The following is a 57,671-nucleotide window of genomic DNA, read 5'->3' as shown; positions in this document are numbered from 1 at the left end:
TGAACGCCGCGCTGAACGGCGCCCCGGCCATTGCGGTCGGCAACGTCCTGGGCTCGAACATCGCGAACGTCCTGCTGATCCTGGGGGTGACGGCGCTGGTCTATCCGGTGATGATCGACGCCCGCCGCATCTGGCGGGATCTGACCTTCATGATCCTGGGGGTGGCGCTCCTGTGGCTCATGCTGCTCGGAGACGGGCTCTCGCGGATCGAATCCGTCGTGCTTGTGGCGGCGCTGGCGGGCTTCCTCCTCTCATCCTTCCTGAACGGCAAGGAAGAGGAAGAGGTCGATCCCGAGGGGCTGATGCCGGTCTGGAAAGCCGCGCTGATCACGCTCGGGGGCCTCGTGGTGCTGATGGTGGGGGCGCGGCTGCTGGTGGACAGCTCGACCCAGATCGCGCGCTCGTTCGGGATCTCCGAGGCGGTGATCGGCCTCACCGTCGTCGCGGTCGGCACCTCGCTGCCCGAGCTGGCCACTTCGGTCATCGCGGCCTGGCGGCGGCATTCCGAAATCGCGGTCGGCAACGTCATCGGCTCGAACATCTTCAACGTGCTGGGCATCCTGGGCATCACCGGCCTCGTGCTGCCGATCACCGACATCGACCCGCGCTTCCTGCGCGAGGACATGCCGTGGGTGATGGGGACGGGCCTGCTTCTGGTGCTGTTCGCGGCCGTGCTGAAGGGCGTGCCGCGCTGGGCCGGCGGGGTGCTTCTGGCCGCCTACGCCCTATATGTGGCGCTGATGATCTGACAGCGCCACCGGATTTGCGGTTGTTTCCGAGCTTCCGCGATCCGCGAAACAAATGTGCGGCCCACAAGCCCGCTGCGACACTTTCTTCGCGGATTTGCCATTGACGGTGGTCCGGGCACCGCCTAGTGTCCGCCCCGATCGCAACGGAGGCCCGGGATGCCTGGTGTCGTACTTCTTGTAGGAAAGCTGCGCATGGGCCGGTGACGGTTGACCATAATCGGTTCCCATGCGCCCCCGAGTGAAACCGGGGGCTTTTTGTTGCGCGGATCGCGCGGCCCCAGCGGCCGAAGGATGGAGAGAGAGATGACCGAGGTGATGAGCGGCGCGCGGATGGTGGTCCAGGCCCTGAAGGATCAGGGCGTGGACACGGTGTTCGGCTACCCGGGCGGCGCGGTGCTGCCGATCTACGACGAGATCTTCCAGCAGAACGACATCCGCCACATCCTCGTGCGGCACGAACAGGGCGCGGTCCACATGGCCGAGGGCTACGCCCGCTCGACCGGCAAGCCCGGCGTCGTCCTCGTCACCTCGGGGCCCGGCGCGACCAATGCGGTGACGGGTCTGGTCGATGCGCTGATGGATTCGATCCCGCTCGTCGTGCTCTCGGGCCAGGTTCCGACCTTCATGATCGGCACCGACGGCTTCCAGGAGGCCGATACGGTCGGCATCACCCGCCCCTGCACCAAGCACAACTGGCTGGTGAAGGACACGGCCAAGCTGGCCGAGACGATCCACCAGGCCTTCCATGTCGCCACCCACGGCCGTCCGGGGCCGGTGCTGGTCGACATTCCGAAGGACGTCCAGTTCGCCACGGCCGAGTACTCCCCGCCGCAGAAGGCGCGGGTCGATCACTACCAGCCGAAGGTGAAGGGCGACATCGAGGCGATCACCCGCCTGGTCGAGATGATCGAGACCGCGGAACGCCCGGTCTTCTACACCGGCGGCGGCGTGATCAACTCGGGCTCCGCGGCCAGCCAGCTGCTGCGCGAGCTGGTGGATGCGACGGGCTTCCCGATCACCTCGACGCTGATGGGGCTGGGCGCCTACCCCGCTTCCGGCAAGGGCTGGCTGGGGATGCTGGGCATGCATGGCCTTTATGAGGCCAACCTCGCCATGCACGGCTGCGACCTGATGATCAACGTCGGCGCGCGCTTCGACGACCGGATCACCGGCCGGGTCAAGGATTTCTCGCCCTTCTCGAAGAAGGTCCATATCGACATCGACCCCTCCTCGATCAACAAGGTGATCCGGGTGGACGTGCCGATCGTGGGCGACGTGGGCCATGTGCTCGAGGACGCGCTGCGGCTGTGGAAATCGCGCGGGCGGAAGGTGAACAAGGAGGCGCTGGCCGCCTGGTGGAAGCAGATCGCCGAATGGAAGGCGGTGAACTGCCTCGACTTCCAGAACTCGTCGAAGCTCATCAAGCCGCAGCACGCGCTGCAGCGGCTCGAGGCGCTGACCAAGGGAATGGACCGCTACATCGCCACCGAGGTCGGCCAGCACCAGATGTGGGCGGCGCAGTTCCTCGGCTTCGAGGGGCCGAACCGCTGGATGACGAGCGGTGGCCTCGGGACCATGGGCTACGGCCTGCCGGCCTCGATCGGGGTGCAGGTGGCGCATCCCGAGGCGCTGGTGATCAACATCGCGGGCGACGCCTCGTTCCTGATGAACATGCAGGAGATCGGCACCGCGATGCAGTTCCGCCTGCCGGTCAAGCAGTTCATCCTGAACAACGAGCGCCTCGGCATGGTGCGCCAGTGGCAGCAGCTCCTGCATGGCGAGCGGTATTCGCAGAGCTGGTCGGAAAGCCTGCCCGATTTCGTGAAGCTGGCCGAGGCCTTCGGCGCCAAGGGCATCCGCTGCGACGACCCGGCGGATCTGGACGATGCGATCCGCGAGATGATCGCCTACGACGGGCCGGTGGTGTTCGACTGCCTCGTCGAGAAGCATGAGAACTGCTTCCCGATGATCCCCTCGGGACGGCCGCACAACGAGATGCTGCTGGGCGATGCCGAGACCGAGGGCGCCATCGGCGCCAAGGGCGCGGTGCTTGTCTGAACCGGCGGAAGCGGGGGCTGCCTGCCCCCGCACCCCCGGGGATATTTCTGCCAGAATGAAACAGGATCAGGGAGACGGACGCATGGCGCCGCTCAACATCAAGCAGGGTTCGACCCGGCACTCGGCCTACGATCTTCGCGACCCGCATGGAGAGGTGATCGAGCAGCACACGCTGGCGCTCGTGGTGGACAACGAGAGCGGTGTTCTCGCGCGGGTGATCGGGCTCTTCTCGGGCCGGGGCTACAATATCGAGAGCCTGACGGTGGCCGAGGTGGACCACACCGGGCATCGCAGCCGAATCACGATCGTGACGCGCGGGACGCCCGGCGTGATCGACCAGATCAAGGCGCAGCTTGCGCGGCTGGTGCCGGTGCATGAGGTGCATGACCTGACGGTCGAGGGGCCCTCGGTGCAGCGGGAGCTGGCGCTGTTCAAGGTTTCGGGCAAGGGCGAGGCGCGGATCGAGGCGCTGCGGCTGGCCGAGATCTTCCGCGCCAAGGTGGTGGATTCGACGCTGGAGAGCTTTGTCTTCGAGATCACTGGCACGCCCGAGAAGATCGATGCCCTGGCCGATCTGATGCGCCCGCTGGGGCTGCGCGAGATGGCGCGGACCGGCGTCGCGGCCCTCTCGCGCGGGGTCTGACGTGCGAGGATGGGGGCTTTCGGGCCCCCATCGCGTCAGCGGCCGGTGAAGCGGGCGGGGCGCTTTTCCAGAAAGGCCGTCACCCCTTCGAGGAAGTCCGCCGAGGCGCCGCAGCCGCCCTGAAGCCGCGCCTCGAGCGCGAGCTGCTCTTCGAACCCGTTGCCGAAGCTCGCGCGCAGCGCCTGTTTCAACGCCCCATAGGCCCTGGTCGGACCCTCGGCCAGGTGGGTGGCGCGTGCCTGCCAATGGGCCTCGAAGGTTTCATCGGGCACGGCTTCGTAGATCATGCCCCAGCGGGCGGCCTCGGTGGCGGGAATCGCATCGGCGAAGAGCGCGGCCCCCATCGCGCGGGCGAGGCCGATCTGGCGCGGCAATGTCCAGGTTCCGCCCGCGTCCGGGATCAGGCCGATCCGCGTGAAGGCCTGGATGAAGCGCGCGCTCTCGGCGGCGATCACCACGTCGCAGGCGAGCGCGAGATTGGCCCCGGCTCCGGCCGCCACTCCGTTGACCGCGGCGAGGGTCGGCACCGGGCAGTCGGCGATGGCCCGCAGCAGCGGCTCGTACTCCTCGCGCAGGATGCGCTCGAAGTCGGGGATCTCGAGCCCGCGTGCGTCGCCCAGATCCTGCCCCGAGCAGAAGCCCCGCCCCTCGCCCGTCAGCACGAGGACCCGCGCGCGGGGCGCGGCTTCGGTAACGGCATGGAGCAGTTCCTCGCGCATCCGGCTCGAGAGCGCGTTCATCACCTCGGGCCGCGCGAGCGTGATCTGCGCGATGCCCACACGCTCCTCGACCCTGATTGTCCGGTAGTCCATCCTGTGCCTCCCCTTTGGCGGCCAGCATAGCCGGCCGCCCGGGGCGCGGAAGCGCGACGGCGCGTCAGTCCTTCAGGATTTCCGCAAGCCGGGCCCTCTCCTCTTCCGAGAGGGCGGCGGCCGCCGGTTCGGGCGCGGCGCGGCGGCGGCGAAGGTAGAGCGCGGCGAGGCCGAGCCCGCCCATGAGCATCACCGGGCCCGCAATCCAGAGGATCAGGTTCGCGCCACCCGTCGTCGGATTGAGCAGCACATATTCGCCGTAGCGATCCACCACGAAATCGACCACCTCGGCGTCCGTGTCGCCCGCCTCGAGCCGCTCGCGCACCAGAAGCCGCAGGTCGCGGGCCAGCTCGGCGTTCGAATCGTCGATGTTCTCGTTCCGGCAGACAAGGCAGCGCAGCCCCTGCGAGATGTCGCGCGCCCGCGACTCGAGCGCCGGATCGGCGAGGATCTCGTCGGGCTGCACCGCAAGGGCGGGCGTGGCGAGCAGCCCCGCCAGAAGGAGCGCCGCGAGCCTCATTCCGCGGCCACCGCGACAGGCGGCCGGCGCGCGCCGGCGGCGATGCGGTAGCGGCGGTCCGTCAGGCTCAGAAGTCCGCCGAGTGCCATGAGCATCGAGCCCCCCCAGATCCAGTTGGCGAAGGGCTTGATGTAGCTGCGCACCGCGTAGCCACCGCCCTCCTGCGCGTCGCCGATCACGAGATAGAGGTCGCGGGTGAAGCCATAGTCGATCGCGGCCTCGGTCGTGGGCATGGCGGCCACCGGATAGCTGCGCTTCTCGGGGTGGAGCGTCGCGACCTCGCGCCCGTCGCGGGTCACGCGGAAGTCGGCCATGACCGAGGCGTAGTTCGGGCCCTCGACCTCGCGCACGCCCTCGAGTGTGATGCTGTAGGCGTTGAGGGTGAAGCTCTCGCCCGGGCGCATCACGCGGATATCCTCGACCTGCCAGGCGGTGATGCCCGCGACCGCGAAGATCGTGACGCCGAGACCGGCGTGGGCGGTGGCCTTGCCCCAGTCGGCGCGCGGCAGCCGCGACAGACGCCGCAGACGGCCGGCCAGTTCGCCGCGGCCGGTCCGGCCCCAGAGATCCACGATCGCCCCCAGCACGAGCCAGGAACCCAGCGCCAGCCCCACCGGCCCGAGGGCGGAACGGCCGGTCTGCATCGCGAAGACCAGCCCGCCGAGCGCCACCGAAAGCGCAAGCGCCCCCCAGAGCGGCCGCATCGCCCGGCCGGGCTGCGCGCGTTTCCACGGCAGCACGGCGGCGAGCGGCAGCACGAGCGCGATCACCACCATGAAGGGCGTGAAGGCCGCGTTGAAGAAGGGCGCCCCGACCGACAGCTTGCGGTCCCACAGAAGCTCGGCCACCAGCGGCCAGATCGTGCCGATGAACACCACGAAACAGGCCACCGTCAGCAGGACATTGTTCAGCACCAGACCGGATTCGCGGCTGACGATGCCGAACACGCCCTTGGCCTCCATGGCGCTTGCGCGGGCGGCAAAGAGCGTCAGCGCGCCGCCCATGAAGACGGCCAGGATCAGCAGGATGAAGACCCCGCGCTCGGGATCGTTGGCGAAGGCATGGACCGAGGTGATCACGCCCGAGCGCACGATGAAGGTGCCGATCAGCGAGAAGCCGAAGGCCAGGATCGCCAGAAGGATCGTCCAGCTCTTCAGCGCCTCGCGCTTTTCCACCACGATCGCCGAATGCAGGAGCGCCGCCGCGATCAGCCAGGGCATGAACGAGGCGTTCTCGACCGGGTCCCAGAACCAGAAGCCGCCCCAGCCCAGTTCGTAATAGGCCCACCAGGAGCCGAGGGCGATGCCGATGGTCAGGAACACCCACGCCGCCAGCGTCCAGGGCCGGACCCAGCGCCCCCAGGCGGCGTCCACCCGCCCCTCGATCAGCGCGGCGACCGCGAAGGAGAAGGCCATCGAAAGCCCGACATAGCCCAGGTAGAGGAAGGGCGGATGGAAGGCGAGACCCGGATCCTGCAGGAGCGGGTTCAGGTCCTGTCCGTCGAAGGGCGGCTCGCCGAGGCGGAGGAACGGGTTCGAGGTGAAGAGCAGGAAGGCGAGGAAGGCCGCGCCGATCATCCCCTGCACCGCCAGCACCCGCGCCTTCAGCGTCGGCGGCAGGTTCTGCCCGAAGGCCGCGGCACAGGCGCCGAACAGCGCGAGGATCAGCACCCACAGGAGCAGCGAGCCCTCGTGGTTCCCCCAGACGCCGCTGATCTTGTAGAGCATCGGCTTCAGCGTGTGCGAGTTAAGCACGACCAGCCTCACCGAGAAGTCGGAGGTGACGAAGGCCCAGGTCAGCGCGGCGAAGGAAAAGCCGATCAGCAGGAGCTGGGTCATGGCGGCGGGCTCGGCCACGGCCATCCAGCCGGACCAGCGTTTGTGCGCCCCCACGAGCGGCACGAAGGACTGCACGAGGGCTACGCCCAGTGACAGCACCAGCGCGAAATGGCCGAGTTCAACGATCATGCGGTCCGCCCTCCCGAAGTCGGGGGGAACCTTAGCGGTATCCGGGGCGGGCTTCCATGCCTGACGGACCGCTCCCGCCTTTTTGATGGGCGGCGTGAGGAGCCGCACCGGGCGCCCTCCCTCGCCTCGCAGGAACCGGGCGCGATTGCGGCGGCGAAGGCTTGCGGATCCCGGCGGCCGGGGCTGGCCCCGGCGCGCGCGCATGGCCATGATGGTCCGCGGACAGCCACGGAGAACGACATGCCCAAGACCTGCATCCTGATCGGGGCACCGATCGACAGCGGCCAGCGTCGGCCGGGCTGCCTGATGGGGCCGGCGGCCTATCGCGTGGCGGGTCTGGGCCGGGCCCTGACGGATCTAGGCCATGCGGTCGAGGACCGGGGCGACGTGGCGCCCGGGCCGCTGCCCGCGGTCGCCGCACCCGATCCGCGCCTCCATGCGCTGCCCGAGACGATCGGCTGGACAATCGCCCTGAAGGAAGCGGTCGAGGACGCCCTCGGCCGCGGCTTTCCCATCGTGATGGGCGGCGACCATTCGCTCGCCCTCGGGACCGTGGCGGGGGCCGCGGCCCATGCGGCGGCCGTGGGACGGCCGCTGTTCCTGCTGTGGCTCGATGCGCATTCCGATTTCCACACGCTCCAGACCACCACCTCGGGCAATCTGCATGGGGTGCCGGTGGCCTATGCCGCGGGCCGCGATGGGTTCGACGGCTTCCCGCCCTTCCCTGCACCGCTGCCGCCCGAAAGGATCTGCCTCTTCGGCATCCGCTCGGTAGATCCCGAGGAACATGCGGCCCTTCTGCTGCATGACATCTCGATCATCGACATGCGGGTGATCGACGAGTTCGGCATCTGCGCCCCCATGCGCGAGTTCCTCGAGAAGGTGCGCGCGGCCAACGGGATGCTGCATGTCTCGCTCGACGTGGATTTCGTCGATCCCGCGCACGCGCCCGCCGTCGGCACGACCGTGCCCGGCGGCGCCACGGTGCGCGAGGCGCATCTGGTGATGGAGCTTCTGCACGAGAGCGGCCTCGTGACCTCGCTCGATCTGGTGGAACTGAATCCCTTCCTCGACGAGCGCGGGCGCACCGCGCGGCTGATGGTCGAACTGGCCGCCTCGATCATGGGGCGCAAAGTGTTCGACCGGCCGACGCGCGGCTTCGGCTGAGCCGGGGCCCGCTCAGTTCAGGCGGAACTCCTTGACCACATGGCGCCACTCGCCCGGCTTGATCAGCTTGCGATGCGTGAACCGCACGGAATGGAGCGGGCCCTCGATCTTCTCCTGCCAGAACTCGATGAAGCCGAACAGGGCGGGATAATCCGGCGCAAGGTCGTAGTCCTGCCAGACGAAGGTGTTGAGGACATTCCGGTGGTCGGGCATCCGGTAGAAGATCTCGGCGGTGGTGAGCCCGTAGCCGGCCAGCATCAGTTCCGTTTCGCGCATTGCGGCCCTCCGAAGGTTGCACTTAGGAAAAGGATGTAGCGGATTCCTGATTTTTCAATGAATCCGTGATGTTGGCACTCACTCCTGCCGGATGCTGGCAGAGCGGGCGAGACCCGTCGTCCCGCGGCATTGCACCCCATATGCGGGATGGTCTATAGTCCGCCCCAACGAGATATGGTTTCCCGCGAAAGAGAGCGTCCCCGTGACCGACCGTCCCGAAGAGCCCGGCGATGATGAAGAAATGGGCAGACCGCATGGCGGACTGCCTCAGGTCTCCATCGCCGAGGAAATGAAGACCGCCTATCTCGACTATGCGATGAGCGTCATCGTCAGCCGCGCGATTCCCGACCTGCGCGACGGGCTGAAGCCGGTGCACCGCCGCATCCTTTACGCGATGCACGAGACGGGGAACACGCACGACAAGCCCTACCGAAAGTCGGCCCGGCCTGTGGGCGACACGATGGGGAAATATCACCCCCACGGCGACGGCGCGATCTATGACGCGCTGGTGCGGATGGCGCAGCCCTTCTCGATGGGGCTGAAGCTGCTCGACGGTCAGGGCAACTTCGGCTCGATGGACGGCGACAATGCGGCCGCCATGCGCTACACCGAAGTGCGCATGGACAAGCCCGCGGCCTTTCTGCTGGCCGATATCGACAAGGACACCGTCGATTTCCAGGACAACTACGACGGCAAGGACCGCGAACCCACGGTCCTGCCCGCACGCTTCCCGAACATGCTGGTCAATGGCGCGGGCGGCATCGCCGTCGGCATGGCCACGAACATCCCGCCGCACAACCTGGGCGAGGTCGTGGACGCGACGCTCGCCATGATCGAGAACCCCGACATCTCGACCGAGCGGCTGATGGAGATCATCCCCGGCCCCGACTTCCCGACGGGCGGCGTGATCCTCGGCCGCTCGGGCGCGCGCAAGGCCTATCTGGAAGGCCGCGGCTCGGTCATCATGCGGGCCAAGGTCCGCGTGGAAGAGATCCGCAAGGACCGCTACGCGATCGTGCTCGACGAAATCCCCTATCAGGTCAACAAGGCCACCATGATCGAGAAGATCGCCGACATGGTGCGCGAGAAGAAGATCGAGGGCATCGCCCATGTGCAGGACGAATCCGACCGGGTCGGCGTCCGGGTGGTGATCGAACTCAAGCGCGACGCCACGCCCGAGGTGGTGCTGAACCAGCTCTGGCGCTTCACGCCGATGCAGACCACCTTCGGCTGCAACATGCTGGCGCTGAACGGCGGCCGGCCCGAGCAGCTCACGCTTCGCGATTTCCTGAGCCACTTCCTGACCTTCCGAGAAGACGTTGTGGCGCGCCGCACCGCCTACGAACTGCGCAAGGCGCGCGAGCGCAGCCACATCCTCTGCGGTCTCGCGGTCGCGGTGTCGAACGTGGACGAGGTGGTGGCGACGATCCGCAGTTCCGCCGATCCGGCCGAGGCACGCGAGCGGCTGATGACCCGGCGCTGGCCCGCGGCCGAGATCGCCGACTACATCCGGCTGATTGACGATCCCTCGCACACGATCAACGAGGACGGCACCTACAACCTCTCCGAGATCCAGGCCCGCGCGATCCTCGACCTGCGCCTCCAGCGCCTGACGGCCATGGGGGTCAAGGAAGTCACCGACGAGCTGGCGGAACTCGCCGCGAAGATCCGCGACTATCTCGACATCCTCGGCTCGCGCGAACGGATCATGGCGATCATCTCGGACGAGTTGCGCGAGGTGAAGGCGCTCTTCGCCGTGCCGCGCCGGACCGAGATCTCGGAATGGGCGGGCGACCTCGAGGACGAGGATCTGATCGAGCGCGAGGACATGGTCGTGACCATCACCTCGGGCGGCTACATCAAGCGCACCCCGCTGGCCGAGTTCCGCAGCCAGCGCCGCGGCGGCAAGGGCCTTGCGTCCATGGCGACCAAGGAAGACGACGTGGTGACGACCCTCTTCGTCGCCAACACCCACACGCAGCTTCTGTTCTTCACCACCGACGGCATGGTCTATGACCTCAAGTGCTGGCGCCTGCCGCTCGGCGGGCGGACGGCGAAGGGCAAGGCGATCGTCAACATCCTGCCCATCGCGACCGGCATCAGCATCGCGGCCCTGATGAAGATCGACGAGCCCGAGGCGGAATGGGACCGCCTGCAGGTGGTCTTTGCCACCTCGGAAGGCGACGTGCGCCGCAACCGCCTGTCGGACTTCACCAACGTCAAGCGCAACGGCAAGATCGCCATGAAGCTGCCCGAGGGGGTGAGCCTCGTGAATGTCTCGATCTGCGACGAGGACGACGACGTGATGATGGTGACGGCCATGGGGCGCGCCATCCGCTTCCAGACCACGGACGTCCGGGTGTTCTCGGGCCGCGATTCGACCGGCGTGCGGGGCATCCGTCTCGCCGAGGGCGACCGCGTGGTCTCGATGTCGGTCATCCGCCATTTCGAGGCCGACCCGGCCGAGCGCGCCGCCTACCTCAAGCAGCGCCGCCTGATGGCCGGCGTCACCGAAGAGGCCGAGAGCGACGAGGACGAGGACGCGATCGAGGCGGGGCAGCTTTCGCCCACCCGCTATGCCGAGATGTCGGCCGCCGAGGATCTGATCCTGACGATCACCGCGCGCGGCCTGGGCAAGATCTCGTCCAGCCACGACTATCCGGTGCGCGGGCGTGGCGGCCAGGGCGTCACCTCCTTCGAGAAGTCGATGCGCGGCGGGCCGCTCGTGGCCTGCTTCCCCATCGAGATGAGCGATCAGGTCATGCTCGCGACCTCGGGCGGGCAGTCGATCCGCGTCCCTGTCGAGCAGATCAGCTTCCGCTCGCGCTCGGCCGGCGGGGTCCGTGTGTTCGACACCGGCGGCAGCGAAGAGGTGGTGTCGGTGGCCCGGATCGCCGATGCCGGCGATACCGCCGAGGTGATCGAAACCGGCGACACCGGCGGGGAAGAGGCCTGAGCCATGACGCGCAGCCTGCACATCGTGGGGGCCGGCATGGCCGGCTCCGAGGCCGCATGGCAGGCCGCAGAGATGGGCGTGCCTGTCGTCCTGCACGAGATGCGGCCACGGGTCGGCACCTTCGCCCACCGCACCGGCCAGTTCGCCGAGATGGTCTGCTCGAACTCGTTCCGCTCGGACGATGACGAGAGAAACGCCGTGGGGCTCCTTCACTGGGAGATGCGCGCGGCCCGCGGGCTCATCATGGAGATGGCCTCGGCCCACCGGCTTCCGGCCGGCGGCGCGCTGGCGGTGGACCGCGATCCGTTCGCGGAAAGCGTGACGGCGCGGCTGCGAGCGCATCCGCTGATTTCCGTTGTAGAGGAAGAGCTTGCCGAACTTCCCTCAGATGGTGACTGGATCATCGCGACCGGGCCGCTGACCTCCTCGAGCCTTGCCGAGAGCATCCGCGCCGTCACAGGCGCGCAGTCGCTGGCCTTCTTCGACGCCATCGCGCCCATCGTCTATGCCGAGAGCATCGACATGTCGGTTGCCTGGCGGCAGTCCCGCTACGACAAGGGCGAGACCGAGGACGAGCGCACCGCCTACATCAACTGCCCCATGACCCGCGATCAGTATGAAGCCTTCATCGATGCCCTTCTGGCCGCGGAGAAGACCGAGTTCCACGAGGGTGAAACGGCCGGCTATTTCGACGGCTGCCTGCCCATCGAGGTCATGGCCGAGCGTGGACGCGAGACGCTGCGCCACGGGCCGATGAAACCGGTCGGGCTGACCAACGCCCACAAGCCGCAGGACAAGGCCCACGCCGTCGTCCAGCTCCGGCGCGACAACAAGCTCGGCACGCTCTACAACATCGTGGGCTTCCAGACCAAGATGAAGTATGGCGCGCAAACTTCTGTTTTCCGTATGATTCCTGGCCTGGAGAATGCCAGCTTCGCGCGTCTTGGCGGCATTCACCGCAACACCTTCCTGAACTCGCCCACGCTGCTCGATGACCGGATGCGGCTGAAGTTGAGACGGAACATTCGCTTCGCCGGGCAAGTAACGGGCGTGGAAGGATATGTGGAGAGTGCAGCGATGGGCCTTCTGGCCGGACGCATGGCTGCGGCCGAGATCCTCGGGCGCGACCTGCCGCCTCCGCCGCCCGAGACGGCGATGGGCGCGCTGATCACCCACATCACCGGCGGCGCCGAAGCGAAGACCTTCCAGCCGATGAACGTGAACTTCGGGCTATTCCCGCCCATTGATGCCAAGGGCGGCCGCCGCGGCCGCAAGGACCGCTACAAGGCCTATACCGACCGCGCCAAGGCGGCTTTCACCGAATGGCTGGCCGCGTAACCCGCTTTGCGCCCTCGCCGACCGGGCCGCTGCATCTGGGCCATGCCTTCTCGGCGCTGACCGTCTGGCAGCGCGCGGGGTCCGGCACGGCCCTGCTGCGCATCGAGGACATCGACCGCGGCCGGTGCCGACCGGAGTGGGAGGCGCAGATCTTCGATGACCTGCACTGGCTGGGCCTCGACTGGCCGCGGCCCGTGATGCGGCAGTCCACGCGCGGCGCGGCCTACCGGGACGCGCTGGAGCGGCTGGGAGAGCTGGGCCTGACCTACCCCTGCCGATGCAGCCGAGCGGACATCCGGGCGGCCCTCTCGGCCCCGCAGGAGGGGGTCTCGCTCGGCCCCGACGGCATCATCTATCCCGGCACCTGCCGCGGGCGGCGGGTGGAGGAGGCCGGGCCCGACGAGGCCATCCGGCTGGACATGGCGCGGGCGCAGGCCATGGTCGGGCGGTGCGGCTTTCACGAGACGGGCCCTCTCGAGGGCTGGCACGAGGCGGACGATCTCGCCGCGACCGTCGGTGATCTGGTGCTGGCGCGCCGAGGCTTTGGCACCTCCTACCACCTCGCCGTTGTGGTGGACGATGCCGCGCAGGGCGTGACCGAGGTGGTGCGGGGCGAGGATCTCTTCGAGGCGACGGCGGCCCATGTCCTGCTGCAACGGCTGTTGGGACTGCCGACGCCGGACTACCACCATCACCGGCTGATCCGCGACGAAGCGGGCAAGCGGCTGGCCAAGCGGGAGGATTCCAGGGCCATCGCCAAATACCGGGCCGAGGGGATAACGCCGCGCGAGATCCGCGCCATGGTGGGCTTTTGACGCTCAGCCCACCATCGGGTCGAGAATGACCTGCTCGGCCCCCTCGCGGACGGCGGTGTAGAAGCAGGAGCGGCGGTGGGTGTGGCAGGCCGGGCCCACCTGCTCGATGAGCAGCAGAAGACAGTCGCGGTCGCAGTCGATCCGCAGCTCGACCAGCCGCTGGATGTGGCCCGAGGTCTCGCCCTTGACCCAGAAGGACTGGCGCGAGCGCGACCAGTAGGTGACGCGGCCGGTCTCGAGCGTCCGGGCGACCGCCTCGGCGTTCATCCAGGCCATCATCAGCACCTCGCCCGTCGCATGATCCTGCGCGATTGCGGGAACCAGGCCGCGGGCGTCATAGGTCAGCGAGGCGGGATCGAAGGCCATGGGTCTTCCTTTTCATCAGGCAGGCGAGAGCCTATCTAGAAGGTCGAGCGCGAAGAGGAAAGCCATGAGCGACAGCGACCTGATCAGCCTCTATTCGGGGCGCATCCTCGAACTGGCGGCGGATATTCCGCACATCGGCCGCCTGCCAGAGCCCCAGGGCAGCGCCCGGCGCCGGTCCCCGGTCTGCGGATCGATGGTGACGGTGGACCTGAGCCTCAGCGGCGGGCGGGTGGCGGATTTCGCGCAGGATGTGAAGGCCTGCGCGCTGGGGCAGGCTTCGGCCTCGATCATGGGCCGCGCGCTGCTGGGGCGCAGCCGGGCCGAGATCGAGGGCGCGCGCGATGCGCTGAAGGCCATGCTGACGGCTGAGGGGCCGGTGCCCGCGCCCCCCTTCGAGGGCTACGAGGTGTTGATCCCCGCACGCGACTACCGCAACCGCCATGCCTCGATCCTGCTTGCGCTCGAAGCGGCGGCCGATGCCTTCGCCGAGGCGGAAGCGCGCTGACGAGGCGCCGCAAGGCGCAGGGCTGGCCTGCATCCGAATGAAAAGGCCGCCGCCCGGGGCAAGGGCGACGGCAGTTGCGTCCGGTCCAGGGATATGGGGACGGGCAGCAGGCGGCTGCCAGGGACCGGCCGCGGGCAGGAACTCAGAGGAAATGCGGCAGGTAGAGCGCCGCGATCAGCACCGTAAAGACGGTGGCAACACCCAGCGCGTCCTCGATCAGAGTGTCGGAGCAGCGGGAGAGGATATCCTTCATCTCGGTCAGCATCGGCGATCTCCGTCTTGATGTTCTATTAATGTTCTCACGGTCGTTAAGGTTTGTAAAGAACTTTTTAGGAACATCGTGGCAGATGGCGGGCCGAGGGCCGACGGCAGGCCGGGAGAGGGGCTGTCTGCCCCTCTCCCGGACCCTCACCCCGAGGATATTTGGGCAGAGTGAAAGACCGGGGGGTCAGCCGACGGAGAGGAGGCGGATCGCCCGGTCCTGGTCGAGAAGCCAGAGCAGGAGGCGCGCGGCCTGGCCCCGCGGCGAGGCGAGCGCCGGATCGTCGTTCAGAAGCTTGCGCGCGTCGGACTGGGCCAGTTCCATCAGGGCGGCCTGCCGCTCGAGGTCGGCGATGCGGAAGCGCGGGAGGCCGGACTGCGCCGTGCCGATCAGGTCGCCGGCACCGCGGATCGCCAGATCCTCCTCGGCGATGCGGAACCCGTCCTCGGTCTCGCGCAGGATGGTGAGGCGGCGCTGGCCGCTCTCGGCGAGGGGGGGCTGATACATCAGGAGGCAGGTGGATTGCGCGGCTCCGCGCCCCACCCGCCCGCGCAACTGGTGAAGCTGGGCCAGCCCGAAGATTTCGGCCCGCTCGATCACCATGATCGAGGCGTTGGGCACGTTCACGCCCACCTCGATCACCGTGGTGGCGACCAGAACCCGCGTCTCGCCGGCCACGAAGCGCGCCATTGCGGCATCCTTGTCGGCCGGGGCCATCTGGCCATGGACGAGCCCCACCACACCCTCGCCGAGAGCGGCGCGGAGATGCTGGAACCGGGCCTCGGCCGAGGCGTAATCCACCGCTTCGCTGTCCTCGACCAGCGGGCAGACCCAGTAGGCCTGCCGGCCCTCGGCCACGGCATGGGCGAGACTGGCCACCACCTCGTCCATCCGCTCGCAGGAGACGAGCGCCGTCTTGACCGGGGAGCGGCCCGGCGGCTTCTCGTCCAGGACCGACACATCCATGTCGCCGTAACTGGCCAGCGCAAGGCTGCGGGGGATGGGGGTCGCCGTCATCACCAGCACGTCCGCGGCCGCGCCCTTGGCGCCCAGCTCCATACGCTGCGCCACGCCGAAGCGGTGTTGCTCGTCCACGATGGCGAGGCGCAGATCATGGAAGAGGACATCCTTCTGGAAGACGGCATGCGTTCCTACCAGCACGCCGATTTCGCCCGAGGCCAGCGCCGCGAGTTTCGAGGCGCGCTCGGCGCCCTTGTCGCGACCGGTGAGCAGCTCCAACCGGATGCCCGCCGCCTCGGCCAGGGGCGCGAGGCTTGCCACATGCTGCCGGGCGAGGATCTCGGTCGGCGCCATCATCACCCCCTGCCCGCCCGCCTCGACCGCGATGGCGAGCGCGAGGAAGGCCACCAGCGTCTTGCCCGCCCCCACATCGCCCTGCAGGAGCCGGTTCATCCGCAGGGGGGTGGCCATGTCGGCCGCGACCTCGGACAGGGCGCGGGTCTGGGCGCCGGTGGGCGCAAAGGGCAGGCTGTCCAGTGCGCGGCGCTGCAGGGCGCCGGTGCCGACCGACGCCTGCCCCTTGCCGCGCCGGCGCGTGGCCCGCGCGAGCGTCAGGGTGAGCTGGTGGGCGAAGAGCTCATCATAGGCCAGACGCCGGCGTGCGGCGGCCGTCGGCGTCACATCGGCGGGGGCCGCGGGCGCGTGGGAAGCCCGCACGGCGGTTGCCCAGTCCGGCCAGCCCTCGCGCGCCTTGAGGGCGGGGTCGATCCATTCCGCCAGTTCGGGCAGACGCTCGAGCGCCGCCGCCGCGGCCTTGGCCACCAGCTTCTGCGTGAGGCCGGCGGCGAGCGGATAGACCGGCTCGCAGGCGGGCAGGTCAGCGGCCTCTTCGGGGCGCAGCACATGGTCGGGATGGACCATCTGCGCCATCCCGTCGAAGAACTCGATCCGGCCCGAGACGAGCCGCCGCTCTCCCTGTGGCAGGAGCCTCGTCAGATAGTCGCCCCGCGCGTGGAAGAAGACGAGCGTGAACTCGGCCTCGGCGTCCCGGACGGCGATCCGGTAGGGGCCTCCCTTGCGCCGCGGCGGGTAATGGGCCCCGATCTCGACCTCGACCGTGGCCGTCACCGGCGGCATGACCTCGCGGATCGAGCGGCGGCGGCTGCGGTCCACCGCCGAATGCGGCAGGAGGAACAGGAGGTCCTTGGGCCGGGTCACGCCGAGACCGGCGAAGGCCTTGGCCGTCTTGGGACCGACCCCATCCAGCGTCTCCAGGTCGGCGAAGAGCGGGAAGAGGATCTCGGGCCGGCTCATGCGTCGCCGATCAGGCGCAGCCAGGCGTCCTCGTCGATGGTCTCGACCCCCAGCGCCGCGGCCTGTTTTGCCTTGGACCCCGCCCCCGGTCCCGCCACCACGAGGTCTGTCCGGGCCGAGACCGAGCCCGAGACCTTGGCTCCGAGCGCCTCGGCCCGCGCTTTGGCCTCGTTGCGCGACATCTTCTCGAGCGTGCCGGTGAAAACCACGATCTTGCCCGCGATCGGGCTTTCGACCGGCGTCCGCATCTCGGCATCCTCGACCGTGAGGTGAGCGGCCAGCGCGTCGATGGCCGCCCGCTCCGCCTCCTGGTGGAAGGTGGTCACGAGCGAGGTCGCAAGCACCGCGCCCACCCCGTCGATCGACAGAAGATCCTGCCACTCGGACCCCGTCCCCACCTCGGCGCGGGTCATCGCGGCCTCGAAGGCCGCCCAGCTGCCGTAGTGGGTGGCCAGAAGCGTGGCGGTCGTCTCGCCGACATGGCGGATGCCCAGGGCGAAGATCAGCCGGTGCAACGCGATCCGCCGCGCCGCCTCGATAGCGGCAAAGAGGTTTTCGGCCGACTTCCGGCCCCAGCCCTCGCGGTTCTCGAGCCGCTGGAGACCCTCGCGGTAGCGGTTCGGCAGATCGAAGATGTCGGCGGGCTGCCGGATCCAGCCGTCGCGCCAGAGCGCCTCGACCTGCTTGGCGCCCAGACCCTCGATGTCGAAGGCCGCGCGCGAGACGAAGTGCTTCAGCCGCTCGACCTGCTGGGCGGGGCAGATCAGCCCGCCCGTGCAGCGGCGCACCGAATCGCCCGGTTCGCGGATCGCGGCCGAGCCGCAGTCGGGGCAGGTGTCGGGAAAGCGGTAGGGCACGGCGCCCTCGGGACGGCGGGACAGATCCACCTCGGCCACCTTGGGGATCACGTCGCCCGCACGATAGACCTGCACCCAGTCGCCCACGCGGATGTCCTTGCCGCCGCGGATCTCCTGCCCCTTCGAGTCGCGGCCGGCGATGTAATCCTCGTTGTGGAGCGTGGCATTGGCCACCACCACGCCGCCCACCGTCACGGGCTTCAGCCGCGCGACGGGCGAGAGCGCGCCGGTGCGGCCCACCTGGATGTCGATCCCCTCGAGCTGGGTCCAGGCCAGCTCGGCCGCGAACTTGTGCGCGATGGCCCAGCGGGGGGTCGAGGCGCGGAAGCCCAGCCTGCGCTGAAGGGCGAGGTCGTCCACCTTGTAGACCACGCCGTCGATGTCATAGCCGAGGCTCGCCCTCTGGCGTTCGATGTCGGCGTAATGGGCGAGCAGTTCATCGGGGCCGGTGCAGAGCCGCGTGAGCGGGTTCGTCGCAAAGCCGAGCGCGGAGAGCCGCGCGATGGCGCCCTGCTGGGTGTCGGCCAGAGGCTCGGAATGGGCGCCCCAGGCGTAGGCGAAGAAATGAAGCGGCCTCGAAGCGGTGACGGCGGGATCAAGCTGGCGGAGCGACCCGGCGGCCGCGTTGCGCGGATTGGCGAACAGGCGCTGGCCCGTGGCCTCCTGCCGTTCGTTCAGCGCCGCAAAATCCGCGTGGCGCATATAGACCTCGCCGCGAACCTCGAGCAGGTCCGGCGCGCCGGTCAATTCCGTCGGCAGGTCGCCGATGGTACGGGCGTTCTCGGTGACATTCTCGCCCGTCTCGCCGTCGCCGCGGGTGGCGGCCTGCACCAGCCGGCCCTTTTCGTAACGGAGCGAGAGCGAGAGCCCGTCGATCTTGGGCTCGGCCGTGAAGCGCAGGTCGCCCACATGGCCGAGGAAGCGGCGGATCCGCTCGATCCACTCCTCGACCTCGGCAAGTTCGAAGGCGTTCTCCAGCGAGAGCATCCGCACCTCGTGGCGGACCTTCGCAAAGCCTTCGGCCAGCGCGCCCCCCACCCGTTCGCTCGGGCTGTCAGGGCGGCGGAGCGCGGGAAACCGCTCTTCGATGGCGCGGTTTCGCCGCTTCAGCGCGTCATAGTCGGCGTCGCTGATGCGCGGCGCGTCGTGGGTGTGGTAGGCGGTATCGGCCGCCGCAATGGCCTCGGCCAGATGCGAAAGCTCTGCCGCGGCTTCCGCCTCGGTCAGCTGATCCACCGGCCTCTCGTCCTGCATGAAGCTCCCCCGCCTGCGCCTGTCGCAGGTTTAGGAAAGTGCCGCAGACTCGTCCAGCCCGGCCGAACATCCGGCCGCTTCAATCGACGCAACCGGAGACCATGTCACGACACGGGTGTGAGAATGCGGGCGCGCGCAAGGCAAGATCGCACGGCAGCAACCTGCCACGCAAAGGAAAAGGCGCGGCCGCAGCCGCGCCTTCCCCCTCTTCCGAAGGATGTTCAGTGCGCGGTGGCGGACGGCGCCGCTTCGCGCTCCAGCCGGCGGGCGGCCGCGGCGGCCTCTTCGGCGGCCTCGTCCCATTCCACCGGCTCGGGCATCCGAACCAGAGCCTCGCGCAGCACCTCGCGGACGTGCGAGACGGGGACGATCCGCAGCCCCTCCTTCACATTGTCCGGGATTTCGGCGAGATCCTTGGCGTTCTCCTCGGGGATCAGCACCGTCTTGATGCCGCCCCGAAGCGCCGCGAGGAGCTTCTCCTTCAGCCCGCCGATCGGCAGCACGTTGCCGCGCAGCGTCACCTCGCCCGTCATCGCCACATCCTTGTGGACCGGGATGCCCGTCAGGACCGACACGATCGAGGTCACCATCGCCACCCCGGCCGAAGGCCCGTCCTTGGGCGTGGCGCCCTCGGGGACGTGGACGTGGATGTCCACCGCCTCGAACTTCGGCGGCTTCACGCCCAGCTCGGGCGAGATCGAGCGCACGAAGCTCGAGGCCGCGTCGATCGATTCCTTCATCACATCGCCGAGCTTGCCGGTGGTCTTCATCCGGCCCTTGCCGGGCAGGCGCAGCGCCTCGATCGAGAGGAGTTCCCCGCCGACCGACGTCCAGGCAAGGCCCGTGACGACGCCCACCTGATCCTCCTTCTCGGCGAGGCCATAGCGGTGCCGCTTCACGCCGAGGAAGCTCTCCAGCTTCTCGGGCGTGACCTCGACCGCCTTGGTGGCGCCCTTGACGATCTCGGTCACGGCCTTCCGTGCGAGCTTGGCGATCTCGCGTTCGAGGTTCCGCACCCCCGCCTCGCGGGTGTAGGTGCGGATGATCTCGGTCAGGGCCGCGTCGGTCACGCTGAACTCGCCCTTCTTCAGACCGTGGTTCTCGATCTGCTTCGGGATCAGGTGCTGCCGGGCGATCTCGCGCTTTTCATCCTCGGTGTAGCCCGAGAGCGGGATGATCTCCATCCGGTCCAGAAGCGGCGAGGGCATGTTGTAGCTGTTCGCCGTCGTCAGGAACATCACGTTCGACAGGTCGTATTCCACTTCGAGATAGTGGTCCACGAAGGTCGCGTTCTGTTCCGGATCGAGCACCTCGAGCATGGCCGAGGCCGGATCGCCGCGGAAGTCCTGCCCCATCTTGTCGATCTCGTCGAGAAGGATCAGCGGGTTGGTGGTCTTGGCCTTCTTCAGCGCCTGGATGATCTTGCCCGGCATCGAGCCGATGTAGGTCCGGCGGTGGCCGCGGATCTCGGATTCGTCGCGCACCCCCCCCAGCGAGATGCGGATGAACTCGCGCCCCGTGGCCTTGGCCACCGACCGCCCCAGCGAGGTCTTGCCGACGCCCGGAGGCCCGACGAGGCAGAGGATCGGCCCCTTGAGCTTGGCCGACCGCGCCTGCACGGCGAGATATTCGACGATGCGTTCCTTGACCTTCTCGAGCCCGTGGTGGTCGGCATCAAGCACCGCTTCGGCCTTGGTCAGGTCCTTCTTGGTGCGCGACTTCACCCCCCACGGCACGCCGAGGAGCCAGTCGAGATAGTTGCGCACGACCGTGGCCTCGGCCGACATCGGCGACATCGACTTCAGCTTCTTGACCTCGGCCTCGGCCTTGTCGCGGGCCTCCTTGGACAGCTCGGTCTTCGCGATCCGCTCTTCCAGTTCCGCGATCTCGTTCTGGCCTTCCTCGCCGTCGCCCAGCTCCTTCTGGATGGCCTTCATCTGCTCATTCAGATAATATTCGCGCTGGGTGCGCTCCATCTGCGACTTGACGCGGGTCTTGATCTTCTTCTCGACCTGCAGGACCGACATTTCGCCCTGCATGTGGCCGTAGACCTTCTCCAGCCGCTCGGCCACGTCGAGCGTCTCCAGAAGCGCCTGCTTCTGGGCCACGTCGATCCCCAGATGCCCGGCCACGAGATCGGCCAGACGGGCGGCGTCGCGCGTCTCCGACACGGCGGAGAGCGCCTCCTCGGGGATGTTCTTCTTGATCTTGGCGTAGCGTTCGAACTCTTCCGCCACGGCGCGCAGAAGCGCGTCCACCGTCGCCTGATCGCCCGGCTGCTCGTCGAGACGCTCGGCCCGCGCCTCGAAGAACGAGTCGTTCTGCACGAATTCGGTGATCCGCACGCGGCTCTTGCCCTCGACCAGCACCTTCACGGTGCCGTCCGGCAGCTTGAGAAGCTGCAGGACATTGGCCAGGACACCGGACCGATAGATCCCGTCCGTCGTCGGATCATCGACCGACGGATCGATCTGCGACGAGAGCAGGATCTGGCGATCGTCGGCCATCACCTCCTCGAGCGCGCGCACCGACTTTTCGCGCCCGACGAACAGCGGCACGATCATGTGGGGGAAGACCACGATGTCGCGCAGCGGCAGCACGGGATAGCTGTTGGGAAGCTGTTCAGTCATGTCTTTTCCTTCGATGCAGGAAGGCTCCGGCCCCGGCCATTCGGCAGCACTCGGCCTTCCCCGGACAGTCACTACGATATCTGGTGGCGTGGGGTCCTGCTGTCAACCGGACCTCCACTGCGACTTCCCGCAAACTCTGGACCCGTGGACCGCGCGGAACAAGTCCTCTTTCGGTGCAACTTTGTGCAGCATCCGGCAGACGGGCCGAGGGCCGCGCCGGCCGCACGGTCCCCGGCGGGATCGCCCGGACGACCGGTGCCGGGGCCGCGCGGCCCCGGCCACCCGTCAGGCTGCCGGCGTCAGCGCCGGATAGTCGGTGTAGCCGCGGGCACCGCCGCCATAGAGCCCTTCCGTCGGCAGCGGGGCCAGAGGCGCCCGCGCGGCCAGCCGCTCGGCCAGATCGGGGTTCGAGATATAGAGCTTGCCGAAGGCCACCATCCCGGCCCGCCCGCTCCCGACCGCCTCGACCGCCATCTCGCGGTCATAGCCGTTGTTGGCGATGTAGGTGCCGTGGAAGCGATCCCGCAGCGCCTCGAGCGCCCCCTCGGGCCAGTCGCGGGGCCCGCCGGTCTGGCCCTCGACCATGTGCAGGAAGGCGATCCCGTGCCGGTTCAGCACGTCGATGACCTTCGAGAAGAGGCCCACCGTGTCGCTGTCGATGCCCACATCGTTGGCGTTCGAGAAGGGCGAAAGCCGGATGCCGGTGCGGCCCGGCCCCATCTCCGAGACCACCGCGCCCACCACTTCATCGAGGAACCGCACGCGGTTCTCCGGGCTGCCGCCATAGGCGTCGGTGCGCTTGTTCGACGTGTCGCGGAGGAACTGGTCGATCAGATAGCCGTTCGCCGCATGGATCTCGACCGCATCGAAGCCCGCGGCCTTCGCGTTGCGCGCCGCCTTGCGGTAATCCTCGACCACGCGCGCGATCTCGTCCGTCGCAAGCGCGCGCGGCTCGGAGGTGGCGACGAACTGGCTGCCGTCGAAGGTGCGCGACGCGGCGGTGATGGCCGAAGGCGCGACAGGCGCCTGCCCGTCCAGCAGGCTCGTGTGGCTGATCCGCCCGACATGCCAGAGCTGGATCGCGATATGGCCGCCCTGCGCATGGACGGCCTCGGTCACCGCGCGCCAGCCGGCAACCTGCGCCTCGGAATGGATGCCGGGCGTCCAGGCGTAGCCCTTGCCCTCGGGCGAGATCTGCGAGCCTTCCGTCACGATCAGGCCCGCGCCGGCGCGCTGGCGGTAATATTCCACGGTGAGGTCGGTCGGCAGGTCGCCCTCGGGGTTCGCCCGGTTGCGGGTCAGCGGCGCCATCACGACCCGGTTCTTCAGCGTCAGATCACCGAAGGCGATCGGGGTGAAGAGTGTCTCAGTCATCCGGTATGTCCTTGATCTGTGTCGCCCCGAGATAGGGCCCGGAGCGGCCGGGGCAAAGGCACCTTCCATGCAGCCGGTGCATGGCCGTCATGACTCACAGCGGCTCGATGTCGCCTTCGGCCCGCTGCGCATGGAACTGCGCCACGAAGGCCGCCAGCCGCCCGTCCGAGATCGCCGCGCGCAGGCCCTGCATCAGGTCCTGATAGTAATGCAGGTTGTGCCAGGTCAGCAGCATCGAGGCGATGATCTCCTGCGCGCGGAAGACGTGATGCAGATAGGCGCGCGAATAGGTGCGGCAGCACGGGCAGGTGCAGGCCTCGTCCAGCGGGCGCGGATCGTCCATGTGGCGGGCGTTCTTGATGTTGACCTGCCCGCGCCGCGTCCAGGCCTGCCCCGTCCGCCCTGAGCGTGACGGCAGCACGCAATCCATCATGTCCACCCCGCGCTCGACGGCGCCCACGATGTCGTCGGGCTTGCCCACGCCCATCAGGTAGCGCGGCCGGTCCTCGGGCAGGAAGCCCGGCGCATAGTCAAGAACGCCGAACATCGCCTCCTGCCCCTCGCCCACGGCAAGGCCGCCGATGGCATAGCCCTCGAAGCCGATGGCCGTCAGCGCCTCGGCGCTCTCCTCGCGCAGCTCGCGCGTCACCCCGCCCTGCATGATCCCGAAGAGCGCATGGCCCGGCCGGTCGCCGAAGGCGTCGCGCGACCGCTCGGCCCAGCGCATCGACAGCCGCATGGATGTCGCCACCGCCGCCTCCGATGCGGGCAGCGCGGGACATTCGTCAAACGCCATCACGATGTCCGATCCCAGCAGCCGCTGGATCTCCATGCTGCGCTCGGGGCTCAGATGATGCTTCGATCCGTCGATGTGCGAGCGGAAGGTCACGCCCTCCTCGGTCAGCTTCCTGAGGTCCGCAAGGCTCATCACCTGGAACCCGCCCGAGTCGGTCAGGATCGGCCGCTCCCAGTTCATGAAACGGTGCAGCCCGCCCAGCCGCGCCACCCGCTCGGCCGTGGGCCGCAGCATCAGGTGATAGGTGTTTCCGAGCAGGATGTCGGCGCCCGTCGCCCGCACGCTCTCGGGCAGCATCGCCTTGACCGTCCCGGCCGTGCCCACCGGCATGAAGGCCGGCGTGCGGATCTCGCCGCGCGGGGTCGAGATCACCCCCGTCCGCGCGCCCCCGTCGGTCGCCGTGAGTTCGAAGCTGAATCGCTGGGTCATGGTCGCCTCCGCCTGCCGCGCGACCTTCTGCGCCATGACGCCCCAAAAGCCAAGGGCGCCGCCTCCGGCCCGGACGCGGCGCCCCTTTCACTCTGGAAAAATATCCTCGGGGCGGGGGTCCGGGGGAGGGGCAGACAGCCCCACCCCCGGCCGCTCCTCCGGGTGCCTCAGGCCGAGGCCTCGCGCGCCTCCAGCATCGCGCGATGCGCCTCCCATTCCTTGTCCGGCTTCGAGATGAAGGTGTAGAACATCGGCACGACAAAGAGCGTGAAGCAGGTCCCGATCAGGAGGCCCGTGAAGATCACGATCCCCATGGCCTGCCGCGCCTCGGCGCCCGCGCCTTCCGCGATGATCAGCGGCACCACCGCCAGCGCCATCGCGGCCGTCGTCATCAGGATCGGCCGGAGCCGCACCTTCGCCGCCGCCACGATCGCCTGCCGCCGGTTCAGCCCGTGCTGCTCACGCTGCTGGTTGGCGAACTCGACCATCAGGATGCCGTGCTTGGTGATCAGGCCGATCAGCGTGATCAGGCCCACCTGCGTGTAGATGTTCAGCGTGCCGAGGCCGAGGTTCAGCGGCAGGATCGCGCCGAAGATCGACAGCGGCACCGACATCATGATGATGAACGGATCGCGGAAGCTCTCGAACTGCGCGGCCAGCACCAGATAGATCACCACCACCGCCGCCGCAAAGGCGAGCAGGATCGTGTTGCCCTGCTCCACCTCGAGCCGCGACTGGCCGGAATAATCGAGGAAGAAGCCGTCGGGCATGACCTCGTTGGCGATCTGCTGCAGCTCGGCCAGCCCCTGCCCCGTCGAGACGCCGATCATGGGCAGCGCCGAGATGGTGGCCGAGTTCAGCTGGTTGAACTGCTCGATCGAGGCCGCCGCGGCGCCGGTCTCGAAATTCACCACCGAGGTCAGCGGCACCATCGCGCCCGAGGCCGCGCGCACGAAGAACTCGCCCAGCCGTTCGGGATTGTCGCGCCAGTCGCGGGGCACCTGCGGGATGATGTCGTAGCTGTTCGAGTCGCGGTCGAACTGCGCGATCGACGCGCCCCCCACCAGCAGGCCCAGCGTGTTGCCGATGTCCGAGATCGGAACGTTCAGCGTCGCCGCCCGGTCGCGGTCGATGGTGGCCACAACCTCGGGCGCGTCGAAGGCGAGCGAGTTCTGCACCGCGATGAAGCGCCCCGAGGCCTCGGCCCGCCGGCGGATCTCCTCGGCGATCTCGAAGACCCGGTCGGGCGACTGGATCGACTGCAGCACCATCGAGATCGGCAGCCCGCCGCCCGTCCCCGGCAGGGTCGGCGGGGCAAAGACGAAGCCCTGCATCCCCGGCACCGGATCGAGCAGGGACTGCACCTCCTGCTGCACCTCGGCCTGGCTGCGCTCGCGCTCGGCCCATTCGTCCAGCACCCAGATATAGATGCCCTGATTGGCCTGCCCGCCGAAGCCCGCGATCGAGAATTCGGTCTTCACCTCGGCGATGTCGCTCGTCACGTCCGAGATCCGGTCGGTGTAAAGCTGGGTGTATTCCTTGGTGGCGTAGCGCGGCCCGTTCAGGATCGCGAACATCGCGCCCTGATCCTCTTCGGGGGCAAGCTCGCTCGTCGTGTTGACGAACATGAAGCCCGTGACCGCGACCAGCGCCACCACCATAAGCAGCGTGACCGGCCGGTAATCGAGCGAGGACGACACCCGCCGTTCATACCAGTTGGCCGTCCCCTCGAGCGTCCGGTCCACGATCCGCTGGAAGCGGCTGCCGCTGCCCTCCTTGAGCAGGCGGGCCGACATCATCGGCGTGATGGTCAAGGCCACCACGCCCGAGATGATCACGGACCCCGCCAGCGCGAAGGCGAACTCGGAAAAGAGCGATCCCGTCAGCCCGCCCGAGAAGCCGAGCGGCGCCAGCACGGCGGCCAGGGTGATCGTCATGGCGATGACGGGCCCGGTGATCTCGCGCATCCCCTTGATGGCGGCCGCATAGGGCGTCATGCCCTCGTCGATGTGACGGTGGATGTTCTCGACCACGACGATGGCGTCATCGACCACGAGGCCGATGGCCAGCACCATCGCCAGCAGCGACAGCAGGTTGATCGAATATCCCAGCGCCAGCAGCACCGCGCACACCCCGATCAGCGAAAGCGGGATCGTCACGATCGGCATCAGCACCGAGCGGAACGAGCCGAGGAACAGCAGGATCACCACAACCACGATGGCGACGGCCTCGGCCAGCGTCTTGAACACCTCCACGATCGAGGCGGTGATCGTCTCGGTCGAATCATAGACGAGGTTGATCTCCATGCCCCGCGGCAGGGTGGCGTTGATCGCGGGCAGTTCATCGATCACCGCCGAGGCCGTGGTCAGCGGGTTCGCAGCCGGCGTCGGGAAGATGCCGATGAAGGTGCCGGGCTGGCCGTTGAAGGTCACGATGCTGTCCGGCTCGGCCGAGGCAAGCTCGACCTCGGCCACGTCGCGCAGGCGCACGACCTCGTCGCCATCCGACCGGATCGGCAGGGCGCCGAAGGCTTCGGGCGTCTGCAGCGTCGATTGCAGCTTGATCGCGCGGGCGAAATACTCGCCTTCGGTCTTGCCGGGGGCCGAGAGGAAGTTCGAGGCCCGGATCGCTGTCAGCACTTCGGACGCGGTGACGTTGCGCGCGGCCAGCTTCATTGGGTCGATCCAGACCCGCATCGCATATTCGGCGGCGCCGATGATCTGGATCTCGGCCACGCCCTCGATCGTGGACATGCGCGGACGGATTACCCGCTCGAGATATTCCGTCATCTGCTCGGCCGACATGTTCGGGTTCAGCGCGGCCAGATACATGAGCGCGAAATTGTCGCCGGTGCCCTTCACGATCACCGGGTCCTCGGCCTCGGAGGGCAACTCGCCCCGCACCTGCTGGACCTTGGCCAGAACCTCGGTCAGCGCCACATCCGAATTGGCGCCGAGCTTCATCTGCACCGAGACGATCGAGGCCGAGGGCCGGCTCTGGCTCGTCACATAGTCGATGTTCTCGGTCGTGGCGACGGCACGGGCGATGGGGGCCGTGATGAAGCCTTGGATCAGCTCCGGCGAGGCGCCGGGATAGGTCGTGGTGATGGTGACGACGGTCTCCTCGACCTCGGGATACTGCCGGACCGGCAGGTTGAAGATCGAATAGAAGCCGATCAGCAGGATGAAGCTTGCCAGCACCGTCGAGGCGACCGGCCGGCGGATGAAGATCTCGGAAATGCTCATCGGTGCCTCACTCGGACTCGGTCTGGGCCGGAGCCTGGGCGCGGGCCTGCGCCATCGGCTGCACGGTGTTGTCCACCGTCACCGGCGCCCCGCCGGACAGACGGTTCTGGCCCGCGTTGACCACCTCGTCCCCCGGCTCGAGCCCCGAGACGATCTCGATCATCTGGCCGTCGCGGCGGCCGGGCTGAACGAAGACCTGCTCGACGGTGCGGGGCGCGTCTCCCTCGCCCGCGCGCACGACATAGACAGAATCGCCATAGAGGCTCGTCATCAGCGCGGTCTGCGGCAGGGCGATCACCTGCTCCTCGTCAGGCAGCTCGACGCGGACGCGCAGGAACTGGCCAGGATAGATCCGGCCCGTCTCGTTGGCGACCTCGGCCCGCACCGTCACCAGCCGCGAGTTGGGATCGACCTTCGGCTCGATGCCGGTGATCTCGCCGCGTGCGCTGTAGCCGCCCGCCTCCGAGACCACGCTGACCGGAAGGCCGGACTTGATGCGGCCGATCTGCTGCTCGGGCAGGGCGAAATCGACGCGCATCGCATCAAGGTCCTGCAGCGTGGCGTAGATCGTTCCCGGTGTCACATAGCCGCCGACATCCACCTGCGGGATGCCGATCACACCGTTGAACGGCGCCACCAACTCCTTCTGCTGCATCTGCGCCCGGATCTTGGCCACCTGCGCCCGCGCCGAGGCGGCCTGCGCCTGCGCCGTGTCGAGATTGTTCACCGCCGACACGCCCCGCTCCTGCAGGGCGCGCGCGCGTTCAAGCTCGGTCTCTGCCAGTTCCAGCGCGGCTTCGGCCGCGGCAAGGTCGGCCCGCTCCTCGCGCTCCGAAATCTGGAGGAGCTTCTGGCCCTCTTCCACTTGCTCGTTCGCGCGGAACAGGATCTCGCGCACGGTGCCGCCCGCCTCCACCGCAAGATCCACGCCCTGCGCCGCGATGGCGGTGCCAATGGCCTCGATCCCCGGGCGCCAGGTGATGGGCTCGGCCACCGATGTGGATACGGTGACGGGGGCCGGCGTGCGGTTGGCGAAGAAATCCACGATCATCTGGTCGCGGAAGCGGTTGAAGCCGACGATCCCGCCCACGATCACGGCAAGAAGGACCACGGCGATGATGAGGCGCTTGACCATCCGGTTCTCCATCGACTGCCGTCGGACACAGTGCCGCGTCGGCGGAAATTTGACTTTTTCCCATTCTACTGTACCGTCCAGACGGTAAAGTCAACGGACATGGGAAGCTGCAGTGCCTGAGCTAGCACCGAGGCTTAGAAAGAAAATGGCGGGCGAGACGCGGAAGCGGCTGCTGGAAGCGGCCGAGCATCTGGGGCGCACGGTCGGCCCTGCGGGCATGTCGCTGGACGCGGTGGCGGCCGCGGCCGGCGTGTCCAAGGGCGGGCTGCTCTACCATTTTCCGAGCAAGCACGCGCTCTTGCGGGCGCTCGTGCAGGATCACGTCGCGGGCTTTCGCCTTGAGATGGACCGCCTCTGCCCCGGCTGGGCCGAGCCTGCCGACGACCGGCAGGCGCTTCTGGGCGCGCGCGCCTACGTCGCCGCGATGCGCGAGCTGATGCAACAGACCGACTCGCCCTCCTCGGGCGTCTTCGCGGCGCTGACGGAGGATCCGCACTTCATGGCGCCGCTGCTCGAGTTGCGGGGCGTCGTGCGGCGGATGTTCAGCCGCTGCCCGCCCGAGGCGATGCTTGTTCTGGGCACCTGCGAGGGCGTGGTCCACGATCGGATGATCGACCCCGACCACTGGGATTGCGGATGGGCCGAGACACAGTTCCGCCTCATGGAACGCCTGCTCGAGGAGCTTGTCGCGGGCCGCGCGCGGTTTGCCGGGTGACCCGGATCTGCGGCAGGGCCCGGACGGGGCCGGACCCTGCCCTCGGGCTCAGCCAAGCCGGTAGTTCGGGCTCTCGCGGGTGATCTGAACGTCGTGGACGTGGCTTTCCTTCAGCCCCGCCCCGGTGATCCGCACGAAGTTGCAGCCTGCGCGCATCTCGGCGACCGTGCGGTTGCCGGTGTAGCCCATCGCCGCGCGCAGGCCGCCGACCATCTGGTGGATCACCGCCGAGGCCGGGCCCTTGTAGGGCACCTGCCCCTCGATCCCCTCGGGCACCAGCTTGTCCGACGCCGCGTCCTTCTGGAAGTAGCGGTCGGCCGAACCGCGCGCCATGGCGCCGAGGCTGCCCATGCCGCGGTAGCTCTTGAAGCTGCGGCCCTGGTAGAGGATCACCTCACCGGGGCTTTCGTCCGTCCCCGCGATCGCCGAGCCCACCATCGCGCAGGAGGCACCCGCCGCGATCGCCTTGGCGAAGTCGCCCGAGTACTTGATGCCACCGTCGGCGATCACGGGGATGTCGCCCGCGGCGCCCGCGGCATCCATGATCGCCGTCAGCTGCGGCACGCCCACGCCCGCCACGATCCGCGTGGTGCAGATCGAGCCCGGCCCGATCCCCACCTTCACCGCATCCGCGCCGGCCGCGATCAGCGCGCGCGTCGCCTCGGCGGTGGCCACGTTGCCCGCCACCACCTGCACCGAGTTCGAGAAGCCCTTGATCCGCTCAACCGCCTTCGACACGCCCTCGGAGTGACCGTGGGCGGTGTCGATCACCACCATGTCCACGCCCGCCTCGATCAGCGCCTGGCTGCGCTCGAAGCCCGCCTCGCCCACCGTCGAGGCGGCGGCGACGCGCAGCCGGCCCAGCTCGTCCTTGCAGGCGTGCGGGTTCAGCACCGATTTCTCGGTGTCCTTCAGGGTGAGAAGGCCGGTCAGCTTGCCCTGCCCGTCCGTCACCAGAAGCTTTTCGATCCGCCGGGCCTTCATCAGGCTGATGGCCGTGTCGCGGTCGGCCGGCTCCTGCAGGATGGCCAGATTGTCCGAGGTCATCATCACCCGGACCGGCGTTCGGTCGTCGTTGGCAAAGCGCATGTCGCGGTTGGTCACGATCCCCACCACGCGCCCGCCCTCGTCCACGACGGGGAAGCCGGTCACGTTGTACCGCTCCTGCAGGGCCTTGGCGTCGGCAAGCGTCTGGTCAGGGCGCAGCGTGATCGGGGCATAGACGATGCCGCTTTCGAACCGCTTGACGCGGCTGACCTCGCGCGCCTGCTCCTCGATGCCGAGGTTGCGGTGGATCACCCCGATCCCGCCCGCCTGCGCCATGGCGATGGCCATGCGCCCCTCGGTCACGGTGTCCATGGCCGAGGACAGAAGCGGGATATTCATGCGGATCGCCTTCGTGACGAAGGTCGAGGTGTCCGCGTCCGACGGCAGCACAGAGCTGGCCGCGGGAACAAGAAGGACGTCGTCGAAGGTGAGAGCCTCGCGAATCTCCATGGGACATTCCTTGGATGGGATCGTTTGGCGGTTCCCTGTTTCACGCGTGTGCCGGGAAGGCAAGGGGAAAACCATGCGCACGCGCATGGTTCGGTCGGATGGTCACAGCCGGGAAATCGCGCTCAGGCCTGCGCCGCATTCGTGCGGGCGGCAAGGCTGCCGCGGGCCCACTCCTGCAGGATCCTGACCGCGATCGGCGGAATGACGAGCACCGTGGCCACCAGCAGCGCCGCCCCCGCCTGCGGCCAGACGATCAGCACGAGCCCCGTATAGGCCGCAAGCGGGAAGGTCAGCGCCCCCCAGAGCGGGCTGAAGCCCGCGGCGAGCAGCCAGCGCGCCGAGGCGAGAAGGACCGCAAGCAGGACCGCCCCGGCCGCGGCACAGGCGGCCGCGACCGTCGGCAGGCCCTGGTTCGCCGCCACCAGCCCGAGGAGAGCGAGGGGCGCCAGATGAATCGCCAGCAGCGGCCGCAGCGGCGGCGGCGGCACCTGCCGGACGAACTGCACCAGCGAGCCGAGCCAGATCGCCGCGGCCACCACCGCGCAGAGGATCAGCAGCCCAAGGCCCAGCCCCGGCCAGCCCACCGGCGCCGCCGTCAGGCCGCCGATGATGAAGCCCACGAAATGCAGGTGCCAGACGGGCGTGACCACGCGCCCCTCCTTCGGACCTGCAAGGAGCAGCGCCGCCACCGTGCCGGCCAGCAGCGCCTGCGTTCCAAGGCCCGCCACCAGCACCGCGCGCGCCGCCCCCGGCCCGTACGGCACGAGCACCGCAGCCAGCACCAGAAGGCCCAGCACCAGCGCCGCGAGGCCCGCCCGCCCGGGCAGCACACGCAGATCCTCGAGCACCACGCCCGGACGCTGCACCACCTTGGCCGCATAGGCCGCCACGGCAAAGGCCCCGAGGCCGGAAGCCGCCCCCAGCACGGCTTCGCCCACGCCGGGAGCAAGGCCCCAGACCTCGGCCGCACGCCGAAGCGCCAGCCCAAGCCCCAGAAGGCCCAGAATCGGCGAAAATATCGCCGGCGGCGTTCGCTGGAACGGCCTCGGGCGCCGGGGCGGGAACGGAGGTGGTGGGAAGACCGGAGGGCGCGACATGAGGGACCTGTGGGCAAGGACGGTGCGGGACGGGGCGAAGGCGACGCGCAAAGGATAGAAGCGCCGGGCGGCAGAGACAATCGGAAGGCGGCCGGGCCGGTCCCGGGACGGACGGGCCCGAGGGGGAAACCGCCCGCCCGCGCGCCCCGGAAACAAACGTCCCGCGATCCGGTTGCCCTGACGTGAGAAACCGGAGAAACCCATGCCTGACAAGAAGAAGGAAAGCCGCCGCGTCACCTGGATCGGCCTTGCCGCCGTCGTGCTCGCGCTCGTCTCGCTCTACGCCTGTTCGCAGGGCTGAGGCGGGCGGCCGCCCCGGCGCGATCCGGGGCCGGCCGCCGGTGGCGGGATGTCAGACCGCCTCGGGCGCCGGAAGGATCTCGTGGCCGCGGTAGAGAAGCGACTGCCCCTCGTGGAAGAGATGCAGCCTCGCCGGATCGGCCCCGAGCCGCACCGTGCGGTGGCGCAGCTCGCTGCGGATGCCGGGCAGCTTGGCCACCACCTGCCCCTCGCCGTCGCGGGGCACGAAATAGAGCAGCGTCACCTCGCCCAGCGCCTCGGTGATCTCGACCTCGCCCTCGTAAAGCGCCGGGCCCTCGGTCTCGACAAGATCCTCGGGGCGCACGCCCAGACTGACCAGAAGGCCGCGGTCTTCGGGTCCCGTCGGCATGGCCACCCGCGCCGTGCCGCCGGAGTCGAGATGCACCAGCGTCTCGGCCCCCGTCTCGACGATCTCGCCCGGCAGGAGGTTCATCGAGGGCGAGCCGATGAACTGGGCCACGAAGGCGTTCCGCGGCCGGGTGTAAAGCTCGAGCGGCGTTCCGACCTGGCTGATCCCGCCCCCCTCGAGCACGACGATCCGCGAGGCGAGCGTCATGGCCTCGACCTGATCGTGGGTGACATAGATCATCGTCCGGTCGGGCATCTTCTCCTTGAGCTGGGCGATCTCGATCCGCGTGGCCACCCGGAGGGCCGCGTCGAGGTTCGAGAGCGGCTCGTCGAAGAGATAGACCTGCGGATCGCGCACGATGGCCCGCCCGATGGCGACCCGCTGGCGCTGCCCGCCCGACAGCGCCCGCGGCAGCCGGTCGAGATAGGGCGTGAGCTGCAGGATGCGCGCCGCATTCTCGACCGCCTTCGCGATCTCGCCCCGCGACTGGCCCGCGATCTTCAGCGCGAACTCCATGTTCTGCCGGACCGTCATGTGGGGATAGAGCGCATAGCTCTGGAACACCATGGCGATGCCGCGCTGCGCGGGGGGGACGTCATTCACCACCCGCCCGTCGATCTCGAGCGTGCCGCCGGTGATCCGCTCGAGCCCTGCGATCATGCGCAGCAGGGTGGACTTTCCGCACCCCGAGGGGCCCACGAAGACGATCAGCTCGCCCTTCTCGATGGTGAGGTCGATGTCGCGCAGCACGCGGACGTCGCCATAGGCCTTCTCGACCTTGGTCAGCTTCAGATCGGCCATGGTCCCTCTCCCCTTCCTACCGCTGCACACTCATTTCACCGACCCCGCCAGCAGCCCGCGCACGAGGTAACGCTGCATCGCGAAGAACACGACGATCGGCACCGCGATCGAGACGAAGGCCGAGGCCGCGAGGATCTCCCAGTCGCCGCCGCGCGAGCCCAGAAGCTCGCGCAGCACGCCGGTCATCACCAGTTGCTCGGGCGTGTTGGACAGGAAGACCGTCGCCACAAGGAGGTCATTCCACGTCCAGAGGAACTGGAAGATCGCAAAGCTCGCCAGCGCGGGAAACGACAGCGGCAGGATGATGCGGACGAAGATCTGGAAGTCGGTCGCCCCGTCGACGCGCGCGCTCTCGATGATCTCGCGCGGCAGGCCCACCATGTAGTTGCGCAGGAGATAGATCGCGAGCGGCAGGCCGAAGGCCGAATGGGCGAGCCAGATGCCGAGGTAATCCTTGCCGATCCCCACCGCATTGTGAAGTTGCAGAAGCGGGATCAGCGCCAGTTGCAGCGGCACCACCAGAAGCCCCACCACCGCCGCGATCAGCAGCGCCCGCCCCGGAAATTCCATCCAGGCCAGCGCATAGGCCGCGAAGGCCGCCACGAGGATCGGGATGACCGTGGCGGGGATCGTGACCGTCATCGTGTTCAGGAAGGCCCGGCCGATCCCCTCGGCAAAGAGCACGCGGTCGTAATTGTCCGTCGTGAAGCGCGGCGGCGTCTCGACCGCCACGAAGAGGCGCGGCCCGCGCTCGGCAAAGGGCTCGGGCGCCTCGGCCCGGTAGCGTCCGTCCGCCTCGACCGTGACGCGGCCGCCGTTGGCGAGCGTGCCCGTCTCGCCCGCGGCGTGGGCGAAGGGCTCGCGCGCCGAGGTGCCGAAGCGGTTCAGCGTGCCCTCGTCGATCAGCGTGCCCTCGATCACCCAGAGATCCCCCTCCTGCCGCTGGTCGCCCGCGCCCGCAAGGCGGACGACCTGCCGCTCCTCGGCCGGAAAGAGCGCGGCCCACCAGCCCGAGGTCGCGATCTGGTCGCGGTCGCGAAAGGACGAGACGAGCAGGCCCACCGTCGGAACGGTCCAGAGCAGCACCAGCGCCACGACCGCGAGATGCACCGCCCAGACGAGGCTCGACCGGGTGCCGGCGATGTTGTCCATCAGCGGGTCTCCTTTCGCGCGTTCACGATGTTCCAGATCATGATGGGCGTCACCAGAATCATGATGACGAGCGCCACGGCCGAGGCGCGGCCCGCATCGTTGCCGCGGAACATCCAGTCGAACATCAGGTTCGCCAGCACCTGCGTGCCCCATTGCCCGTTGGTCATCGCCAGCACGATGTCGAAGACCTTGAGGACGAGGATGGTGATCGTGGTCCAGACCACCGCGATCGTGCCCCAGATCTGCGGCACCTTGATCTTGAGGAAGATCTGCAGCGGCGAGGCGCCATCCAGGATCGCGGCCTCGACCGTCTCCTCGGGGATGCCGCGCAGCGCGGCCGACAGGATCACCATGGCAAAGCCGGTCTGGATCCAGATCAGCACCGCCATCAGGAAGAAGTTGTTCCAGAAGGGTATGGCAAGCCAGGTCTGCTCGGTCCCGCCCAGCGCCTCGATCACCGCGTTCAAGAGGCCGATCTCCTCGCGCCCCTCGCCGCGGTAGTCGTAGATGAACTTCCAGATCACCGAGGCGCCGACGAACGAGATCGCCATCGGCATGAAGATCAGCGCCTTGGCGAAGTTGCCCCAGGCGATGCGGTCGGTCAGCGCCGCCGCGATCAGCCCGACGAAGGTCGAGGCCGCGGGCACTACCAGAAGCCACAGGAAGTTGTTGCGGATCGACTCGCGGAACTTGCCGTCGTTCATCAGCCATTCGTAGTTCGCAAGGCCCACGAAGCTCTCGCCGCTCGCGTCCCGCAGCGAGAGCCAGATCGAGACGAAGACCGGATAGACGAGATAGATCCCCAGCAGCAGGATCGCCGGCAGCAGGAAGAGCCAGGGCCGGATCGCGCTCGCCCGCGCGATGTTGGGCCCGGCGCGGGGACCGCGCGGCGGATAGATCCGGTCGAGGATGAGGTTCGCCGCGAAGAAGTAGGCCACGCAGCCGAACACCCCCACGACGATGGTGCCGCCCGCCATGATCAGCTGTTGCATCATCCGCCTTCCCTCCTCGCCGCCCGCCCGCGGCCGCCGGTGTCCGTGCCCCTCCGTTCCGCCGCCTGCCCGCCCGTCACTTGACCCTCCGTCACTTGCCGGGCCGTCACTTGCCCACCCGTCACTTGCCCCCTCGTCACTTGCCCCCTCGTCACTTGCCCCCTCGTCACTTGAACGTGTCCCAGGTGCGCTGGATGCCGGCCGCCACGGTCTCGGCCGCCTGTCCGCCCATGTAGTCGATCATTCCGGTCCAGAAGGCGCCCGCGCCCACCGCACCCGGCATCAGGTCGGATCCGTCGAACCGGAAGGTCGTGGCCTCGAGCAGGATGTCGCCCATCTTGCGCAGCGTGGGATCGCCATAGACATCGGTGTTCACGCCCGTGTGCGGCGTGAGAAAGCCCGTCTGGGCCATCCAGACCTCGTGCGCGATCGGCGTCTTGAGAAAGTCGATGAAGGCGCGCGCCACCGGCGTGTCGCGGGTGATGCCGAAGACCGTTCCCGCACCCAGCACCGGCTGGCCCAGGTCGCGGCTTTCATAGGCCGGAAGGTAGAAGAAGTCGGCATCCTCGCCGATCACCGTCCCCTCGGGAAAGAAGGAGGGGATGAAGCTTGCCTGCTTGTGCATGAAGCACTGCGGCGGGGCGGCGAAGAGACCCTTGGGGCTGTCACGGAAATCGGTCGCGGCCACCGCATTGGGCCCACCGGCCACGAAGCGTCCGTCGCGCGCGAACCGGCCGAACTCCTCGATCGCCGCCACCACCTGCGGATCGTCGAACGGGATCTCGTTCAGGATCCACTGGTCATAGACCTCGGGCGGGTTGATGCGCAGCATCATGTCCTCGACCCAGTCGGTCGCGGGCCAGCCGGTGGCCCCGCCCGAGGCGAGGCCGATGCACCAGGGCGTCACCCCGTCGTCCACCATCCGCTCGGACAGCGCCAGAAGCTCCTCCATCGTGCCCGGAACCTCATAGCCGAAGTCGGCAAAATTCTCGGGCACATACCAGACGAGCGACTTCACATCGATCTTGTAGAAGAACCCGTAGAGAGCCTCCTGCCCGTCCGGACCGGGAAATGTGCCAAGATTCACCCAGCTGTCGCCGGCCGCGTAATTCTCGCGCAGCCACTCGCCGAGCGACGGATCGAGGGGCGCCAGCTGCCCCTTCGAGGCCAGGTCCCGTGCAAGGCCGGGCTGGGGAAAGATCGCGATGTCCGGCGGCGAGCCCGCGCTCGCGTCGATCACGATCTGCTGCTCGAAATTGTCCGAGCCGTTGTAGGTGACGGCCGCTCCGGTCGCGGCCTCGAAATAGGCGATGACGGAATTGAACAGCGTCCGGTCCGGGCCGAGCCACGGCCCGAGGATCGTGAGCCGCTGCCCCGAGAAATCCTGCTCCCTGAGGGTCTCGAAACTGTCCCAGTGAAAGCGGGCGTCCTCGCCGGGAGGAAACGTCAGCTCCTGTCCCGCGAGCGGGCCGGATGCCAGCGCGAGCGTGGCCGCCATCGCGGGAACCATCGCCTTCATTGCGTCCTCCCCCCACCGAAACGAACCCGGATGCGGCGCTCCTCCGGCCCTCCCACCCCTCCCGTGGCTGGAAAGCACAAGCGCATGCGGCAGATGCCCGCTTCCTGACCCGCAACGCCGCCTCGCGCCCGATGGTTCCCGGCCCGCCGGGGAACTGGCGACCGTCTCTTCCGTTCCGTCAGGCGAGGGAGGCGGCCGGGGCGACGCGCCGGCTCCTTCCCATGGGCGGCCGGGATCCGGCGCCCGCTGCAATCGCGGACCCGCAGCGGCGGGCCCTTCCATCCCGACGGAGCTTTCCCATGACCTTCTCCCGCGCCGACTTTCCCAAGGACTTCCTGTTCGGGGTGGCCACCTCGGCCTATCAGATCGAGGGCCACGCCGCCGGGGGCGCAGGCCGGACCCACTGGGACGATTTCGCCGCCGTGCCCGGCAATGTCGCCCATGCCGAGCACGGGGGCCGCGCCTGCGACCACTACCACCGCTGGGAAGAGGATCTCGATCTTGTCCGCGATGCGGGCTTCGACTGCTACCGCTTTTCGGCCTCCTGGGCGCGGGTGATGCCCGAGGGACGCGGGCGGGTGAACGCCGAGGGCCTCGCCTTCTACGACCGGCTGGTGGACGGGATGCTCGAACGCGGGCTCAAGCCCTCGCTGACCCTCTATCACTGGGAGATGCCCTCGGCGCTGCTGGATCTGGGCGGCTGGCGCAACCGCGACGTCGCCGGCTGGTTCGCGGACTATACAGAGGCGTTGATGCGGCGCATCGGGGATCGCATCTGGGCCACCGCGCCGGTGAACGAGCCCTGGTGCGTGGCGTGGCTGTCGCATTTTCTCGGCCATCATGCGCCGGGGGTGCGCGACATCCGGGCGGCGGCGCGGGCCATGCACCACGTCCTCCTCGCGCACGGATCGGCGATCGAGGCGCTGCGCGGGCTCGGCCTGGGCAATCTCGGCGCCGTCTGCAACTTCGAGCATGTGATCCCGGCGGACGGAAGCGAGGCCTCGGCCGCGGCGGCCCGGCGGCACGATGCGATCCTCAACCGCTGGTTCGTCTCGGCGCTCTTCAACCGCCAGTATCCCGCCGAGGCGCTCGAGGGGCTCGCGCCCCACCTGCCCGAGGGCTGGGAGAAGGACTTCGACCATATCGCCCGCCCGCTCGACTGGTTCGGTCTGAACTACTACACCCGCAAGCTCGTCTGCGCCGAGCCGGGGCCGTGGCCCGGCCTGCGCGAGGTCGAGGGGCCCCTCGCCCGGACGCAGATGGGCTGGGAGATCTATCCCGACGGGCTGGCCGAAATCCTGCGCCGCATCCACGAGGGCTACACCCGCGGCCTTCCCCTGATGGTGACCGAGAACGGCATGGCTTCGGCCGACCGGATCGGAGCGGGCGGGGTCCAGGACAGCGCCCGGATCGCCTTCATCGAGGAGCATCTGGCCGCCGTCCGGCGCGCGCAGGCCGAGGGGGTGCCGGTGCAGGCCTATCACGTCTGGTCGCTTCTGGACAATTTCGAATGGTCGTTCGGCTATGAGAAGCGGTTCGGCCTCGTGCATGTGGACTTCCAGAACTTGCAGCGCACCCCGAAAGCGTCCTATCACGCCCTGGCCCGCGCGCTGGCGCGATAGCGAGCCCCGGAGACGCCCATGGACGACGCCCCCCTCTGTCTCGTCGCCGACATCGGCGGCACGAACACGCGCGTGGCGCTTGCGCAGGGTCCGCGGCTGATGGCCGAGACGACGCGGCGCTTCCGCAACCGTGACTATCCGGCGCTCGCCCCGGTGCTGCGCGATTTCCTGGCCGCCGCCGGCAGCCCCGAGATCGACGGCGCCTGCGTGGCGGCGGCGGGCCCGGTGCGCGACGGTGTGGCCACGCTCACCAACCTCGACTGGACGGTGGACGGGGCCGAGCTTCTGCGCGCGACGGGGGCGCCCCGGGTGGCGGTGCTGAACGATCTTCAGGCGCAGGGCCACGCCCTTGGCCATGTCGATCAGGCGAACCTGCGGATGCTGATCCCCGGCCCCCATCCGCGCCGCGCGGGGCCCATGCTGGTCATCGGCGTGGGCACCGGCTTCAACGCAGCGCCCGTCCACGACATGCCGGGTCTGCGGGTGGTGGCGGCCTCGGAATGCGGCCACGCGGGAATGCCGGTCCGCACCGAGCGCGACCTGCGCCTTGCGCAGTTCGTGCAGAAGGTCCACGGCTTTGCCGGGGTCGAGGACGTGCTCTCGGGGCGAGGTCTCGAGCGCCTCTACGCCTTCACGGCCTCCGAAGCGGGGCTCGAGGATCGGAAATCCGCCGCCGAGATCACGGCGGCCGTCGCCGAGCCGGGGCCGGCCCGCGCGGCGGCCGAGCTCTTCGCCCGCATCTTCGGGGCCGAGGCGGGCAATCTCGCCCTGATCCATCTGCCCTTTGGCGGGATCTTCCTCTGCGGCGGCGTCGCGCGCGCCTTCGCCGCCCACCTCGGGCCGATGGGCTTTGCCGAGAGCTTCCGCGACAAGGGCCGCTTTTCGGCCTTCATGGACGACTTTCCCGTCTGCATCGTCGAGGACGACTACGCCGCCCTGACCGGCTGCGCCACCTATCTCGCGACGATCTGACTCCGCACGGAGAGGGCCCGGACCGCCGCTCGTCCCCGCGCCGCGTTCACTCTGCCCAAATATCCTCGGGGGTCCGGGGGCAGACAGCCCCCGGCTTCCGGCGGCGACTTGCGCCCCCGGTGCCCGCGACGGACGACCCTGACCTCAGGCGGCCGCGACGGCCCGCCGCGTCAGAACCTTGACGAGGTTGGCGCGGTAGGCGGGTGCGCCGTGCATGTCGCCCAGCATCCCCCCGGCCGACAGCGCCAGCCCCTCCACCGCTTCGGGGCGGAAATCGGCCCCAAGGGCCGCTTCGGCCTCGGTCCAGCGGAAGACGCCGTCCTCGCCCGCTCCGGTGATCGCCACCCTCACGCCGTCGGCGAACTTCGCCACGAACACCCCCACGAGGGCGAAGCGCGAGGCGGGCTGGGCGAACTTCATGTAGGCCGCCTTCTCGGGGATCGGGAAATGGACCGAGGTGATGATCTCGCCTTCCTCGAGCGCCGTGGTGAACAGGCCCTGAAAGAACGCGTCCGCCGCGATCTCGCGGCGGTCGGTGACGATGGTCGCGCCAGAGCCGAGCGCCGCCGCCGGATAGCAGGCGGCGGGATCGTTGTTTGCAAGGCTGCCGCCGATCGTGCCGCGCGCCCGCACCGACGGATCGCCGATCTCGCCCGCAAGCCAGGCCAGCGCCGGATAATGCGCCTTTGCCTCGCGCGCCACCACCGCATGCGGCGTGGCGCCCCCGACCGCGAGGCCGCGGTCGCCCAGGCAGACGCCCTTCATCTCGGCGATGTCGCCCAGGCTCACCAGCCGCTCGGGCGCCGCCAGCCGCTGCTTCATCGAGGGCAGCAGCGTCTGCCCCCCCGACAGCGCCTGCGCCCCTTCGGCGCCCAGCGCCGCCACCGCTTCGGCCACCGAGGCGGGTTTCACCAGTTCGAAGTCGTGCATGGTCCCCTCCTCAGCCGTGCATCGCCGTCCAGACGCGCGAGGGCGTCAGCGGCATGTCGATGTGGGTGATGTGCCGGTGCCCGGCGCGGTGCAGCGCGTCGATCACCGCATTGACCACCGCGGGCGGCGTGCCGATGGCCCCCGCCTCGCCGCAGCCCTTGGCGCCCAGCGGGTTGTGGGTGCAGGGCGTCACGCAGGAATGGTCCACGGTGAAGTTGGGCACATCATCCGCCCGAGGCATGGCGTAATCCATGTAGGAGCCGGTCAGAAGCTGGCCGTCCTCATTGTAGACCACGCCTTCCAGCAGCGCCTGCCCGATGCCCTGCGCCACCCCGCCGTGCACCTGTCCGGCCACGATCATCGGGTTGATGACATTACCGAAATCGTCCGCGCAGGTGAAGCGCACGATGTCCACGCCGCCCGTCTCGGGGTCCACCTCGACCTCGCAGCCATAGGCGCCCGCCGGATAGGTGAAGTTGGCGGGATCGTAGAAGGCGGTTTCCTCCAGCCCCGGCTCGAGCGTCTCCAAGGGATAGTTGTGCGGGACGTAGGCCGAGAAGGCGATCTCGGCGAAGCTCTTCTGCCGGTCGGTTCCCGCGACCGAGAAGCTGCCGTCGTTGAACTCGATGTCGCCTTCCGCCGCCTCCAGCATGTGGGCCGCGATCTTCTTGCCCTTGTCGATGATCTTGTCAGCCGCCTTCATCATCGCCGAGCCACAGACGGCAAGCGAGCGCGAGCCATAGGTGCCCATGCCGAACGGGATCTTGGACGTGTCGCCGTGGACGATCTCGACCGACTTGGCATCCACCCCCAGCTTCTCGGCGATCAGTTGGGCAAAGACCGTCTCATGCCCCTGCCCGTGGCTGTGCGCCCCGACCAGAACCGAGATGTTGCCGGTGGCGTTCACCCGGATGGTGGCGGCGTCGTAGAGGCCCACACGGCAGCCCAGCACGCCCACGAGGTTCGAGGGTGCGATCCCGCAGGCCTCGATCCAGGTGGAGAGCCCGAAGCCCCGCAGCTTGCCCTTGGCCGCGCTTTCGGTCGCGCGGGCCTCGAAGCCAGCGACATCCGAAAGCTCGCGCAGCTTGTCCATCGTGGCGTGGTAGTTGCCGGTGTCATAGACGAGGCCGACCGGCGTTGTGTAGGGGAACTGGTCCGGGTCGATGAAGTTCTTGCGCCGGATCTCCCACGGGTCAATGCCTAGCTCATCCGCCGCCTTGTCGATCACCCGTTCCAGCGAATAGGTGGCCTCCGGCCGGCCCGCGCCGCGGTAGGCATCGACCGGAACCGTGTTCGTCATCACCGCCTTCACGTTCACATAGACATGCGGCGTCTTGTAGGGGCCCGCCATCAGCGTGCCGTGCAGGAAGGTCGGCGTGCAGGTGGCGAAGTTCGACAGATACGCCCCCATGTTGGCCAGCGTCTCGGTGCGGACGGCAAGGAAGTTGCCCTCCATGTCGGTCGCGAGCTGGATCTTCGTGACGTGGTCGCGCCCATGGGCGTCCGACAGGAAGGCCTCGGAGCGGTCGCAGACCCATTTCACCGGCCGGTCCAGCCGCTTCGAGGCGGCAAGCACCGCCGCTTCCTCGCCGTAGTGGTAGATCTTGGATCCGAAGCCGCCGCCCACATCGGGCGCGATCACGGTCAGCTTGTTCTCGGGGATGCCCATCACGAAGGCCGAGATCAGCAGCCGCGTCAGGTGCGGGTTCTGCGAGGTGGTGTAGAGCTTGTAATCCCCTGTCCCGCTGTCGAAATCGCCGATCGAGGCGCGCGGCTCCATCGCGTTGGGCGACAGGCGGTTGTTCACCAGCTCCAGCGTGGTGACATGCGGCGCGGTCTCGAAGGCCGCATCGACCGCGGCACGGTTTTCCTCGATCCAGCCCCAGTCGAAGACGACGTTGTCATCGCATTCGTCATGGACGCGGTTCGTGGTGTCGGCCACCGCGGCAGCCATGTCCACGATGGCGGGCAGTTCCTCGATATCGGCCTCGATGGCCTCGCAGGCGTCCTTCGCCTGCTCGTAGGTCTCGGCCACCACCAGCGCATAGGCGTCGCCCACATGGCGCACCTTGCCGTGCGCCAGCACAGGGCGCTTCGGCTCCTTCATCGTGGCGCCGTCGCGGCTTTGCACGAGCCAGCCGGTCGGGTTGCCGCCGACTTCGGTGAAATCCTCGCCGGTCATCACCGCGAGCACGCCGGGCATCTCCTCGGCGGCGCTGGTGTCGATCGACCGGATCCGCCCATGCGCGACCTCCGAGCGCAGGAAGCAGGCGAAGGCCTGTCCGCGCAGGTTGATGTCGGCGGTGTAGCGGCCCTTTCCGGTCAGGAACCGGATATCCTCGCGGCGCAGCGTGCTGGCGCCGATGCCTCCGTCCTTGGGCATGAAAAACCTCCCTTCCTGTGCTGGCCCGCTTATTCGGCGGCGAGCTTCTGGCTGTCGGCGCCCGAGGCGGCCATCACCGCCTTGACGATGTTGTGGTATCCGGTGCAGCGGCAGATGTTGCCCTTGAGGTAATGGCGCACTTCCTCCTCGGTCGGGTTCGGCTTCTCGCTCAGCAACGCCGCCGAGATCATCACCATGCCCGGCGTGCAGAAGCCGCACTGAAGCCCGTGGTGATCCTGAAACGCCTGCTGGATCACCGACAGCGAGCCGTCCTTGTTCGCCATCCCCTCGATCGTGGTGACGGACCTGCCCGCCACGTCCTGCGCCAGCACCGTGCAGCTTTTTACCGGCTGGCCGTCGACATGGACCGTGCAGGCGCCGCATTGGGTCGTGTCACAGCCGACATGGGTGCCGGTCAGCCCCAGCCCCTCGCGCAGAAAGCTCGAGAGCAGCGTGCGGCCTTCCGTTTCGGCGGACATGGCCTTGCCGTTCACGGTCATCGTGACTTTCATGAATACCCTCCCTGATACCTGTTCCGGCTCAGCGCTTGATCATGCGCTTGAACCAGCCCTTCTTCGCGGGCGCCTCGCCCTCGGCGCCGACGGCCACCGCCTCGGGCTCGTCCTCGCCCTCGGAGGGGCCCTCGACGGCCGACTGGAAGCGCTCGAAGAACTGGTCGGCCATCTTGCGTGAGAAGCCGTCGATGATCCGGCTGCCCAGCTGCGCGAGTTTGCCGCCGACATGGACATCGACCTCGTAGGACAGGAGCGTGCCCCCCTCGGCCGGGCTCATCGCGAGCTTGGCCGAGCCGCGCGCAAAGCCCGCGGCACCGCCCTTGCCCTCGCCCGAGATGGTCAGGCCCTGTTCCTCGACCATGTCGGACAGCGTCACATGGCCGGTGAAGCGCGCCTTCACGGGACCGACCTTCTGGGTGACAATGGCCTCGTAGCCCTCGGCGGGACTGCCGGTGAGGCTTTCGCATCCGGGGATGCAGACCCGGAGCACCTCCGGGTCGAGGATGGCCGCCCAGACGGTGGCAGGGTCGGCGGCGATGGTTCTCTGATCGGCAAGCTGCATGACAATCCCCCTCGATGCCGGAAGATTAGGGCGAAAGGGCGCGGTGCGGCTATGTGACCTTGGTCGTAGTGACGCAGAGCGGCCCGTGCGGCGCCGCGTCACGCCGCTACAGGGCGCCCAGAAACTGCTCGAGGGCACGGGCGTCGATCGGCTTCTGGATCAGCCCCACGCCGGCCTCGGCGCAGAGCGCGGCAATCTCGGGGCGGCGGGCGGCGGTCACGATGCAGGCCGGCACCGGCCCGTGCCGCCCGTGGATCGCCCGGATGAACTCCACCCCCGTCATCCCCGCGCCAAGCTGCTGATCGACGAGAAAGAAATCGGGCAGGATGCCGATCTCGTCGATCAGGTCCAATGCCTCCTCGCCCGAAGGGGCGTCGAGCACGCTCACCCCCCATTTCTCCAGCAGAAGCCCCATCGCCTGCCGCAGGTCGTCGTCATTCTCGACCAGGAAGGCGATCTTGTCCTGCACCGCGACCTTCGCCTGTGCCCGCGCCTCCGAGGCATCCGCGGGCGCGGGCGGCGGCGCGCTCTCGGCCCGCGGCACCTGCAGCATGAAACAGGTGCCCCGCCCGATCTCGGAACGCAGACCCAGCGGATGGCCCAGAAGCCCGCAGGCACGCTCGACGATGGCCAGCCCGAGGCCCATCCCCTCCGAGGGCGAGGCGGGCGCGTCGAGCCGGTGGAACTCCTTGAAGATGGCTTCCTGATCGGCCTCGGCAATGCCGGGGCCGGTGTCCCACACTTCGAGCCGCACCATCCCCCGCCGCCGCCGCGCCCCCACCAGCACCCGGCCCCGCGCGGTGTAGCGGATCGCATTGCCGATCAGGTTCTGCAGGATGCGGCGCAGGTAGGTCGGGTCCGAGGCCACCAGCGCCCCCGAGGGCAGCACCGTCAGCCGGAGCCCCCGCGCCGCGGCGATGGGCGCGAATTCGTCGGACAGCTGCGCCATCAGCCGGTCCAGCCGCACCGGCTGCACGCTGACCGCCGCCCGGCCGGACTCGAGCTTCGAGATGTCGAGCAGCGCGCCGAGGATCCCTTCCACCGAATCGAGCGCCTTCTGCGCCTTGGCCAGCGCCTCGCGGCTTTCCGGCGCCACCGCCTCGTCGCCGATGCTGGCAATGAAGAGCTTGGCCGCCGAGAGGGGCTGCAGGAGGTCGTGGCTCGCCGCCGCCACGAAGCGCGAGCGCGAGGCGTTGGCGCGCTCGGCATGGGCCAGCGCATCCTCCAGCTCCAGCGTGCGCTCCATCACGCGGGCCTCGAGCGTCTCGTTGGCGCGCGACAGCGCCTCGATCGCCGCGCGTTCGGCGGTGACGTCGGTGAAGCTCATCACGAAGCCGCGGTCGGGCATCTCCTGCGCGAAGACGTCGAGGATCAGCTCATCGTGGCGCCGCAGCTCGAACGACAAGGGCGGGCGCTCGTGGCGGGCCTGAACCCAGGCTTCCAGCTGGCCCGCATCCATCCCCTCGCCAAAGCTGATCTCGTGCGCGAAGCGTTCCAGCAGGTAGCCAAAGCTGACCCCCAGCCGGAAGCGGTTCATCGGGATCGCCAGCAGCGAGCCCAGACGCTGGTTCCAGCCGACGAGACGTCCCTCGGCGTCGAAGATGCAGACCCCCTGGTTGATGTGGTCGAGCGTCGCCCGGATCACGCGGGCCTGATCGTCCAGCATCTTGCCGCGTTCCAGCCGCTCGATTCGGATCAGGTCGGTCACATCGGTCTGCAGGATCACCGTTCCGCCATCGGCCGTGCGATGCTCGGACACCTGCAGCCAGCGGTCCCAGATCAGCCGCACGTTGAAGATGGAATGCCGGTCGTAGTGGCGGCGCTTGCGGCGAATCGCCCAGTCCTCGGGCGTCTCGGCCTCGGGCAGCGCCAGATAGCGCGAGCGGCTGACCCGGTCGATGTAGCTGCCGAAGGTGAGGCCGGGCTTCAGATGCTCCTGCACGTCCAGCATGTGCATCCCGAAGCGCGAGTTGCAGAGCACGAGCACATCGTCGGCGTCGAAGAGCGCAAAGCCTTCCTGCACCGTCTCGATGGCACTGGCGAGGTTCTGGCGCGCCTCTTCGGCGGCGCGCGTGGCCTCGGCCAGCCGCTCGTTGGACAGGTTCAGCAGTTCCAGCGTGCGCTGCAGGTCGGCCGTCCGCTCGCGCACCTGATCCTCGAGCATGGCCGCGCGCTGGAACTGCGCATAGGCCGCGCCGCTGTCGTCCGTCGTCCGCTCGACCCGCGCCATCAGGGCGCGCACGATCTCGAGCAGCTTGTCGCGCTGGCGTTCGGGCGGATCGGTCGGGTCGATCAGGGCGAAGCTCATGGCTCCTCCGGCGGATAGATCGCGACGCCCGTCATGGTCTGGTTCACATGCATCCCGTTGAGCTGCTCGCCATAGGTCGAGAAGCCCACCACCCGATGCTGCCGCAGGAGGCGCGACACCGCCCCGACGGCCTGGCTGTCGAGCGCCTCCATCCGGCGCAGGACGCAGTCGCAGGCGACGATGGCCGAGGGCGGCCCCTCGGCCCCCAGCGCGGCCAGTTCACCCGCGAGATGCCCGACCAGATCCTGCGGCTCGGCCAGCGTCAGCACCAGCCCCTCGTCGATGGCCGAGAAGAAGACGAGATCCCCGTTCGGCGCGACCTCGCGGATGGCCCGGACATGGTGCTTGCCGCCGATGCGCACGACGACCGGATGGGCCGCAAAGGTGAAGCTGTCGAGCTGGTCCGGGTCCTTTCCCAGAAGCCGCGCATATTCCTGCGCCGCCGGTTCGGCGTTGATCCGGCGCACGATCCGGCGGGCGGGATCGGCCTCGGTCACCACCATCCGCTGATCCGTGGGGCGGAAATGGTCGAGGTTGAAGACCCGCACGCGGCAGTCGCTGCGCACCAGCGCCAGCACCGCCGCGTCGCGCAGCACCTCCGCATTGTGGATCACGAAGGTCTCGCGGAAGCGCACCCCGTCGGCGGCCGAGCCGCCGAACAGCGGCACCGGCCCCAGCCCCGCCGCCAGCGCCGAGGCCAGCTCATCCTCGCGCGTGGACAGGCCATCCACCATCAGGAAGGCAAATTCGCCCGGCCAGTCCGCCCGGTCGCGGGCCAGCGCGTCGCGCTCGCGGATGAGCCGGCCGATCAACGCCTCGCGGTCGAGACGGGCAAGATCCCGCACCACGACCGGGCGGGCGCGGAAATGCGCCTCCGGCAGGGCGACGGCCACGATCTCGCCTTCGGTGTAGCCGTCGGAACTGATCTCGCCGGCGGTGGTGCAGCCGATGACCGGCACGGCACCGAACACCGCGTCCGCCTCGCGCGCCAGCGCCGCAACATCGGCGCCGGGGCTCACGAAGAGGATCACGAGCCCGAAGGGTCCCGCCCCCAGCGCCTCGGCAAGACGATGCGCGGCCTCGGGCGTGTCGCTCGTCACATGGGCGCTGGGGACGAGCGCCGGGGCGCCGCCATCCCGCCCCCCCGCGACCGCCCGCTCGCGCAATCCTTCCATCGGCCGTCCTCCCGGTCGGAGCCTAATGCGCCGCATCCGCGCCTGACAAGCATCCCGAACGGACCCGGCCGCCGCGGGATGAGCCAGGAAGGGTCGACCGCCGGATCGGGTCAGGAATTCTCGGGCATCAGGCTGGCGAAGCTCGCCTCCTGCACCATCAGGACCGCCTGTGTCCGGCTCTGGACCCCGAGCTTGCGCATGATAGCGGTGACATGCGCCTTCACGGTCGTCTCGGCGATGGTGAGGTCATAGGCGATCTGCTTGTTCAGCCGCCCCTCGCAGATGAGTTGCAGGATCTTCGCCTGCTGCCGGGTCAGCAGCGACAGGCGGGCGATGGCCTCCTCGCGCTGGCTGGCGGGCGCGCCCGGTGAATGGGGGGTGAAGCCTTCGGGCAGGTAGCTGCGCCCCTCGCGGATCGCCTCGAAGGCCGCGCGGAAGATCTCGCGCCGCGAGTGCTTGGGCACGAAGCCGGCCGCCCCGGCCTTGAGGGCCGCGCCGATCACCCGGTTGTCGGCGAGCGACGAGACCACCACGACCGGCACGCCGCCCAGGCTCGCCTTCAGCCGGATCAGCCCGTCAAGCCCGTTCACGTCCGGCAGGTTCAGATCGAGCACCACCACATCGAAGGCCGGCTGCAGATCGAGCCGCGCCAGCGCCGTCTCGAGCCGGTCGGCGGACTCGATATGCGTCAGCCCCGCGACGGCCTTGAGCGTCATGCTCAGCGCGTCGCAGAAGAGCGGGTGATCGTCGATGATCAGCGCGGACTGGAGCGGTCGGGCAGGTTCGGTCATGGGCGTCCCATACGTCTTTGCATGAGGCTAGCATATCCCCCGGACGGGATAACCCGGCCAAAGGTCGGATCGACAGCCCCGGCGGAACCGGGGTCGGGCCGCTCTCCGGCCCGTCGCGGACGCAGGCGGGCCGCCCGGCGGCAGGGGCGGCCCGCCCCTGCCCCGTCCGGCCGGAAGGCTCAGGTGATCACGTCGGGCGTGCGCCGCCCGGTGTGGCGCTCGATCCCCGCGATCTCGTGCGCGGCGGCGATCACCGGGGCCAGCGCCTCCTGCGGGTCGAGGTCGAGCCCCTCGGGCCCCGGCGCATAGCGTTCCAGATAGAGGCGGAGCGTCGCCCCTTCCGTCCCCGTTCCCGAAAGCCGCAGCACGATGCGGCTGCCGTCCTGGAACAGGATGCGGACGCCCTGTCTGTGGCTCACCGAACCATCGACCGGGTCGGTATAGGCAAAATCATCCGCCTCGGCGACCTTCAGGTGCCCGTTGAAGGCCACGCCAGTCAGCCCGTCGAGCTTGCCGCGCAACTCCTCCATCATCGCATCCGCCTTCGCGGTCTCGATCGCCTCGAAATCGTGGCGCGAATAGTAGTTGCGGCCGAACTGCCGCCAGTGCGCCTCGAGGATCTCGCGCACGCTCTCCTTGCGGACCGCGAGGATGTTGAGCCAGAGCAGCACGGCCCAGAGCCCGTCCTTCTCGCGCACATGGTCCGAGCCGGTGCCGAAGCTTTCCTCGCCGCAGATGGTGGCGCGGCCCGCGTCGAGCAGGTTGCCGAAGAACTTCCAGCCGGTCGGCGTCTCGAACTCCTCGATGCCGAGGAACTCGGCCACCCGGTCGGCCGCGGCCGATGTGGGCATCGAGCGGGCGACGCCCTTCAACCCGGCCTTGTAGCCGGGGGCCAGATGGGCGTTTGCCGCCAGCACCGCGAGACTGTCCGAGGGCGAGACATAGATCCCGCGGCCGACCACCATGTTGCGGTCCCCGTCCCCGTCCGAGGCCGCGCCGAAATCAGGCGCCTCGGGGCCGAACATCTCGTCCATCAGCGCCTTGGCCCAGGTGGGGTTCGGATCGGGATGCATCCCGCCGAAATCCGGCAGCGGCGTGCCGTTGACGACGGTGCCCTTGGCCGCGCCAAGCCGGTTTTCGAGGATCTCGGTCGCGTAGGGGCCGGTCACGGCGCACATGGCATCGAAGCGCATGGTGAAGCCGCCGGCGAACATGGATCGGATCGCCCCGAAATCGAAAAGCTTTTCCATCAAGGCCGCATAGTCCGCGACCGGATCCACGACATCGATCTCCATCGCGCCAAGCTGCACGGAACCCACCGCCGAAAGATCGACATCCGGCGCCTCGAGGACACGATACTCGGAAATGTTTTTCGTGGCGGCAAAGATCGCCTCGGTGACCTGTTCGGGCGCCGGCCCGCCGTTCGGCGTGTTGAACTTCACGCCGAAATCCTCGTCGGGGCCGCCGGGATTGTGACTGGCCGACAGGATGATGCCCCCATCCGTCCCGAACTTGCGGATAAGGTTCGAGGCGGCCGGCGTGGACAGGATCGCCTCCTGCCCGACGATGACCCGGGCCGCGCCGTTGGCCGCGGCCATGCGCAGGATCACCTGCGCCGCCTCGCGGTTGAAGTAGCGCCCGTCGCCGCCAAGGACGAAGGTCTTGCCCGCCGCCCCGCCGATGGCGTCGAAGATGGCCTGGACGAAATTCTCCAGATAGTGCGGCCGCATGAAGACGGGTGTCTTCTTGCGCAGCCCCGAGGTGCCCGGCTTCTGATCGGCGAAGGGCGTGGTCGGAACGATGTTGACGGTCATCCAGTCTCTCCAGTTGGCGCCGGCACGAAGACCAGCACGGATCGGGCCGGAGCTGCAAGCCCCGGACGCACGGGTTCGGAAGGGGCCTCGGGCCGCGTCGTGTCGAGGACAAGATGCCAGCCCCCGGCAACCGGCGGCAAGGCCAGCGGCACGGCCTCTCCGGCATTGAACACGGCCAGCACCGGGCTCTCGCCGGGGTCGGGCCGGTCGGCGTCCATCCGCAGCTCGACGCAGAGGCAGCGCACCTCGGCCGAATGCCAGTCATGCGGCCCCGGCTCGCGCCCGTCGGGCAGACGCCAGACCACGTCCCGCATCCCGTCCGCCTCCCGTCGGTGCCCGTGCAGAAAGCCCTTCTGCCGCAGGACCGGCAGGCTCCGCCGCAGGGCCGAGATCCGCTCGACGAAGGCGAGGATCGCCTCGTCGGGCCGGTCCCAGTTCACCCAGCCCACCGGATTGTCCTGCGCATAGGCGTTGTTGTTGCCGCCCTGCGAATTGCCGATCTCGTCCCCGCCCAAGAGCATCGGCGTCCCCTGGCTGAGAAACAGCGTCGCCAGAAGGTTGCGCCGGCGCAGCGCACGGGCCGCCTGGATCGCGGGGTCGGAGGTCGGCCCCTCAAGGCCCAGATTGTCCGAGTGATTGTCGTCGTGGCCATCGCGGTTCTCTTCGCCGTTGGCCTCGTTGTGCTTGCGCGCATGGCTCACCAGATCGGCCAGCGTGAATCCGTCATGCGCCGTCAGGAAGTTGACCGAGCTGGTGGCCGCGCGCGACTGGTGGTCGAACCGCTCGGCCGATCCCAGCAGCCGCCGCGCGAGATCGCCCGTCATGCCCGCATCGCCGCGCCAGAAGCGCCGGACATCGTCGCGGAACTTGTCGTTCCATTCGAGGAACGGATGGGGAAAGCCCCCCAGCCGGTAGCCGCCCGGCCCAAGATCCCAGGGCTCGGCGATCAGCTTGACCCGCGTGAGCACCGGATCCTGCCGGATCGCATCGAAGAAGGCGCCCCGGTCGTCGAACGCATCCTCCTCGCGCCCCAGCACCGAGGCCAGATCGAAGCGGAAGCCGTCCACATGCATGACCTCGACCCAGTAGCGCAAGCTGTCCATCACCATCCGCAGCACCATCGGGTGGCTGAGATCGAGCGTGTTCCCCGTGCCGGTCATGTTGACATAGCGCCGCCCGCCCTCGGCCAGCCGGTAGTAGCTGCGGTTGTCGATCCCCCGGAAGGCCAGCGTGGGCCCCAGCTCGTCGCTCTCGCCGGTGTGGTTGTAGACCACGTCGAGGATGACCTCGATGCCCGCGGCATGGAAACGCCGCACCATCGCCGCGAACTCCCACAGCGCCCCCTTGGCCAGATAGCGCGGGTCGGGCGCGAAGAAGCCGATGGTCTGGTAGCCCCAGTAGTTCGAAAGCCCCCGGTTCACGAGAAAGCGGTCGTCGAGAAAGGCCTGCACCGGCAGCAGCTCGACCGCCGTCACCCCGAGCCGCAGCAGATGCTCGACGACCGCATCCGAGGCGAGACCTAGGAAAGTGCCCCGCAACCCCTCCTCCACCCCGGGATGCAGCATGGTCAGCCCCTTGACATGGGCCTCGTAGATCAGGGTCTCGGTCAGCGCCCGCTCGGGCGGGGCGTCGGGGCCCCAGTTGAAATTGTGCCCCACCACGACCGACTTCGGCACCGCGAAGGCGCTGTCGCGGTTGTCGAAGGAGAGATCGCCCCGCGGGCTGCCGACCTTGTAGCCCATCACCGCATCCGACCAGCGCAGCCGCCCCTCGAGCCTGCGGGCATAGGGATCGATCAGCAGCTTGCTGGGATTGAACCTGTGGCCCTGCTCGGGCTGGTAGGGGCCGTGGACGCGGTAGCCGTACAGCTGCCCCGGCAGGAGGCCGTTCACCTTCAGGTGCCAGATGTCCCCGTCGCGCTCGGTCAGCGGCAGGCGCATCAGCTCGCGCCGACCGTCCGGCGCAAAGAGACACAGCTCCACCCTCTCGGCATGGGCCGAGAACAGGGCGAAATTGACGCCCTCACCGTCAAAGCTCGCGCCCAGCGGCCAGGGGCGCCCGGGCGCGGTGGCAAGTCCCGGCAGCCCCGCGGGCTGCGGCGCTGCTGTCACGCGACAAGCTCCCGGTAGAGCGCGGCATAGGCCGCGGCCGAGGTCTGCCACCCGACCGGATGGCGCATCGCGTTCTTCTGGACCTTCTCCCAGAGGGCGTGATCGGCGTAGAGGTGGATCAGCCGCCGCAGCGCCTCGGCAAAGGCCGGAGGCTCGGTCGGATGGAAGGTGAGACCCGTGGCACAGCCCGCCGTCAGGGCGGCGGGGTTCGCGTTGATGATCGTGTCGGCAAGCCCGCCCGTCAGCGCCACCACCGGAATGGCCCCGTAGCGCAGCCCGTACATCTGCGTCAGCCCGCAGGGCTCGAACCGCGAGGGCACCAGCACCGCATCGCCACCCGCAAACATCAGGTGCGACAGCCCCTCGTCATAGCCGATCCGCACCCCCACGCGGCCGGGAAAGCGCACCTCCAGCTCGCGCATGGCGCCTTCCAGCGCCGCATCTCCCGTTCCCAGCACCGCAAGCCCGCCGCCCGCGGCGATGAAGTCGGGCAGGACCTCGGGGATCAGGTCGATCCCCTTCTGATAGGTCAGTCGGCTCACCAGGATCGCCAGCGGCCCCGGCACATCAAGCTTGAAGGCGCCCGACAGCACCGCCCGGTTCTCGGCCTTGGCCTTCAGGCTGCGGGCGGTGTAGGGCCGCTCCTCGGCCTCGGGCGACCAGATGTCGGTATCGACGCCGTTCAGGATGCCCGAGACCTGCCCCGCGCGCGCCGCGATCACGCCCTGCAGCCCCATGCCGAACTCGGGCCGCATCAGCTCACAGGCATAGGTGGGCGAGACGGTGGTGATATGGTCCGCCGTCACCAGCCCCGCCTTCAGCGACGACAGCCCGCCGTAATATTCCAGCGCCGCCGGATGAAACTCCGAGGCCGGAAGCCTCAGCGAGGGCAGCAGCGCCGCCGGCGCCCATCCCTGGAAGGCGATGTTGTGCACGGTCAGCACCGAACGCACGCCGCCGCTGCCCCAATAGGCCAGATAGGCCGGCGCAAAACCCGCCTGCCAGTCATGCGCATGAAGCACCTCCGGCCGCCAGCCATCCGACAGCCCCTCGCGCGCAATCCGCGCCGCGATCCAGGACAGCGCCGCGAACCGCTGCGCATTGTCGCCCCAGTCGCCCCAGGGCCCGGCATAGGGCCCGCCCTCGCGGTCGTAGAGATGCGGCGCATCGAGCAGCAGCATCCTGCGTCCCGCCACCTCGCCCGCCATCACCCGGCCCCGGCCGCCAAAGAGATCCTCTTCGGAAAAGACCTCCTCCATCTGCTCGAGCCGCCACCGCAGCGGGCGATAGCAGGGCATCAGCACCCGCATCTCCCAGCCCTCGGCCGCCAGCGCGCCGGGCAGCGCGCCCACCACATCGGCCAGTCCGCCGGTCTTCAGCAGCGGCACGCACTCGGAAGCCACCGACAACACCCGTCCGCGCGCCGTCTCCATCCTGTCCCCGTCCTTCATCCGCCTGCCCCGGGGCGCGCCCGCCCCGGCCTCTTTCATTCTGGTCCAAATATCCCGCGGGGGTGCGGGGGCGCGAAGCCCCCGCCGCCCTCAGCCCAGCGCACGCGCCCGGGCGTCGAGCATGTCCTGCGTCACCAGCACGATCCCCCCCTCCGAGCGGCGGAACCAGCGCGCATCCTCCTCCGGCTCCTGGCCGATCACCAGCCCCTCGGGGATCACGACCCCGCGGTCGAGCACGCAGTTCGTCAGATCCGCCTTCCGGTTCACCGTCACATGCGGCAGCGCCACCACATGGCTCAGCGACGAATAGCTGTGCGTCCGGCAGCCGGTGAACAGCAGCGAGCTGCGGATCTCGCTGCCCGACACGATGCAGTCGCCCGAGACCAGCGACGAGATCGCCATGCCCCGCCGCCGCTCGCTGTCATGGATGAACTTGGCCGGCGGTACGATCTGCGAATAGGTCCAGATCGGCCATTCCCGGTCATAGAGGTCCAGCTTGGGCGTGAAATGCGTGAGGTCGATGTTGGCCTGCCAGAAGGCGTCGATCGTGCCCACGTCGCGCCAGTAGGGCTCGGTCTCGAGGCCGGTCATCACGCAACTGTCGGAAAAGCGGTGCGCCATCGCCTTGCCGTTCCTGACGATCGCGGGGATCAGGTCGTGGCCGAAGTCATGGCTCGAGTTCGGGTCTTCGGCGTCGCGGATCAGCAGGTCGCGCAGGAAGGCCCAGTCGAAGACATAGATCCCCATCGAGGCCAGCGCATTGCCCTCGTCGCCCGGAATGCCCGGCGGGTCGGCGGGCTTTTCGAGAAAGTCGGTGATGCGCAGGCTGGCATCCACATGCATCACGCCGAAGGCCGTGGCCTCCATCCGCGGCACGGTCAGGCAGCCGATGGTCACATCCGCGCCGGTCTCGCAATGCTGGCGCAGCATGATCTCGTAATCCATCTTGTAGACGTGATCGCCCGCAAGGATGATCACATACTTGATGTCGTAGCTGTCCACGATGTCGATGTTCTGCGTCACCGCATCGGCGGTGCCGAGATACCATTTGTGCTCGTCCACCCGCTGGCTCGCCGGCAGGATGTCGAGATATTCGTTGCGCTCCTCGCGGAAGAAGTTCCAGCCGCGCTGGATGTGCCGGATGAGCGAATGCGCCTTGTATTGCGTGGCGATCGCCATCTTGCGGATGCCCGAGTTCATCGCGTTCGACAGCGCGAAGTCGATGATCCGGGCCTTGCCGCCGAAATAGACCGCCGGTTTCGCGCGCCTGTCCGTCAGTTCCTTGAGCCGGCTGCCCCGGCCGCCCGCCAGCACGAAGGCCATGGCCTGACTTGTCAGCCTCAGTGGGGGTTGCGCCTTCATTCCGTCCTCCCGTGACGCGGGTTGCACCCCGCCTTTCATCCCGTTTCGCTGGGCCTGGATTGCCCGTTGCGCAAATCAGCCCTGCCGGAAGATTACCGTAGACAGCGGCGGCAGCGTGACAAGGGCCGAATGTTCCTGCCCATGCCAGTGCACCGGCTCGGACAGGACGCCGCCCAGATTGCCCCGGTTCCCGCCGCCGTAGATTTCGGCATCGGTGTTGAGAACTTCATCCCACTGACCCTCGGCCGGAAGCCCGAGGCGGATCCGCCGTTCAACGGGGGTGAAGTTCATCGCAGCCACCACCATCGGCTCATCCACCCGGCCCCGCCGGATGAAGGCATAGAGGGAATGGTCCGAGTCATTGGCCTCCAGCCAGACGAACCCCTCGGGCCGCGCGTCGTTGCGGTGCAGCGCCGGTGTCGTGCGATAGAGCCGGTTCAGATCGCGCACGAGGCTTTGCACGCCCCGGTGCAGCGGATGGTCAAGCTGCTGCCACTCGAGTTCAGCGGCGTGGTTCCACTCGCGCCCCTGCGCGAACTCGCAGCCCATGAACAGGAGCTTCTTGCCCGGGTGCGTCCACATGTAGCCGTAGTAGGCGCGCAGGTTGGCGAACTTCTCGGCCCCCTCGCCCGGCATCTTCGCGATCATCGAGCCCTTGCCATGCACCACCTCGTCGTGGCTGATCGGCAGGATGTAGTTCTCGGACCAGGCGTAATGCAGGCTGAAGGTCATCTGGTGGTGATGGTGCCGCCGATGCACCGGGTCGCGCGACATGTAGTCGAGCGTGTCGTTCATCCAGCCCATGTTCCACTTGAAGCCGAAGCCGAGCCCGCCCTGATCCACGGGCCGAGAGACGCCGGGGAAGGCCGTGCTCTCCTCGGCCACCGTCATCACGCCCGCATCCTCGCCATAGACGGTGGCGTTGACGCGGCGCAAAAGGTCGATGGCCTCGTAGTTCTCGCGCCCGCCGTCGCGGTTGGGCACCCATTCGCCCGCCTTGCGCGAATAGTCGCGGTAAAGCATCGAGGCCACCGCATCCACGCGCAGCCCGTCGATGTGATAGTCCTCAAGCCAGTAGAGCGCGTTCGAGGTCAGCCAGTTCGCCACCTCGGTCCGGCCAAAGTTGTAGATCAGCGTGTTCCAGTCCTGATGGAAGCCTTCGCGCGGGTCGGCGTGCTCGTAGAGCGGCGTCCCGTCGAAGCGCCCGAGCCCATGCGCATCCGTCGGGAAATGGCCCGGCACCCAGTCGATCAGCACGCCCAGCCCCTTCGCATGGGCGGCCTCCACCAGCGCGCGCAACCCGTCCGGCGTGCCGTGGCGGATGGTGGGGGCAAAGAGCCCCACCGGCTGGTAGCCCCACGAGCCGTCGAACGGATGCTCGCTGATCGGCATCAGCTCGATATGGGTGAAGCCCATCTCGGCCGCATAATCCACCAGATCGCGCGCAAGCTCGGTGTAGGAGAGCATCCGCCCGCCCTCGCCGCGCTTCCAGCTGCCGAGATGGACCTCGTAGATCGAGATCGGCGCCTCGACCGAATGGCGCGCGGCCCGCGTGGCCATCCAGTCCGCGTCCTGCCAGTCGCGCTGTCCCAGCGCACGGACCACCGAGGCCGTGCGCGGCGGATGTTCGGATCCGAAGCCCACCGGATCGGCCTTCAGCGGCAGAAGCTCGCCCCCCGGTCCCCGGATCTCGTATTTGTAGGCCGCACCCTCGCCCACTCCGGGCAGGAAGGTCTCCCAGACGCCGGTGGGTCCGCGGCGGCGCATCGGGTGGCGTCGGCCATCCCAGATGTTGAAGTCGCCCACCACCGAGACGCGCTGCGCATTGGGCGCCCAGACCGCGAAATGGGTGCCCTCGACCCCCTCGTGGCGGATCGGGTGGGCCCCCAGCACCTGCCAGAGCCGCCGGTGCGTGCCCTCGCCCAGAAGATACTCGTCCAGCTCGCCCAGCACCGGGCCGAAGCGGAACGGATCCTCGAACTGCCAGACCGCGCCATGCCCCTCGGCGCGCAGCCGGTAGGGCTCGCACCCCATCCGGACGGCAAAGAGGCCGGGGAAGCCCGCCACTCCTTCGGCCTCGATCTCGCGCGAGGCGAGCACGGTGAGGCGATCGGCGCCCGGCACGAAGGCGGTGAGCACATGGCCCTCCCCCCGCCGGTGCAGCCCCAGAACCGAGAAGGGATCGCCATGCGCCCCCTCGACGATGGCTTGTGCGACGACGGGATCGACAAGCGTCTCAGGGGATTTGGCCATGATTCCTCGGAGTTACTGCTGCAGGGCCGACTCTACTCCCCAGATGTCCTTCATGTAACCACGGATCGTCCGGTCCGACGAGAAGAAGCCCGACCGCGCCGTATTGAGCGCCGCCATGGTCAGCCAGCGGTTGCGATCCGCATAGGCCACATCCACCTCGGCCTGCGCCGCGAGATAGGCGTCGAAGTCCGACGAGACGAGGAAATAGTCATGGTGCCAGACCCGGTGCACGAGGCCGTGGTAGCGGTCGGGTTGCGAGGGGCTGAACTGGCCCTCGGCGATGGCCTGCAGCACGTTCGGCAGAACCCGGCTCGCCTCGATGGCCTTGCGCGCGTGGTCGGGATCCTCGCGGCGCTTCATCACCTCTTCCGCCGTCAGGCCGAACAGGAAGAAGTTCTCGGCCCCGACCTCCTGAAGGATCTCGACGTTCGCGCCGTCGAGCGTGCCGATGGTCGGCGCGCCGTTCATCATGAACTTCATGTTCCCGGTGCCCGAGGCTTCCTTGCCCGCCGTCGAGATCTGCTCGCTGAGGTCGGCCGCCGGCACCAGAC

The 57,671-nt window shown here is 68.6% G+C and carries 43 protein-coding genes (2 of these 43 cut by a window edge); 11 read left to right on the top strand and 32 right to left on the bottom strand.

The annotated features are described in order from the left end of the window. From LV780_RS05505 to ilvN, 3 genes are all read left to right on the top strand, one after another. A protein-coding gene (locus tag LV780_RS05505) for a calcium/sodium antiporter (RefSeq protein ID WP_011908212.1) crosses the window boundary here: on the top strand, positions 1–749 show its 3' portion. Its footprint begins 166 nt before the window's first position; 749 of the gene's 915 nt are visible here — the last part of the coding sequence; the start codon falls outside the window, past its left edge; it ends in the stop codon at positions 747–749. 303 nt (positions 750–1,052) lie between these two features. Continuing rightward, positions 1,053–2,807 (top strand): acetolactate synthase 3 large subunit, encoded by a 1,755-nt coding sequence (locus LV780_RS05500; protein ID WP_181318484.1) that lies wholly within the window; start codon positions 1,053–1,055, stop codon positions 2,805–2,807. Positions 2,808–2,889: 82 nt separating this feature from the next. Beyond that, entirely contained in the window at positions 2,890–3,450 is a 561-nt protein-coding gene (ilvN, locus tag LV780_RS05495; protein ID WP_011908210.1) for an acetolactate synthase small subunit, read from the top strand. Between the two features lie 35 nt (positions 3,451–3,485). Here the strand turns inward: ilvN and LV780_RS05490 are convergent, their stop codons facing one another. The 3 genes from LV780_RS05490 to LV780_RS05480 all read right to left on the bottom strand — a co-directional run bounded on the left by LV780_RS05490 (position 3,486) and on the right by LV780_RS05480 (position 6,749). After that, entirely contained in the window at positions 3,486–4,262 is a 777-nt protein-coding gene (locus LV780_RS05490; RefSeq protein ID WP_011908209.1) for an enoyl-CoA hydratase-related protein, read from the bottom strand. Between the two features lie 64 nt (positions 4,263–4,326). Then, positions 4,327–4,782, bottom strand: a complete 456-nt coding sequence (locus tag LV780_RS05485) for a cytochrome c-type biogenesis protein (protein WP_108220786.1) — start codon at positions 4,780–4,782, stop codon at positions 4,327–4,329. Next, entirely contained in the window at positions 4,779–6,749 is a 1,971-nt protein-coding gene (locus LV780_RS05480; RefSeq protein ID WP_108220787.1) for a heme lyase CcmF/NrfE family subunit, read from the bottom strand. Before LV780_RS05480 ends, LV780_RS05485 begins: the two co-directional genes overlap by 4 nt. 240 nt (positions 6,750–6,989) lie before the next feature. Between LV780_RS05480 and rocF the strand changes: the two genes are divergently transcribed. Next, positions 6,990–7,916 carry an arginase gene (gene rocF, locus LV780_RS05475; protein WP_108220788.1) on the top strand — a complete coding sequence of 309 codons (927 nt, stop codon included), beginning with the start codon at positions 6,990–6,992 and terminating at the stop codon, positions 7,914–7,916. 12 nt (positions 7,917–7,928) lie between these two features. Here rocF and LV780_RS05470 read toward each other — a convergent pair whose 3' ends face one another. After that, positions 7,929–8,192, bottom strand: a complete 264-nt coding sequence (locus LV780_RS05470) for an usg protein (RefSeq protein ID WP_011908205.1) — start codon at positions 8,190–8,192, stop codon at positions 7,929–7,931. Positions 8,193–8,394: 202 nt separating this feature from the next. Between LV780_RS05470 and gyrA the strand changes: the two genes are divergently transcribed. From gyrA to gluQRS, 3 genes are read left to right on the top strand one after another with little or no spacing between them, the layout of a single operon-like run. Beyond that, on the top strand, positions 8,395–11,148 hold the full coding sequence (gyrA, locus tag LV780_RS05465) for a DNA gyrase subunit A (protein ID WP_181318485.1): 2,754 nt from the start codon (positions 8,395–8,397) through the stop codon (positions 11,146–11,148). A 3-nt stretch (positions 11,149–11,151) separates the two neighbouring features. Then, positions 11,152–12,486, top strand: a complete 1,335-nt coding sequence (trmFO, locus tag LV780_RS05460; RefSeq protein WP_108220789.1) for a methylenetetrahydrofolate--tRNA-(uracil(54)-C(5))-methyltransferase (FADH(2)-oxidizing) TrmFO — start codon at positions 11,152–11,154, stop codon at positions 12,484–12,486. Further along, entirely contained in the window at positions 12,471–13,301 is an 831-nt protein-coding gene (gluQRS, locus tag LV780_RS05455) for a tRNA glutamyl-Q(34) synthetase GluQRS (protein ID WP_108220790.1), read from the top strand. Before trmFO ends, gluQRS begins: the two co-directional genes overlap by 16 nt. A gap of 3 nt (positions 13,302–13,304) precedes the next feature. Here gluQRS and hisI read toward each other — a convergent pair whose 3' ends face one another. Then, on the bottom strand, positions 13,305–13,667 hold the full coding sequence (gene hisI, locus LV780_RS05450) for a phosphoribosyl-AMP cyclohydrolase (RefSeq protein WP_108220791.1): 363 nt from the start codon (positions 13,665–13,667) through the stop codon (positions 13,305–13,307). Between the two features lie 64 nt (positions 13,668–13,731). Here hisI and LV780_RS05445 point away from each other — a divergent pair, with 64 nt between their 5' ends. Next, positions 13,732–14,172 carry an iron-sulfur cluster assembly scaffold protein gene (locus tag LV780_RS05445; RefSeq protein WP_108220792.1) on the top strand — a complete coding sequence of 147 codons (441 nt, stop codon included), beginning with the start codon at positions 13,732–13,734 and terminating at the stop codon, positions 14,170–14,172. Positions 14,173–14,314: 142 nt separating this feature from the next. On the opposite strand, the gene LV780_RS21925 is transcribed toward LV780_RS05445, so the two are convergent. From LV780_RS21925 to LV780_RS05410, 8 genes are all read right to left on the bottom strand, one after another. After that, positions 14,315–14,437, bottom strand: a complete 123-nt coding sequence (locus tag LV780_RS21925; RefSeq protein WP_101340421.1) for a hypothetical protein — start codon at positions 14,435–14,437, stop codon at positions 14,315–14,317. A 183-nt stretch (positions 14,438–14,620) separates the two neighbouring features. Beyond that, positions 14,621–16,708, bottom strand: a complete 2,088-nt coding sequence (gene recG / locus LV780_RS05440) for an ATP-dependent DNA helicase RecG (RefSeq protein WP_108220793.1) — start codon at positions 16,706–16,708, stop codon at positions 14,621–14,623. Next, complete coding sequence (gene ligA, locus LV780_RS05435) at positions 16,705–18,819, bottom strand: NAD-dependent DNA ligase LigA (protein WP_108220794.1); 2,115 nt, start codon at positions 18,817–18,819, stop codon at positions 16,705–16,707. Before ligA ends, recG begins: the two co-directional genes overlap by 4 nt. A gap of 221 nt (positions 18,820–19,040) precedes the next feature. Further along, entirely contained in the window at positions 19,041–21,449 is a 2,409-nt protein-coding gene (gene lon / locus LV780_RS05430) for an endopeptidase La (protein WP_101340418.1), read from the bottom strand. Positions 21,450–21,734: 285 nt separating this feature from the next. Beyond that, positions 21,735–22,823 carry an alkene reductase gene (locus tag LV780_RS05425; RefSeq protein WP_011908195.1) on the bottom strand — a complete coding sequence of 363 codons (1,089 nt, stop codon included), beginning with the start codon at positions 22,821–22,823 and terminating at the stop codon, positions 21,735–21,737. Positions 22,824–22,917: 94 nt separating this feature from the next. Continuing rightward, positions 22,918–24,048, bottom strand: coding sequence for a tRNA guanosine(34) transglycosylase Tgt (gene tgt, locus LV780_RS05420; RefSeq protein ID WP_101340434.1), 1,131 nt, complete (start codon positions 24,046–24,048; stop codon positions 22,918–22,920). 167 nt (positions 24,049–24,215) lie between these two features. Further along, positions 24,216–27,293 carry an efflux RND transporter permease subunit gene (locus tag LV780_RS05415; RefSeq protein ID WP_101340417.1) on the bottom strand — a complete coding sequence of 1,026 codons (3,078 nt, stop codon included), beginning with the start codon at positions 27,291–27,293 and terminating at the stop codon, positions 24,216–24,218. Between the two features lie 7 nt (positions 27,294–27,300). Then, the gene (locus LV780_RS05410) at positions 27,301–28,428 is read right to left on the bottom strand and encodes an efflux RND transporter periplasmic adaptor subunit (RefSeq protein WP_011908192.1); all 1,128 of its coding nucleotides are present in this window, start codon (positions 28,426–28,428) and stop codon (positions 27,301–27,303) included. 145 nt (positions 28,429–28,573) lie between these two features. Between LV780_RS05410 and LV780_RS05405 the strand changes: the two genes are divergently transcribed. Continuing rightward, a complete protein-coding gene (locus tag LV780_RS05405) occupies positions 28,574–29,143 on the top strand; it encodes a TetR/AcrR family transcriptional regulator (protein WP_101340416.1) in 570 nt (189 codons plus the stop codon). 48 nt (positions 29,144–29,191) lie between these two features. Here LV780_RS05405 and guaB read toward each other — a convergent pair whose 3' ends face one another. From guaB to LV780_RS05375, 6 genes are all read right to left on the bottom strand, one after another. Beyond that, positions 29,192–30,640: an IMP dehydrogenase gene (guaB, locus tag LV780_RS05400; RefSeq protein WP_011908190.1), complete on the bottom strand. Its 1,449-nt coding sequence runs from the start codon at positions 30,638–30,640 to the stop codon at positions 29,192–29,194. 122 nt (positions 30,641–30,762) lie between these two features. Continuing rightward, positions 30,763–31,737, bottom strand: coding sequence for an SLAC1 family transporter (locus tag LV780_RS05395; protein WP_108220795.1), 975 nt, complete (start codon positions 31,735–31,737; stop codon positions 30,763–30,765). A 352-nt stretch (positions 31,738–32,089) separates the two neighbouring features. Continuing rightward, on the bottom strand, positions 32,090–33,208 hold the full coding sequence (locus tag LV780_RS05390; protein ID WP_011908188.1) for an ABC transporter ATP-binding protein: 1,119 nt from the start codon (positions 33,206–33,208) through the stop codon (positions 32,090–32,092). Between the two features lie 30 nt (positions 33,209–33,238). After that, on the bottom strand, positions 33,239–34,360 hold the full coding sequence (locus LV780_RS05385; protein ID WP_011908187.1) for a carbohydrate ABC transporter permease: 1,122 nt from the start codon (positions 34,358–34,360) through the stop codon (positions 33,239–33,241). Continuing rightward, positions 34,360–35,352: a carbohydrate ABC transporter permease gene (locus tag LV780_RS05380; protein ID WP_044248631.1), complete on the bottom strand. Its 993-nt coding sequence runs from the start codon at positions 35,350–35,352 to the stop codon at positions 34,360–34,362. Before LV780_RS05380 ends, LV780_RS05385 begins: the two co-directional genes overlap by 1 nt. 166 nt (positions 35,353–35,518) lie before the next feature. Next, positions 35,519–36,871 carry an ABC transporter substrate-binding protein gene (locus LV780_RS05375; RefSeq protein ID WP_108220796.1) on the bottom strand — a complete coding sequence of 451 codons (1,353 nt, stop codon included), beginning with the start codon at positions 36,869–36,871 and terminating at the stop codon, positions 35,519–35,521. A gap of 299 nt (positions 36,872–37,170) precedes the next feature. On the opposite strand from LV780_RS05375, the gene LV780_RS05370 reads away from it, so the two are divergent. Next, the gene (locus LV780_RS05370) at positions 37,171–38,493 is read left to right on the top strand and encodes a GH1 family beta-glucosidase (protein ID WP_101340412.1); all 1,323 of its coding nucleotides are present in this window, start codon (positions 37,171–37,173) and stop codon (positions 38,491–38,493) included. 18 nt (positions 38,494–38,511) lie between these two features. Then, positions 38,512–39,465: a glucokinase gene (locus tag LV780_RS05365; RefSeq protein WP_108220797.1), complete on the top strand. Its 954-nt coding sequence runs from the start codon at positions 38,512–38,514 to the stop codon at positions 39,463–39,465. Positions 39,466–39,609: 144 nt separating this feature from the next. Here the strand turns inward: LV780_RS05365 and LV780_RS05360 are convergent, their stop codons facing one another. From LV780_RS05360 to LV780_RS05300, 13 genes are all read right to left on the bottom strand, one after another. Further along, entirely contained in the window at positions 39,610–40,395 is a 786-nt protein-coding gene (locus LV780_RS05360; RefSeq protein WP_108220798.1) for an FAD binding domain-containing protein, read from the bottom strand. A 10-nt stretch (positions 40,396–40,405) separates the two neighbouring features. Further along, the gene (locus LV780_RS05355) at positions 40,406–42,778 is read right to left on the bottom strand and encodes a xanthine dehydrogenase family protein molybdopterin-binding subunit (protein WP_108220799.1); all 2,373 of its coding nucleotides are present in this window, start codon (positions 42,776–42,778) and stop codon (positions 40,406–40,408) included. Positions 42,779–42,807: 29 nt separating this feature from the next. Further along, on the bottom strand, positions 42,808–43,290 hold the full coding sequence (locus tag LV780_RS05350; RefSeq protein WP_011908180.1) for a (2Fe-2S)-binding protein: 483 nt from the start codon (positions 43,288–43,290) through the stop codon (positions 42,808–42,810). A 28-nt stretch (positions 43,291–43,318) separates the two neighbouring features. Continuing rightward, positions 43,319–43,855 (bottom strand): CoxG family protein, encoded by a 537-nt coding sequence (locus LV780_RS05345; RefSeq protein ID WP_011908179.1) that lies wholly within the window; start codon positions 43,853–43,855, stop codon positions 43,319–43,321. Between the two features lie 106 nt (positions 43,856–43,961). Continuing rightward, complete coding sequence (locus tag LV780_RS05340) at positions 43,962–46,163, bottom strand: hybrid sensor histidine kinase/response regulator (RefSeq protein WP_108220800.1); 2,202 nt, start codon at positions 46,161–46,163, stop codon at positions 43,962–43,964. Next, on the bottom strand, positions 46,160–47,338 hold the full coding sequence (locus LV780_RS05335; RefSeq protein WP_101340408.1) for an FIST N-terminal domain-containing protein: 1,179 nt from the start codon (positions 47,336–47,338) through the stop codon (positions 46,160–46,162). Before LV780_RS05335 ends, LV780_RS05340 begins: the two co-directional genes overlap by 4 nt. Positions 47,339–47,448: 110 nt before the next feature. After that, the gene (locus tag LV780_RS05330; protein WP_011908176.1) at positions 47,449–48,129 is read right to left on the bottom strand and encodes a response regulator transcription factor; all 681 of its coding nucleotides are present in this window, start codon (positions 48,127–48,129) and stop codon (positions 47,449–47,451) included. Positions 48,130–48,308: 179 nt separating this feature from the next. Further along, positions 48,309–49,943 (bottom strand): alpha-D-glucose phosphate-specific phosphoglucomutase, encoded by a 1,635-nt coding sequence (locus LV780_RS05325; RefSeq protein WP_108220801.1) that lies wholly within the window; start codon positions 49,941–49,943, stop codon positions 48,309–48,311. After that, entirely contained in the window at positions 49,940–52,054 is a 2,115-nt protein-coding gene (gene glgX, locus LV780_RS05320) for a glycogen debranching protein GlgX (protein ID WP_108220802.1), read from the bottom strand. Before glgX ends, LV780_RS05325 begins: the two co-directional genes overlap by 4 nt. Then, on the bottom strand, positions 52,051–53,487 hold the full coding sequence (glgA, locus tag LV780_RS05315) for a glycogen synthase GlgA (protein WP_101340405.1): 1,437 nt from the start codon (positions 53,485–53,487) through the stop codon (positions 52,051–52,053). Before glgA ends, glgX begins: the two co-directional genes overlap by 4 nt. Positions 53,488–53,595: 108 nt before the next feature. Next, the gene (gene glgC / locus LV780_RS05310) at positions 53,596–54,867 is read right to left on the bottom strand and encodes a glucose-1-phosphate adenylyltransferase (RefSeq protein WP_101340404.1); all 1,272 of its coding nucleotides are present in this window, start codon (positions 54,865–54,867) and stop codon (positions 53,596–53,598) included. Positions 54,868–54,942: 75 nt separating this feature from the next. Next, the gene (glgB, locus tag LV780_RS05305) at positions 54,943–57,120 is read right to left on the bottom strand and encodes a 1,4-alpha-glucan branching protein GlgB (protein WP_108220803.1); all 2,178 of its coding nucleotides are present in this window, start codon (positions 57,118–57,120) and stop codon (positions 54,943–54,945) included. Positions 57,121–57,132: 12 nt separating this feature from the next. Beyond that, positions 57,133–57,671, bottom strand: partial view of a glycogen/starch/alpha-glucan phosphorylase gene (locus tag LV780_RS05300; RefSeq protein ID WP_108220804.1) — the end only. 1,867 nt of this gene lie beyond the right edge of the window; 539 of the gene's 2,406 nt are visible here — the last part of the coding sequence; the start codon falls outside the window, past its right edge — the gene reads right to left on this strand; the stop codon is at positions 57,133–57,135.

Source organism: Cereibacter azotoformans, from assembly GCF_021391315.1.
GTDB lineage: Bacteria > Pseudomonadota > Alphaproteobacteria > Rhodobacterales > Rhodobacteraceae > Cereibacter_A > Cereibacter_A azotoformans.
The sequence above is the reverse complement of the archived record's forward strand: the minus strand, read 5'-3'. Positions and strand labels throughout refer to the sequence as shown.

Bases quoted from the DNA above. Each gene is read 5' to 3' on its own strand.
- LV780_RS05360 (WP_108220798.1), bottom strand. From the start codon at position 40,395: ATGCACGACTTCGAACTGGTGAAACCCGCCTCGGTGGCCGAAGCGGTG.
- LV780_RS05470 (WP_011908205.1), bottom strand. From the start codon at position 8,192: ATGCGCGAAACGGAACTGATGCTGGCCGGCTACGGGCTCACCACCGCC.
- hisI (WP_108220791.1), bottom strand. From the start codon at position 13,667: ATGGCCTTCGATCCCGCCTCGCTGACCTATGACGCCCGCGGCCTGGTT.
- LV780_RS05490 (WP_011908209.1), bottom strand. From the start codon at position 4,262: ATGGACTACCGGACAATCAGGGTCGAGGAGCGTGTGGGCATCGCGCAG.
- LV780_RS05380 (WP_044248631.1), bottom strand. From the start codon at position 35,352: ATGCAACAGCTGATCATGGCGGGCGGCACCATCGTCGTGGGGGTGTTC.
- LV780_RS05500 (WP_181318484.1), top strand. From the start codon at position 1,053: ATGACCGAGGTGATGAGCGGCGCGCGGATGGTGGTCCAGGCCCTGAAG.
- glgA (WP_101340405.1), bottom strand. From the start codon at position 53,487: ATGGAGACGGCGCGCGGACGGGTGTTGTCGGTGGCTTCCGAGTGCGTG.
- LV780_RS05325 (WP_108220801.1), bottom strand. From the start codon at position 49,943: ATGACCGTCAACATCGTTCCGACCACGCCCTTCGCCGATCAGAAGCCG.
- trmFO (WP_108220789.1), top strand. From the start codon at position 11,152: ATGACGCGCAGCCTGCACATCGTGGGGGCCGGCATGGCCGGCTCCGAG.
- LV780_RS05335 (WP_101340408.1), bottom strand. From the start codon at position 47,338: ATGGAAGGATTGCGCGAGCGGGCGGTCGCGGGGGGGCGGGATGGCGGC.
- LV780_RS05425 (WP_011908195.1), bottom strand. From the start codon at position 22,823: ATGACTGAGACACTCTTCACCCCGATCGCCTTCGGTGATCTGACGCTG.
- LV780_RS05345 (WP_011908179.1), bottom strand. From the start codon at position 43,855: ATGCAGCTTGCCGATCAGAGAACCATCGCCGCCGACCCTGCCACCGTC.
- LV780_RS05330 (WP_011908176.1), bottom strand. From the start codon at position 48,129: ATGACCGAACCTGCCCGACCGCTCCAGTCCGCGCTGATCATCGACGAT.
- guaB (WP_011908190.1), bottom strand. From the start codon at position 30,640: ATGGAGATTCGCGAGGCTCTCACCTTCGACGACGTCCTTCTTGTTCCC.
- LV780_RS05415 (WP_101340417.1), bottom strand. From the start codon at position 27,293: ATGAGCATTTCCGAGATCTTCATCCGCCGGCCGGTCGCCTCGACGGTG.
- glgB (WP_108220803.1), bottom strand. From the start codon at position 57,120: ATGGCCAAATCCCCTGAGACGCTTGTCGATCCCGTCGTCGCACAAGCC.
- ligA (WP_108220794.1), bottom strand. From the start codon at position 18,819: ATGCAGGACGAGAGGCCGGTGGATCAGCTGACCGAGGCGGAAGCCGCG.
- LV780_RS05350 (WP_011908180.1), bottom strand. From the start codon at position 43,290: ATGAAAGTCACGATGACCGTGAACGGCAAGGCCATGTCCGCCGAAACG.
- recG (WP_108220793.1), bottom strand. From the start codon at position 16,708: ATGAGCCGGCCCGAGATCCTCTTCCCGCTCTTCGCCGACCTGGAGACG.
- LV780_RS21925 (WP_101340421.1), bottom strand. From the start codon at position 14,437: ATGCTGACCGAGATGAAGGATATCCTCTCCCGCTGCTCCGACACTCTG.
- LV780_RS05395 (WP_108220795.1), bottom strand. From the start codon at position 31,737: ATGTCGCGCCCTCCGGTCTTCCCACCACCTCCGTTCCCGCCCCGGCGC.
- LV780_RS05405 (WP_101340416.1), top strand. From the start codon at position 28,574: ATGGCGGGCGAGACGCGGAAGCGGCTGCTGGAAGCGGCCGAGCATCTG.
- LV780_RS05485 (WP_108220786.1), bottom strand. From the start codon at position 4,782: ATGAGGCTCGCGGCGCTCCTTCTGGCGGGGCTGCTCGCCACGCCCGCC.
- LV780_RS05445 (WP_108220792.1), top strand. From the start codon at position 13,732: ATGAGCGACAGCGACCTGATCAGCCTCTATTCGGGGCGCATCCTCGAA.
- tgt (WP_101340434.1), bottom strand. From the start codon at position 24,048: ATGACCCAGCGATTCAGCTTCGAACTCACGGCGACCGACGGGGGCGCG.
- LV780_RS05385 (WP_011908187.1), bottom strand. From the start codon at position 34,360: ATGGACAACATCGCCGGCACCCGGTCGAGCCTCGTCTGGGCGGTGCAT.
- LV780_RS05375 (WP_108220796.1), bottom strand. From the start codon at position 36,871: ATGAAGGCGATGGTTCCCGCGATGGCGGCCACGCTCGCGCTGGCATCC.
- LV780_RS05410 (WP_011908192.1), bottom strand. From the start codon at position 28,428: ATGGTCAAGCGCCTCATCATCGCCGTGGTCCTTCTTGCCGTGATCGTG.
- LV780_RS05370 (WP_101340412.1), top strand. From the start codon at position 37,171: ATGACCTTCTCCCGCGCCGACTTTCCCAAGGACTTCCTGTTCGGGGTG.
- glgC (WP_101340404.1), bottom strand. From the start codon at position 54,867: ATGAAGGCGCAACCCCCACTGAGGCTGACAAGTCAGGCCATGGCCTTC.
- ilvN (WP_011908210.1), top strand. From the start codon at position 2,890: ATGGCGCCGCTCAACATCAAGCAGGGTTCGACCCGGCACTCGGCCTAC.
- rocF (WP_108220788.1), top strand. From the start codon at position 6,990: ATGCCCAAGACCTGCATCCTGATCGGGGCACCGATCGACAGCGGCCAG.
- gluQRS (WP_108220790.1), top strand. From the start codon at position 12,471: ATGGCTGGCCGCGTAACCCGCTTTGCGCCCTCGCCGACCGGGCCGCTG.
- LV780_RS05390 (WP_011908188.1), bottom strand. From the start codon at position 33,208: ATGGCCGATCTGAAGCTGACCAAGGTCGAGAAGGCCTATGGCGACGTC.
- LV780_RS05480 (WP_108220787.1), bottom strand. From the start codon at position 6,749: ATGATCGTTGAACTCGGCCATTTCGCGCTGGTGCTGTCACTGGGCGTA.
- LV780_RS05340 (WP_108220800.1), bottom strand. From the start codon at position 46,163: ATGAGCTTCGCCCTGATCGACCCGACCGATCCGCCCGAACGCCAGCGC.
- LV780_RS05365 (WP_108220797.1), top strand. From the start codon at position 38,512: ATGGACGACGCCCCCCTCTGTCTCGTCGCCGACATCGGCGGCACGAAC.
- LV780_RS05355 (WP_108220799.1), bottom strand. From the start codon at position 42,778: ATGCCCAAGGACGGAGGCATCGGCGCCAGCACGCTGCGCCGCGAGGAT.
- lon (WP_101340418.1), bottom strand. From the start codon at position 21,449: ATGACTGAACAGCTTCCCAACAGCTATCCCGTGCTGCCGCTGCGCGAC.